A 56,013-nucleotide genomic window follows, 5' to 3' on the forward strand; every position below is an offset into this window, starting at 1 on the left:
ATGACGAAAATTCGCCTTGTGGATCCGTGGGTTGCACAGTTATACGGGTCAGCGGAGATGTGGCCGAGTGGTCGAAGGCGCTCCCCTGCTAAGGGAGTAGGCCCGGAAGGGTCTCGAGGGTTCGAATCCCTTCGTCTCCGCCATTTTGCCATGCGGCAAACGTCTAATGTCTTGATTTTCTTGCATTTTTATGACGGCCGCAGTAGCAAAATGTTATGCGTATTGGTATGCATCTTACTAGGCTCCTCGCAGAGAGCTCGATGCTTAGGTTTGACGTAAGCGCCTGCTCTCAGACAGGATAGACGGTGGTCTCCTGAACCAAACAGAGCAATCTGACCGCGTTCGCATTGCCTAAAGGAAAACTCCGAGGTCATGCGTCGTCGTCTCCGCTGCGATGCTGATCGACGGAGATACCGTACGCCTGGATGGGCCAAACGTGCGCCTGACGCGCGAGGGGAACGCGCCATACGACACACTGGAAACATGGCGGCCGCAAAACCGATCAGAGGCCAAGCTTGGAGATCAGAAAACCGGCGCAGCGCGGGCCATGACGGGGACGCTCTGCGTCATCGGCGGGCCGGGATCGGGCGGCTATGGCCGGATGCCGGGCGTCCTGTACGGCGCGGATGGGCGCGATGTTGGGCGGGCACACTTTGATCGCGGCCTCGTGAAAACGTCGATGAATGCTGATTGGTGCGCATGACCACCCTCGCGTGGGGCTGTCTATCGCCGCCATCCCATTTGTCGCCACAACCATTCCTCTTCCTTCCAAGGCTAGGCTTCATACCCATTGATTAGGGTTGGCGGCCGAGGGCACGGAACGGAAGACGATTATGATCGATGCGACCTACCTCAGGGCTCATCGCACGGTCTCCAGCCTGCGGTTGAAAAAAGGGGGGCGTGGCAGGCTGATCGGGCGGACGAAAGGCGGGATGAACACGAAGCTTCAAGCCGTCACCGGCAGTATCGGGCGTCCGATACGGTTCTTCACACAGCCGGTCAAGTCAGTGACTACACCGGGGCCAGGGCTTTGATGGGGCGCTTGCCAGCGGCAGAATGGATGTTGGGAAATTGCGGGTATGATGCTAATTGGTTCTGCGAAGATTTTGTCGATAAGGGGATAACCCCAGGCATTCGGGGGCGGAAGTCGCGCGACGAGCCAATTAGATATAACAAACGCCGCTAAAAGCGCTGCAGCACTGATCCTCAAAATTTTGGGACACATCTATCCCAGTTGTTGGACCCCTTTCAGGGGGCTACCGCAGTCGGTCGGGGTCTCTTGCGGCGACGCGGTCCCCAAAGGCTTTAAGGCAGCGCTTCTTCCCCTCGATCCAGCTTCGGACATTGTATCAGGTTAAGCGTTTCCAAAATGCCCTGCCATAGTGCCGGGTAACGCGTAGCGTTTCGTTCCCGGCACTGGCGGCCGGGCAGCCCTCTTTCCAGGGTCGACCGCTCTTTCGGATAGGTATGACTGGGCTGTCCTGTCGGTTGGCCGACGCAACCTCTATAGCCCACTTACGATGATCTTCTGGTCATCGATCTTTCCTCTCGAAACCAGGGTCGACGTCATCGTCGCCGAAACCGGTCAGAGGAAGGCATCCGTTTTGTAGACCTGGCTGATCTCCTCGAGAGTCTCTACGAACGTCTCCATGTAGGGGCCGCCTTGGGCCGTTTCCGGAACCACCAGCGTCAGCTCGAATTTGGTGTCGGTCGCGAACTTGCGCACGGTTCCATTGCGGGACCGGTGAACGTGGGCCGCAAAGGTATCCACGATCGCGATGCCGCAGCCATTCTCGACGAGCGACCACGTGCTTTTGCTCAGGTGAACACGCAGGCGTACGATCGGTTGCGGCGTGATCCCGGACAGGACCCGATCGAGCATGATCCCGGATACCGAGGTATCTGCGTATCCGATCAGGTGCCGGCCGGCGAGGTCCTCCGGGGTGATGCAGTCCTTCGCGGCCAGCGGGTCACCCGGGGGGAGGAGGCAGTAATACGGAAAGCTGCTGCGCCAGATCGCACGCGCCCCGGCGACCGCCTGGCGCAGGGATACCAGCCCAAGGGTGTAGAGGCCCCCGCGGACGCGCGGAATGATGTGATTGCTGTGGGCGGACTGGAGTTCCACCGAGGTGTCGGGAAACCGGGTGGTGAGCTTGGCCACGACATCCGGCAGAAGCGTCGTGGCGACGACGGGCATGGCGGCGGCCGTCACCGAATCGATTTCACCATTGGCAATTTTCTTGACCTGCGCTTCGAGTTCCCGGAGCCCGACGAACGCGCGGTCAACCTCGGCCAATAAACCAAATGCCTGCTTTGTGGGCGTCACGCTGTTTCCGCTGCGATGAAAAAGCGTCAACCCCGTGCGGGCTTCAAGCTCGCGGATATGGCGGGAGACCGCGGGCTGCGAAATCCGAAGCCGCTGCGCAGCGCCGATCAGCGAGCCATACAACATCGTTTCCCGAAATACCTCGAGAGATCTCTGGTTGAGCATAACTTTTCCTGTTGCTGGCGTCAGCTAACAGTATTTGACTTATACTCAACCTGCTGAACTTCCTAGACGGGACACGATTGGCGCCTTCCCTCGGCGGGAAAGCAGCCGGCGCGTCGATACGCGGTCCTTGCCAAGACTCTCTGATCGCTTCGTCCAACAGAGAACCTGGAGGTTCACATAATGAAACTAAAAAAATCTGTAATCCTGTCGCTGTCGACGGCCCTGACAGTGCTGGCGGCCAACCCGACGCTGGCGGACGGCGTCCTAAAATATGGCATGGCGGCGCAGGACCTCGGCACGATGGATCCGCACCGCGCCACGACCACGCCGGACAAGCCGATCACCGGCTGGCTGTTCAACGGGCTGGTGCGCTTTGCTCCCGGATCGGACGACATCGGCGCGCTGGAGCCCGATCTGGCCGAAAGCTGGGAAAGCAACGAGGACGGCACGGAGTGGACGTTCAAACTGCGCGAGGACGTAGAGTTTCATCACGGCTACGGAAAGGTGACGGCCGAGGATGTGGTCTATTCGCTCAACCGCAGCGCGGACCCGGATTCGTCGGCCTTTTCCGCCGACTACGCTGCCATCGACACGATCGAAGCCGTCGATCCGATGACCGTTCGCATCACTCTGAGCAGCTCGGTGCCGGCCTTCCTCGGGCTGGTGGCGAATTATCATGGGGGCAACATCGTCTCCAAGAAGGCCGCCGAGGAACTGGGCGCCGATTTCGGCACGAAGCCGGTCGGCACGGGCCCGTTCATGGTCGATGAATATGTGCCGCAGGAGCGGGTCAGCTTCGTGGCCAATCCCGATTACTTCCGGGGCGCGCCGAAACTGGACGGGATCGATTACCGCTATATCCCGTCCGATTCCTCGCGCGATCTGGCGCTGAAAGCGGGCGAACTGGATGTCTCCTACGGGCGGCAGGATCAGGAATGGATCGATGCCACCGAGTCGCGGGACGGGCTGGTCGTGGACATCATGCGCCCGGCCGAACTTCAACAATTCCACCTGAACACCTCGTCCGCGCCGCTGGACAATATCGAGGTGCGCCGCGCGGTGGCCACGGCCCTGAACCGGCCCGAGTTCATCCAGTTCGTCGGCGACAGCCTGGCGCAGCCTGCCGGTTCCGTCGTGCCGAACGGCAACCTTGGATGGGACGACTCGACCCCGATCTACGGGGAAGGCGATCCGGAAGCCGCGAAGCAGATGCTGGCGGATGCCGGGTATCCGGACGGCATTACCCTGAAGATGGTGCAGACCTCGCTGCCGACGATGCTGGGGGTCGCCCAGGTGGCTCAGGCACAGCTGGCGCTGGCGGACATCGACCTTCAACTGGATGTCGTGGATCACCAGACCTTCCACTCGCAGATCCGCGATGACCTCAGCCAGGTCGTCTATTATTCGGCGGCGCGTTTCCCGGTTGCCGATGTGTTCCTGAGCCAGTTCTTCCACTCGGATTCGACCGTCGCCACCCCGACCGGGGCCACCAACTTCTCGCATTGCGACGTGGCCGACGAGGAAATCGTGAGCGCGCGGAGTGAAACGGATACCGACACGCAGAACGCGCTTTGGGCAGAGGCACAAGCGAAGATCATCGAGAATATCTGCGCCGTCCCGCTGTACGAACAGCTGATCGCCTATGGTCGCAGCGAAAACGTGGACTGGGGGTATGACCTTCAGGCCGAGATGCATCTCGGACCGATCGTCACGGAAAACTCCGACCTCAAGTAAACGGCTCGAAAGGCGAGGGTATGCTGGGCTATTTCGGAAAACGACTGCTGACGTTGATACCAACACTGTTCGCGGTGCTGACGCTGGCTTTCGTGCTGGTGCGTATCGTCCCGGGCGACCCGGCCCTGATCATCCTTGGTGATCAGGCCACGCCCGAGGCGATCGCGCGCTTTCACGAGGCCACCGGATTGGACCAGCCGATCTGGCGGCAATTCCTCGCCTTTCTTTCGCAGCTTGCCCACGGAGATCTGGGCGTCTCGATGATCTCCAACCGACCGGTTCTGACCTCGATCATTGAGGTTCTTCCCTACACCCTGGAGCTGTCCTTCGCGGGTGTCCTCGTCGGGGTCGTGCTGGGCGTTCCGCTTGGCGTGATCGCGGCACGGTCCAACGGCGGCGTGGCCGACTGGGCCATCCGGATCGTCACGCTGGGCGGGCTGTCGTTTCCCGCCTTCGTGTCGGCGGTGCTGATGCTGCTGGTCTTCGCGGTCTGGCTGGGATGGTTTCCGGTGATCTCGACCGCCAAGCCGATCACGGACCCGATCGGCAGGCTGAATTCGCTCGCCCTGCCGGCAATCAACCTCGGCCTCGTGATGATGGCCTATGTGGCACGTGTCACGCGGGGGGGCATGATGAACATCATGCGTTCCGACTACATCCGCACGGCTCGGGCCAAAGGCGTTCCGGCGCGCCGGATCGTCTGGAAACACGCGCTGCGCAACGTGCTGCTGGCGGTCGTGACCTTCACCGGCCTCTATTTCAGCGTGCTGATCGGCAATTCCGTCCTGACCGAGATCGTCTTCAACCGTCCGGGTCTGGGCAAGCTGGTGATCGGTGCGCTCGAGCGGCGGGACTACACGCTGCTGCAGGGGCTGGTCGTGGCCTATGCGATCCTCGTCGTGCTGGTCAACGCGCTGACGGATCTTTGCTACGGGCTCGTGGACCCGAGGGTGAAAACATCATGACAAACACAACCACCGCGGTGGCCCCGGCGCGCAAACGGCACACGCCAGGCCGTGCCGCGATCATCATCGGCGCGACGATCGTCGGCATCGTGCTGCTGGCCGCGATCTTTGCCCCGCTCATCGCGCCGCACGATCCCTATGCCCAATCGATGCTGGCACGGTTCCGGCCGCCATCGGCAGAATACTGGCTGGGCACCGACAGGTTCGGACGCGATACCTTCTCGCGCATCCTGTTCGGCCTGCGCATAACCCTCTGGACGGCACTGGCCTCCACGGCGCTTGCGATGGTCGCGGGCACGTCTGTCGGTATCCTCTCGGGGTATTACGGCGGACGGGTTGACCGCTGGGTCTCTGCCGCGAACGACCTTCTGATGAGCTTCCCCCAGATGGTTGCGGGCATCATCATCGTGGCCTTGCTGGGCCCAGGCGTCACCAACCTGATCATCGCGATCGCAATTACCGCCTTTCCCGCCTTCTACCGCATGGCCCGCTCGGCGGCGCTGGCGTTGCGCGACCGCGAGTACATCGACGCCTGCCGGGTGCTCGGCTATTCGGACGTGCGGATCGTGGCGCGGCACATCCTGCCGGAAACTCTGGATGACATGATCATCATCGCCACGCTCTGGCTGGCCACCGCGGTGCGGACCGAAAGCTCGCTGGCCTTCATCGGACTGGGCGCGCCCCCGCCCGCGGCGACCCTGGGCGGCCTGGTGCGCGAAGGGTTCGACAACCTGCTCGACTACCCGGGGCTCGCCATCTGGCCCTCGCTTGCGATCCTGATCGTGATGATCGGCCTGAACTTGATGGGCGACGGTCTGCGCGACGCGAATGATCCGAGGGCGTCCTCATGACCGTTCTGACTATCGAGAACCTGCGCACGACGCTGCGGCTGGACAGCGGCGACTGCGACGCCCTGCGCGAGGTCTCCTTCAGCGTCGACGAAGGTGAAACCCTGGCCATCGTCGGGGAGAGCGGCTGCGGCAAGAGCATGCTGGCGATGTCGATCATGGGTCTTCTGCCGTCGATCGCCACGATCAGCGAAGGGCATGTCGTCCTGGGGTCGCGCGCCATCGAAGCCGAGCCGGAAGCCGCCATGGAGAAAGTCCGCGGCGCGGAAATCGGCATGGTCTTTCAAGAGCCGATGACGGCGCTGAACCCGGTGTTTACGGTCGGCTCGCAGATCGCCGAACCGCTGCGCGACCACCTTGGCCTGTCCAGGGCAGAGGCCCGGAAGACCGCGATCGACCTGATGGAGCGTGTGCGGATCCCATCCGCGGCGAGTCGCTACGATTCCTATCCGCACGAGTTTTCGGGCGGGATGCGTCAGCGCGTGGTGATCGCGTTGGCCATCGCCTGCCGCCCCAAGCTGCTGATCGCGGATGAACCGACGACCGCGCTCGACGTGACGGTGCAGCGCCAGATCCTCGATCTGCTCGATACGCTGCAGGATCAGGAAAAGATGGGCATGCTGCTGATCACCCACAATCTTGCCATCGTGGCCGGGCATGCCGACCGCGTGGTCGTGATGTACGGTGGCGACGTGGTGGAACAGGCCACGGTCCGCGACCTGTTCCGAAGTCCCGCCCACCCCTATGCGCGCGCCCTGCTTGCCAGCCTGCCAAGGGTCGATCGTGATCTGTCCGAGCTTGCCTCGATCCCCGGTCGCGTTCCGCCCCTGGCGAAACTGCCCGACGGGTGCCGGTTCATCGATCGCTGCCCGCACGCGATGGACGTCTGCGGGAAAATGCCGCCCGCGGTCGAGCTGGGCCAAGGCACCAGACACACCGTCCGTTGCTGGCTGCACGTCGAGGGAGGGTCGGATGCTGCTGTCGGTTGATGCGCTCAAGGTGGTCTATCAGGTCAAGCGAGGATGGCCTTTGCCGAAAACCCACCTGCTGAAGGCCGTGGACGGTGTCAGCTTCGAGATCGCCGCGGGCGAGGCGTTGGGCATCGTCGGGGAAAGCGGCTGCGGGAAAAGCACCGTCGCGCGCGCGATCCTGCGTCTGGTCGAACCGGAGGCCGGCCGCGTTGCCTACGCCGGCACCGATGTCTCGCACCTGCCGCTGAGGGAACTGCGCCGCCTGCGTCCCATGGTGCAGATGATCTTCCAGGACCCGGCAGCCTCGCTTTCGCCCCGGATGCGCATCGGCGACGCACTGGCCGAAGCCATCCGGGTGCACGGCATTGCCGAAGGGTCTGCCATCGACGATCTGGTCGCCAGCACCCTGACCGAAGTCGGCCTGTCGCCCGACGTGGCCGGGCGCTATCCGCATGAATTCTCGGGCGGGCAAAAACAGCGGATCGGCATCGCGCGCGCGCTGGTGCTATCGCCGAAGCTGATCATCGCGGATGAACCGGTTTCGGCCCTCGACATGTCCGTGCAGGCGCAGATTCTCAACCTGATGGCCCGGCTGAAATCCGAACGCGGGATCGCCTTTGCGTTCATCTCGCACGATCTGGGCGTGGTCCGGCATTTCTGCGAGCGGACGGCCGTGATGTATCTGGGGCAGATCATCGAAAGCGGCGCCACGCGCGAGATCTTCGATGCGCCCCTCCATCCCTATACCCGGTTGCTGCGCAGCGTCTCGCCGGTCCCGGACCCCGAGCGCGACTCGGCCCCGACAGTGCCGGAAGGCGAGCCGCCGTCACCGCTCGATCCGCCAGGTGGCTGCCGCTTCAACCCCCGCTGCCCCTTCGCCACGGATCTGTGCCGGACGGTCATTCCCGAACTGCGCCCGGTCAACGCGCGCAACGTTGCGTGCCACCACGCTGAATCACTGCCGTCCGAGGGATTTTGACCGTGCCCGATAGTGTCGTTCATTCCAGCCACTGGGGCGCGTTTCGTGCGGGGCGCGGCACCGACGGGCTGGATATCCAGCCCCACGAAGGCGACCGCGCGCCCAGCCCGATCCTGCAGAACATGCGTCACGCCCTGGATCACCCTGCCCGCGTCCTGCGCCCGTCGGTGCGCGAAAGCTGGCTGCGCCGCGGCCCCGGACCACGCCCCCGCCCGATCGGCGAGCCCTTCGTCGAAGTCAGCTGGGACAGGGTCGCCGAGCTGTTGGCGAACGAAGTTCGGCGCGTGCGCGAGGCCCACGGCCCCGAGGGCGTCTACGGCGGCTCCTATGGCTGGGCCAGCGCGGGACGCTTTCACCATTCCCAGAGCCAGATACACCGGTTCCTGAACACCGCCTTCGGGGGATACGTCAGCGGGGTCAGCAGCTACAGCGCCGGTGCGGCGGCCCCCTTGCTGCCGCGCTTGATCGGAAGCTTCGCGGAGATCTCCCGAAACACCGTCTCGTGGAAACAGGTTGTGGCCGAGACCGAGCTGATCGTCAGCTTCGGTGGCATGCCGCCGCGCAACTCGGCGATCGGCAATGGCGGCGTCAGCGATCACATCGAACATGACTGCATGCGCCGGATCGCCGCTCGAGGCGGGGCCTTTCACCTGTTCTCCCCCATCAGCGACGACATGCCGGAGGACATCGGGACCGTCTGGCACGCGATCACGCCGGGAACCGACACGGCATTGATCCTGGCGATGGCCTATGTGCTGCAGGACGAAGGGCTGGAGGACACGGCATTCCTCGAGACGTACTGCGTCGGCTACGGGCGGTTTCTCGACTACCTGCTTGGCGATGCCGATGGAGGCCCCAAGACGCCGGCCTGGGCGGAGCGCATCACCGGAATCAAGGCCCAGACCATCGCCCAGCTTGCGCGCGATCTGGTCCGCAAGCGGTCGCTGATTTCCGTGGCGCATGCCGTGCAACGGGCGGAATACGGCGAGCAGCCCGTTTGGGCGGCGATGACACTGGCGGCAATGGTCGGACAGATCGGCCTGCCGGGCCGCGGCTTCACCTATGCCTTCGGATCGCTTGCGCATACCGGGCGCCAGAAAGTGGCGGTTCCCATTCCGGTTCTGCCGCAAGGCACGAACCGCTGCCAGGCCTTCATCCCCGTGGCGGCGATATCGGACATGTTGCTCAACCCGGGCGCGCCCTTCAGCTTCATGGGCGTCCAGCACGCCTATCCCGACATCCATCTTCTGTGGTGGGCCGGCGGAAACCCGTTCCACCACCATCAGGATCTGCATCGCCTGGCGCAGGCCATCGGGCGCGTCGATACCTTTGTCGTGCAGGAGCAGGTCTGGACCGCCACGGCAAAATCCGCCGACATCGTCCTGCCGATCTCTTTCTCGCTGGAACGGTCGGATTTCGGTGGGACGCGCAACGATCCCAGGCTGTTCGCCATGCAGAAGCTGTGCCCGCCGAAGGGCGACGTGCGTTCCGACTACGACGCCCTTTCGGCCGTGGCGGCTGCCCTGGGCCCGGCAGAGCACGCTGATTTCACGCAAGGCCGCTCGGCCGAGGACTGGTTGCGCCACCTGTACGAACCGACGCGCGCCTCGCTGGAGGCTATGGGCCTCGACGCCCCCGATTTCGACGCTTTCTGGGAAAAAGGCTGGATCGATCTGCCATGCCGGGACGACACCGGCGGGTTTCTCCAGGAGTTCCGCGACAATCCGGAGGGCCGGCCCTTGGGTACGCCAAGCGGGAAGATCGAGATCTTCTCGCAGGAGATTGCCGGCTACGGCTACGACGACGCCCCGGGATTGCCGGTCTGGCGCCCGCACAAGCGCGGCCCAACCCCCGATGAGCCCTTCATCCTGATCGCCAACGCCCCCTCGACGCGGCTGCACAGCCAGCTGGATTTCGGCGCGACATCGGCCGCGCACAAGGTCCAGGGCCGCGAAAAGGTCCGGGTCAATCCGGCGGACGCCGCGGCCCTCGGGCTGCAGGACGGCGACATCGCGCGGATGGAGAACGACCGGGGCGCGTGTCTTGCCGGGGTCCAGATCACCGAACATGTGCGCGCCGGCGTCGTTCACCTGCAAACCGGCGCCTGGTTCGATCCGCATGACGACCCCGAGGGGCTGGCGCCAGTATTCTGTGTCCATGGCAATGCGAATGTCCTGACGCACGACAAGGGCACATCGCAGCTGACCCACGGGTGCACCGGGCAGATCGGCCGCGTCGCGCTGCGCAAATGGACGGGCCCGGTGCCGCCCATCCGGGCCTTCGACCCGCCTCCCTTCTTGTCCAGTTCTTCGACGGAGCCTTCCCATGACTGACGCTGATCGTAATCGAGAGAAGGCCGCGAAGGTCAGGATCGAGACCAGGGCCTGGATCGACGGCGCGCCCGTCGATGCGCAGTCCGGCATGACATTTGTCACGCGCAATCCGGCAACCGGCGCGCCCCTGGCCGAGGTGGCCGCCTGCGATGCCGCCGACGTGGACATCGCGGTGAAGGCCGCCCGCCGCGCCTTCGATGCCGGCTCGTGGTCGCGGTGCGATCCGGTCGATCGCAAGAAGACGATGCTGAGGTTCGCTGAGCTGCTGAGGGATCACGGCGAGGAACTGTCGCTGCTGGAGTGCCTCGACAGCGGCAAGACAATCACCGACTGCCAGAACGAAGTGGCCGGCGAGGTGCCGGATTTCTTCCAGTGGTACGGCGAGGCGATCGACAAGAGCTTCGGGCGCGTCGCCCCCACCGGGCAAGGCGCTTTCTCCATGATCGTGCAGGAGCCCATCGGCGTCGCGGGCCTGATCGTGCCCTGGAACTTTCCGCTGCTCATGGCCGCGTGGAAGCTCGCCCCCGCCCTGGCGACGGGCTGCTCCGTCGTTCTGAAACCCGCCGAGCAGTCGCCGTTGACGGCGCTGCGCCTGGGTGAACTGGCCGCCGAGGCGGGGCTGCCCGACGGGGTGCTCAACATCCTGCCGGGCCTTGGCGAGCAGGCAGGCAAGGCCATCGGCCAGCACCCCGATATCGACATGGTCTCGTTCACCGGGTCGGGCGAAGTGGGCGCGTTCCTCCTGGGATACGCCGCGCAGTCCAACCTCAAGCCCGTGGGGCTGGAGCTGGGCGGCAAGAGCCCGTTCCTGGTGCTGGAAGGCGCCAGGATTTCAGATGCGCTGGTCGAGCACGCGGTCATGGCCGCGCTGTGGAATGGCGGCCAGAACTGCTCGGCCAACATGCGCCAGATCATCCACCGGCGGCACTACGACGCCTTCGTGGAACGCGTCCTGGCGCGGGTGAAAGACTTCAGCGTGGGCGATCCGATGGATCCGGCGACGGACATCGGCGCGATGATCACCGCCGAGCATCGCGACCGGGTGGCGGGATACCTGCAAGCCGGCAAGGACGAGGGCGCGCGCGTGCTGCTGGGCGGGACGGCGCCGGACGCCTCGGGCGGGTATTTCATCAGTCCCACGGTCTTCGACCAGGTCACGCCGGACATGAAGATCGCCCGTGAAGAGATCTTCGGGCCGGTGCTGGGCCTGATCGCCGTCGATACCGATGACGAGGCGCTGCAGATCGCCAGGGATACCGAATTCGGCCTGCACGCGTCGGTCTTTACCCAGGATATCGACCAGGCGTTCCGATTTGCCCGTGCCCTGCCGGTGGGAACCGTTTCGGTCAACGGCTTCTCGGAAGGCAATGTCGCGACGCCGTTCGGCGGGTATCGGCGTTCTGGATCGCTCAGCCGCGACAACGGGCTCGAGGCTATGGGCCAGTATCAGCAGACCAAGACCATCTGGATCGAACTGGAGGCGAAGTGATGGGTATCTCGGTGCCGGTCGCGCCCTTTGCCGGCGATCAGGATATGCCCAAGGCAGCGGATGTGGTGGTCGTCGGCGGCGGCATCGTCGGCGTGATGACCGCGCTGGAGCTCGCCGAAGCCGGGCTGTCTGTCGCCCTGTGCGAAAAGGGCGTGATCGCCGGTGAGCAATCCTCGCGCAACTGGGGATGGGTGCGGCAGATGGGCCGCGCCGAAGCCGAGTTGCCGCTCGCCGCCCACTCACTCGACCTCTGGCGCAACCTGGACGCGCGCATTCAAGGCGCAACCGGATTTCGCCAAACGGGGATCACCTATGCCGCATTTACCGAGCGTGATGCCAGACATTGGCAAGCCTGGCACGAGATCGGCAAACGCCATGGGGTCGAGACCGCGTTGCTCAGCGCCGAGCAGGTCAGGCAAGCAGCACCCGGCATTTCAGGCAAGGTTCGCATGGCCCTGTGGTCGCCGCACGATGGATGTGCCGAACCCTGGCTGGCTGTTCCCGCCATGGCCAACGCCGCGCGGAAGGCAGGTGCGCATATCCTGACGAGTTGCGCTGTCCGCTCGCTGGACATCGAGGCCGGGCGCGTCGCTGGAGTCATCACGGAACACGGTCGTATCCATGCACAGAAGGTCGTGATCGCAGGCGGGGCGTGGAGCCGGACGCTCCTCGGAAATCACGACATCGACTTCCCGCAATTGCGGGTCGTGGGCACCGTCGCCCGGGTGATGGGCGCGAAAGGTCTGCCCGAGCATCCCTTCGGGACCGAGGATTTCTCGTTCCGCCCGCGGCTTGACGGAGGGCACACGCTTGCCCTTCGCAACGCCAATATTGCAGAGATCCTCCCCGACAACTTTCGTCTGTTTCGCCAATACCTCCCGCGCCTGCGCGAAAACTGGCGCGAGTTCCACCTCCGCTTCGGACCCTCGTTCTTCAAGGCAATGGCAGTGCCGCGACACTGGGAGTCCGACACGTCCACGATCTTCGAAGCCGTCCGGACCCTCGAACCGAAGCCCTCGCGCCTGTTTCTCAAGCGCGCGCTTCGCAACGCCGGACGGTCCTTCCCGGCGTTCAACACCATAGAGACCACCCATGCCTGGGCAGGCGTGATCGACGTGACACCCGACGCCGTCCCGGTGATCGACCGCATTCCCGGATTGGCCGGAGCGTATCTGGCCTCCGGCTGTTCCGGCCACGGCTTCGGGCTAGGCCCCGGCATAGCCCGCCTGACTGCCGACCTGGTACTCGACCGCCCGCCCGTCGCCGACCCCTCACCCTTTCGTTGGGACCGTTTCAACGCGTAGACGCTGCCGATTTTTTCCAGCGCGAATGCGGGCGCGTCCGACAGCAAATGAACTGACCTCAGCCCCCGATCTCCTCCAGCTATTCGGAGAGGCCGCGGGTTGTGATCGGGCTCTGCAAGCGACCAGTATTGCGCAAGGGCATCGGCCACCGTCATCTCCGGCGGATCGACAAGACCAAGGGCGGCATCTGCCTCCCGTGCATCGAGGCGGCCCCTCGGGAAAGCCTGTTCGACTCGGGCGACGATCTCCGCCGCCGGCAGCTTGGCGACCCCGGCCTGCGCCGAAGCGTGCAGCCTGATCGGACGCAGCTTCAACATGCCCGGACGACGCCGCCACGGAAATTTCCACCAGAAATACGACACGACCTCATACGACAGGCCGTCCCCGTGCGGACAGCATCGGCAGCAACCGAAGAAGTCGGCGTTACTACCATTAACGGTCTTGATTTGAACCAAAAGTTCGATAGGCTTCATTTAGGGTATAGGGCGCGTACGACGCTCATCTTGCCTGGTGGCCTCGGTTCACCCTGAGCGGGCTGCATGAAAAGAAACGATAAAACAACATGGAGCCTCAGATGAAATCTTCTCTTGCGTTGGTGCCTGCGCTTGTTGCGTCGTCGATTATCCATCCCGTCGCAGCGCAGGACTACCCTGCCAGTTCGGTCGATGTGGTCATTCCATCCTCGCCAGGCAGCGGTGTCGATATTTTGGGACGCGCCTTTCTCGAGCAGCTGGGAGAGGAACTTGGAACCAGTTTCGTGCCTCTGAACCGTCCCGGCGCGGCAAACAGCATCGGCGTGACGCTGGTTGGGAATGCAAAGGCTGACGGGAGGACGCTTGGTCTAACCGCGGCCGGGCCCTTCGTGTCACAACTACATATGCAGGACCTTGCTTACGAATTCGACGACTTCACGTATATCTGCCAGGTCTTCGAAGTTCCCGTGGTTTTCGCTGTCCAAGAGGATTCTCCCCACAACTCGCTGGACGATATCGTCCAGGCGTCGAAAGGCGGCGAACGGATTCTCGTTAGCAGCGCGGGCGTCGCCACCATACCGCATGTGGCACTTTCGGAGCTGGCCTCGCAGACGGGAACGGAATTCACCCACGCGCCATATAATGGCGATGCGGCGGCCCTTCAGGCCGTTCTGGGGGGGGAGGTCGTCATGGGCGGCCTCGGTCTTGGCACCACGGTCAATCAGCCGGTCAAGATCATCGGTCTCTTCACCCGTGATCGAATTTCGCAGCTCCCTGATATGCCAACGGCGACCGAGGCGGGATACGAAATCGTCAAGACCGGTTCGGCCGGGCTCTTCGCGCCGGCTGATATCCCCGAGGAAGAACGCCAGATGCTTGAAACAGCCTGCGAAGCCGTCGTGACGGGCGCGGAGTTCAGTGACTTCGCGACGAGTCTCAACCAGGCGCCCAATTTCCTGAACAGCGCGGATTGGCTGTCCCGGTTGGAGGCGGATTCCGCCTCGAACAAGACTGTGATCGACGAGAATGGCCTCGGCATGCGCTGACGCCGATTTTCGCCGCGGGCGGGCGCATCCTCCAGGGCTGCGCCCCGACCTTCGAAGAAAACGCGGAGAAACTAGACCTTTTGATTGGGTGAGCCGATGCTCTCTATCATTCGCAACAAGGACATCGTCGCCGGTGCGGCGGTGATCGTGATCGGCGGCGTCTATGCCCTGACGTCGCTCGCTTATCCGATGGGAACGGCGGTCATGATGGGGCCAGGCTACCTTCCGTTCGTCCTGGGGACACTCCTCGTGTTCTTGGGCGTGGGGATTGCCGCGACGGGTGTTAGGCAAATCGTCGGAAAAGCCGAAAACCTGTACTCGCTCGAAGCGAACGTTCGGGCCATTGCGGTGCTACCCGCCTCAATCATCGTTTTCGGGCTAACGATCGAGACCTTCGGGCTTGGCCCGGCGACATGTCTGGCGGTCTGGTCGAGCACCCTGGCGGACCCTCGCATCTCTTTCCGGCAAGGTCTGATTACTTCCATCATCGTCGCCGCCTTCGGCGTCCTTCTGTTCCGAGTGGCGCTTGGCTTGCAAATCGAGGCAATCAAATGGCCGGTCTTTTGAGTCCTGATGCCGTCGCGGGCCTGCAATGGGCCCTGTCAGCGGATGCTCTGACGTATTGCACGCTCGGGGTTTGCCTCGGCATGATCGTAGGCGTGATACCGGGCGTGGGCGTCCTTGCCTCTGTGGCGCTTCTGATGCCGCTGACGTTCCATCTCGACCACATCACCGCAATCGCCATGCTGGCGGGCATTTACTATGGCTCGGCCTATGGCGGCTCTACGGCATCGATCCTTCTGAACCTACCGGGCACGGAGAGTACGGCAATAACCGCTCTCGATGGCTATCCGATGGCGAAAAAAGGCAAGGCCGGGGTGGCCCTCTTCGTCACGACTATTGCTTCTTTCGTCGGCAGTGTAATCGGCATCGTCCTGCTCGCAGGCTTCGCCTTCCCCATCGCGGCACTGGCATTGAAGTTCGGCTCACAGGAATACTTTGCGCTCATGGTTCTGGGCCTTGTCGCGGCATCGATGGTATCGGCTGCTACCAGAATGAAATCTCTGGTGACGATCGTTCTGGGCGTATCCATCGGGCTTATCGGTATCGACATAAATAGCGGCGTCGCTCGCCATACCTTCGGGATCCCCAGCCTTTATGACGGGGTCTCTATCGTGGCGGTGGCTCTTGGCATCTTTGGTCTCACCGAGCTGATCCGGAGCGCGGGGCAGCGGGAGGAAAAGGAGATCACCGAGAAGATCAGTTTTCGGAACATGCTGCCAACGCGGATGGAAATGAGACAATCCTGGCCCGCGATCCTGCGGGGCTCCGGCATTGGCTCTTTTTTCGGTGCGCTTCCCGGTACGGGCGGTGCGATCGCTTCATTCGTATCCTACGCGGTCGAACGGCGGATCAACCGGAAACCTGAGAAGTTCGGTTACGGCGCGATCGAAGGAATTTCGGGGCCGGAGGCGGCAAACAACGCAGCCGTGCAGACCTCGTTCATTCCGACACTCACGCTTGGCATTCCGGGTAATCCGGTCATGGCCCTGATCCTCGGCGTCCTGATGGTCCACGGTATCGCGCCTGGTCCACAATTTCTTGAGACCAATACCGAGATGTTCTGGGGACTGGTCGCCAGCTTTGTCATCGGCAACCTGATCCTGTTGATCCTGAATATTCCGCTGATCGGAATCTGGACGCGAATTCTGACGATCCCCTATTCCATTCTCTATCCATCGATCATCGGGTTCCTTTGTATAGGTGTCTACAGCGTAAGTTACGCGCCGGCGGAGCTTTACTTGCTGGCAGGACTTGGGCTTGTGGGGCATTTCATGATGGTCCTCGGCTTTCCGATCCCGCCATTGTTGATCGGGATCGTCCTGGGCCCCATGATCGAAGAGAACTTCCGTAGATCCATGCTGCTGCAGGGCGGCGATGTCATGGGCTTCTTTGGCAAGCCCTTCAGTGCCGCGATCCTGCTGCTATGCATCGCAATAGTGGTCGCATTGCCGCTTGCAGACCTGCGTGCGCGGCGCAGGGACCGTAAGGCGCGTGCGAACGCAAAGAGCTAGGACGTGATCGGCCGGCTTCTTTGATTGCGGACGAGAGTGTCCGACCTTCTGTGTAATAGGTGCCTGGTCCCCGCTTCCTATAAGGGAGCAAGACGATGGCGATTTCGAAGGAACTTCTGAAAGGCTGCGAGCAGCCTGAGGATCTGCCTGCGCCGCCGGGTTGATGAAGGAGCTGAAGATCAGCCTCATGTCATTCCCGACCGAGGACGCCGCCACGAAGTTGATCGATTTGGCGATCCGTAACTTCGAAAGGGATGGTGGAAACGTCCGGGAATAGTTTGCGGCCCGCAAACGGTTCGCGATAATGTTCGGCGAGCGCTTCGGCCCTTGAGCATCTTAAACCGCATGCGCCCGCCCGGATACGCAAACTTCAGAACACTCCCTTGCGGACACCGGTCTGGCGCGTCCGCCTCGCCTACGAAAGACGTTAGATCGGATATAGATACAGCGGCTAAATGCGTCTACCGCATCGCGTCCGTTTTCAATTTAATCAGGAGCCGAGCAGCTCTCGCTCGATGCCTTCCTCGACTTCATCGCGGATCAGGCTCCAGATCCCATTGACCATATCGATGAATTCTTTGCTCCTGCGGATCCCCGGATCGCGAGGGCGCGCGAAAGGCGGGGTAACAATCTTCTTGACGCGGCCGGGCCTGCTACTAAGGACCACGATACGGTCCGCTAGCAAAACCGCTTCGTCAATCTGATGGGTAACGAACACAACGGTGGAGTTCAGTCGCTGGGTCAGCGCCAGAAGCTCCGACTGCATCACTTCGCGGGTCTGCGCGTCGAGCGCCGCAAAGGGTTCGTCCATCAGCAGGAAATCCGGCTGCATGGCTAGGGCGCGGGCGATGTTCACCCGCTGTCGCATTCCGCCAGAAAGCTCGCGCGGAAAGTGCCGTCCGAAACCCGAGAGCTTCACCATCTCCAGCACGTCCGAAACCCTGCGGTTTTCCTTGTCGCGAGGTACACCCTGAAGCTCTAGGCCAAGACCGACATTACGCTGCACAGTCCTCCAGGGGATCAACGAGTCTGCCTGGAAGACGAAGCCCATAAGTGGCTCTTTCTCGACCCCGGTCCCGATCTGGACATTGCCCAACGTCGGCTCCACCAAGCCGCCGAGGATCTTCAGCAACGTCGTCTTGCCGCAGCCGCTTGCCCCGACGAGACAGACAAATTCATTGTGTCGGATCTCAAGATTGATGTCTTCGAGAACGACCATTTGCTCGTTCTGGGGCGTCGGATACGCCTTCGACACTTCGTTGATCCGAATGTTCTGAGCCTCTACCACGGTGTCAGCGTCTTTGGTCTGCATGTCCATTGTGATCCCCGCGGGCATTGTTCAGGTACGACGCGCCTCATAGGCGCGGCTCAGGGCATCCACAGCCATCATCATTGCAGCGCCCAGGAGTGCCAGCACGAAGACGTAGGCGAGGATTAGAGATACGTCGAACGTCTGAGACGCGACGAGGATGCGGTAGCCCATACCGGCATTCGAGCCCAGCAGTTCACCCGCAACAACGGCGGTGAACCCGCGTCCGACGGCAAGACGAATCCCGGTTGCGATGTAGGGGACCGATCCACGGATAATGATTTTGCTGATGATTTGCAGCGTCGAGGCACGCAGTGACCGCATCACGTCGATGAGATTGCGATCCGCGGACGATACGCCGAGGGCAGTGTTGATGAGGATAGGGAAGACCATCACGATGAAGCAGACGGCCACCTTCGACCAGATGCCGATGCCGAACCACAGGATGAACAGCGGCGTGAGCGCAATCAACGGCGTGGAGTAGCCGGCTGCCAACCAAGGTTCCATCAGGACGCCGACGGTGCGGAAATAGCCGACGATGACGCCGATACTTATTCCGGCAACGATCGCCATGACCGCGGCGATGCAGAATTCCGTGGCGGTGATCACGAAGTCGCTCCAGAGCGTTCCATCGACCGCAACGGAAAGCAGCCTGTCGAACGTGCGGATCGGCCCGGCGAACACCAGGTCGCCGTTCGTCAACATGGACAGAAGTTGCCAAATGGCGATTCCGGCAACCACAGACAGCGCCATTATGCCAACTTGGGCCCATCTCGCACGACGGGCCCTTTTCTTCTTGCCGGCTTCCCGGTCACGGAAAGCCTGTCGGTCATGGACGGCGTCGGGTGCAGCGGCCATATCGATCACTCCTCGGCATCGGACCAAGTGGTGACGAAGTAGTTGGATGCGGTCTCGAAGTCTCCGATCCCCGCTTCACGCGCCATATCGAGATAGGTATCTAGCATGTCCAGATCGAGTTCGAGGGCGGTCTCGAAGAGGCTTTCCTCCAGATAGAAGTCGTAGATCTCGGCGGCGATCTCCGGTGCGACGTTGGCCGAGCTGGCCAACGATTCTATGGCTGCATCGCGGTTCGCCTCATCGAGGAGGAAACTCTTGCCCTCCCGCACGGCTTCGACAAACGCATCGACGGCCTCCGGATTGTCGTCTGCCCAATTGGAATTGTAGAAGGCGGCAATAGCCTGCGAATCCACGACGTCGGAGGATAGAGCGAGGCGCACTGCCGTTGTCTCGGAGTTCAGGTAGATAAAGTCCTGCGGCTGTGTAAGCGTGACGGCCGACACGTTGCCCGACAGGAGCGCTGCGATCTTGTTCGACCCGGATCCGGTCTGGAACACTTCGAATTCCGATTTCGCCAGCCCGTTCTCGAGAAGCATTGTCGAGATAAGAGTCGCGTCGGAGCTGGCGATAGCCGCGGTCCCGATCCGCTTGCCCTGCAAGTCATCGAACGACGTTACGCCCGGTGCGCCCAACAGGCTGAACGGCGTGTTGATCATGCCGATGAATCCCTGGACAGGCGCGCCCCGATCCTGAGCGAGCGCCGGTTGATCGGGATTTGTAACAAAGATCTGCAGATCGTTCGAAACGAGTTGCTGAAGGCCCTGGCCACCGCCGACGTAGCGCGTGGTCACGTCAAGACCTGCTTCTTCGAAGGTACCGTTGGTCTGTGCAACGAAGACGGGCCAAAGCGCTGCGACCGGCGCGGGGGCGCCAACGACGATTGGCGTATCCTGAGCATGGAGCGGGAGGGTCCCGCCGATAACGATAGGCAGTGCAAGGGTAACGGCGAAGCGTTGTGTAATGCGGATGCGGTGCAGTGTCATCGAAAGGCTCCCGTTGATGTTTTGGTTTTGGTCGGCCTTGTCCCGTGCCATCAGACCTTGAGGATCAGGCCGTCGTGCGCGACGTGGACGTTGCCGTCGAACGTCTCTGCGATCCGAGAGGCGTAACGGTCGAAGATGTCCTCGGGGGCCTCTTCTTCGCCGTAGTAGACTTTCGACATGGCTCGCGAGGCGGGCGGGGCACCGAAGGGGGCCACGTGGGTGGCGACGACGGTCTTCACCCCCGCCTTCCGCGCGACTTCACCGATCCAACTTGGCGTCGAATGGGGGTGTGTATGCTCCTTCTGCGCATCCTCCAGAGAGGAAGACCGAGAGAACTTGCCGGTGGTGAACATGTCGCCATCCGGCTTGGCACATTCCTGGATCAGGACATCCGCACCCTTTGCCAATTCCGGCACTTCCGGGCAGGGTCGACAATCGCCGGTGACGACGACAGAGCCGTGGTCGCAATCCACCCGGTAAGCGAGGCTACGCATGCCGAACTGTTGGAAATGCGGAACTTCGACGGAAGTGATCCTGTACTTGTCCGTCTCGGTCACCAGCCCGGGCTCGACGTCACGCGCGGTGAACGGTGGCTCGTCTCTCGGGCGACCGGGAACATCGGCGCGCCATGTGCTGACGAGACCGCGCCCGAACTCCACATCCGCATAATGGCCTTTGAACACAAGATCATTTGCCATCCTCACCGTGCCGGCGGGACCGGTCACAGGCAGATCCTCCTGACGGCTTGCGATCCAGCTTGCAATCATGAAGTAGCCGAAGCTGGCTATGTGATCGAAATGCAGGTGGGTGAGGTAGAGTTCGTCGATCTCCACCGGGTTGATCCCGCAACGCATCAGGTTCTCTAGGACCATCCGCCCGCAATCAAACTGCAGAACGGTGCCATCGATGGTGACGGCTGCGGAAGCCCCGCCGCGGAAAGGGTCGGGCAGTGCGGAGGCGGAGCCGGTCAGGACGACGTGCATGCCCTTGGTGAAGTCATGTTCGGCATTGAGCGGACTTGTGATCATGACCAAAGACTCTCCCCTTACCATGAACAGATGTACATGAAACCAATTTCAGTTCAAATAAGGACCGATAAATTTCTGTCTGTCAAGTGTTGGTTCCCGTCGCCAGAAATCGTGGGGGCTCGCGCCAAATCTGGCGTCCGGTTTCTTCTTGCCAGGCTTGTTCGAGATAGTTGAAGCGCGTGGCCAGAACCGAGGCAATTTTCTCTGAATCTCCAAGGCAGATCGCGTCTAGTGTCGCCAGAAGGGTGTCTATGGCGGCAGCGGGGACCTTGGCAGCGGCACGCCGACGGATCGGCTCGATCTGCTGCGTCAGAACCTGCATGATCGTCTCGAGGATCCGCATGTGTGTGGCCCGCCCCAGCGCTGTGTTGAAGCGAAGGGCGGCCATCGAGAACGTCTCGATGTCTTCTTCCGTGTAGTGGTCTCGCCCCCGCAATTCCTCGAGCGGCGCGAGGATGTCGCGCATCTCCTGGAGTTCTTGCGGAGAGGCGCGCGAGGCGGCCAGCTCGACGATCTGGGGCTCTATGGCGCGCCGCGTGATCAGGATCTCCGCAAAATCTTCGACTTCGACCTGGGTCGGCAGGAACATTTGGACGTAGGAAGCCGGCGGTCGGCCGACGACGAAAGCCCCTCCCGCAGCGCCCGCCCGCACCTCTAGGATACCGTCCTTCTCCATCCGTTTCAGGGCTTCCCGAAGGGCGGTTCGGTTCAGGCCAAGCTGCGCTGTCAGCGTCTTTTCCGAGGGCAGCTTCTCACCGATTTTGACGTGGCAGAAGAAGATCGCCTTGGCGATGGCATCAACGGCGTAGTCTGCGCTGCGCCGGACGTACACCGGATCGAAGACGTGGTTGGTGGTAAGTTGATCACGTATGCCCATAACAGCTCCTCTGTCGGCAACCCTTTCGGATCTCGTCATTTTTTTGCATGTAGATACCGATAGTAGATAGAAATTTCTGTTCGACCTTCGCGTTTTGCCTCAGTATCGGTTCTTGATGGATCCGATATTGCTTGGTAAGGCGACATATGTGCGCCAACATAGGAGTGGTCGGATGGAACTGGAAGACCTAGTGGGAAAAGGCCTGCGTGCCCTTTTTTGCATCGAGATCAAGGAGGACTTTTTCCGGGCCAAGCCCGAGGAAGTCCGCGAGATTGGCGCGGCCTTGAAAGAGGCTTTTGCCGACCTCGAAGGGCGCTTCGGAGTGAAGGTGCTGGGCACGTTCGACGATGACCTGGTCCAATGCGGGGCTGGCAACGGCTTTCCTTTCATCTCGTACATTCTGGCCGATATTCCGGATTTCGAGGCTTCCGTCGCCGTTACGAACCTTCTCCGCACGCCATTCAAGGGGTCCCGGCTGAACCAGTACATGTCGATGCAGACACGTGTGGGTCATCCGCTCTTCTTCGGAACCGAGTAGATGGCAGAACTAGTAGACAGTGAACATTCGAGAGTCGCTTTCGTCACGGGCGCCGGTCAGGGTCTTGGCAAGGCGATAGGGCTCGCGTTGGCGCAGGCCGGGCATAGTGTGGTATTTGCTGATATCGATGCGGATCGGGCCGAGGCAGCGGCTGGCGATGTCGGTCCCGCTGCGCTTGGCGTGAGTGTCGATGTCCGCGACCGTGCTTCGGTCGAGGCCGCCGCGGAACGGGCGCGCAACCGGTTCGGCCCCATAGGAATTCTCGTGAACAATGCGGCCCGGACCGTAGCGCAGCCCTTTGCCCAGCTTACCGAGACGGAATGGGACGATGTCTTCGCAGTGAACCTCCGCGGCATCTTGCTGACGACCCAGACCATGGTGCCCGACATGGTGGACGCCGGATGGGGCCGGATCATCAACCTCTCTTCTCTGGCAGGACAGCGCGGCGGACCCCAGGTGCAGGGCGCGCATTACGCCAGCTCCAAAGCGGCCATTATCGGACTGTCTCGCTACATCGCGCATGAATATGCATCCTATGGCATCACGGCCAACGTGATTGCGCCGGGCCCGATCTTGACCGAGGCGACGGCGTTGGCGCCCAAAGACAAGCTCGACCTACTAGCGTCACAGATCCCGGTCGGTCGGTTCGGCGCGGCTCGGGATGTCGGCGCGCTGGCCTGTCACCTGGCCTCAACGGCGGGCGCCTTCATCACGGGGGCGACGATGGACATCAACGGTGGCCTGCAGATGCGCTGAGAGCTTCATTAAAATGTCTGGCAAGAGGTCGGAATGACGCTACGCGAGCAATTAGAGCAGGGCAGGGCGCTACGGGGCCCGTTCTGCGGACTGCCCTCTCCGGATACAGTCGAAGTGATTTGCGCCGCAGGTCCCGATTTCGTCTGTTTCGATGGCGAGCATTCCGCCATTCGGGGTGCCGCGCTGACCAACATGCTGCGAGCTGCGGCGTGTCACCGGATTCCGGCGATTGTCCGTGTGCCCGACGGTTTACCGCATATTGTCGCTGAAATTCTGGATGCCGGGGCAGCGGGTATACTCGTGCCGCGGGTCTCCGATGTCGCCGCAGCGCGCGCAGCGGTCAGCGCATCACGGTTTCCCCCCGTGGGTGAGCGCGGCGTCGGACCGGGACGTGTAGCCGGCTACGGCTATAACATTGGCCCGATGATGTCCGCAGCGCCACCACTCGTCGGCGTGCAGATCGAAACCATCGAGGCGGTCGAGGCCGCAGCCGATATCCTGGCGGTCGAAGGCATAGACTTTGCGCTGATCGGGCCGGGGGACCTTGGCGTTTCCCTTGCTGCCTCCGGGGTGGACGAAGATCTCGATACGCTTATCGACCGGATCTTTGAGGTGGCGAAGAAACTGGATATGCCATGCGGGATCTTTGCTCCAGATCGCGAAAAAGCCCTTGCCGAGGCGTCGCGAGCCCAACTCGTCATTCAGGGCAGCGATGCCATGCTTCTTCATGCCGCCGCTAGAGCAGCCTTTGGTTGACGTCTTGGCGGGGCGTCACGCTGAGGCTGTCTTGATCTGATCAAACCCCTTTCCCGGATTGAGAATGCCCTTGGGATCCAATGCGGATTTGAGAAGTTGCATAGTTCGGATCTGGGAGGGAGATCGGGAGTACGACATGTAGTCCCGCTTGATGAGGCCGATACCGTGCTCGGCGGAAATCGTCCCCCCAAGCTCCCTTACCGTGCCGTAGACCAGTTCCTTCACGTGTTGCTCGGGCTGCGCCTCTTGTCCAGGTACATGTACGACCAGATGCAGATTGTTGTCGCCTATATGTCCGTAGCTCAGCGCGATTATGTCTGGCCAGCGTTCCTTCAATCGAGTCTCGAAAAGGCGAACGGCCTCTGGGATCTGGCGTGTCGGAACACCGACGTCAAACGGCACAATCTGTCCAATGACGGCACCATATTCGGCCGGCGTTTCACGGACCGCCCAAAGTTCGTGTTCTTCCTTCACCGAATTGGCAAGCACCGCATCCGCGACGCAACCCGCTTCGAACGCGTTTTCAAGCAGCGATTCCATCTTTTCGCGCGCCATGCTTCCCGCGCCTCCTGTGGCTTCGAGAATGGCGTAGACGCCGTGCTTCCCTTCGATCGCGGTTCTGATCCCGCAACGCTCCGCCATGGTTTCGTAGAAGCTCGGCCACATTACTTCGAAGCAGGTGAGCATCGGTCCGAGAGATTTCTTTGCACGGGCGAGTAGATCGAGTAGCGCATCTGTATCTGGGCAGCCGATCAGAGCCGTTTGCTTTTCGGTCTGGCCGGGATGCAGCCGCATCGTGCAGCGCGTTATGATGCCGAAAAGGCCCTCGGTACCGACGAAGAGATGCTTGAGGTCGAGGCCGGCATTGTTCTTGGTAAGTGTGTTGAAATCGTCGACGATTGTGCCGTCCGCCAGCACCACCTCAAGCCCGAGAAGCTGGTCTCGCGTCATTCCGTAGCGGATAACGTTATGGCCGCCGGCATTTGTTGCGACCAGCCCGCCAAGTTGGCAGGATCCGCGCGCCCCGATATCGATAGCGAGCATCAACCCGGCCTCATCGGCCGCCTCCTGAGCAGTTTCCAGGACTGTGCCGGCTTCTGCGGTAAGGGTGGCCTCCAGAGGGTCCACGGAAAGGATCTTGTTCATTCGCTCGAGGGACAGGACGATACCGTCCGCAATCGGGTGCGCGGCACCGGAAATGCCGGTCAGCCCGCCCTGAGGAACCACGGGGATCCCGTTCGCCTGACAGACCCGGAGTGCGGCCGAAACCTCTTCGGTACGGCGCGGCTGCACCAATGCGGCCGGTTCGATGGGTTCCAGACCGGCCCAGTCGTGGCGATAGCGTTCGGGTACCTCGGGCCCCGGCGTCACTACATCCGGGCCACAGGCATCGTTCAGCAGGCGGGCAATGTCGAGTTGGTGCGTCATGCTAGTCCTGTCGCGTCTGGTGGGGACAACGATGCCACGCATTCGGTAGGTTCCTCGCTGCCAACTATCGGTAGTTAAATATACCGATTTCAGTTGATTGCAAAACTTTTCTGACCTAGTGTGAGTCGTGTTCCAAACCTTTGCATCCGTTCAGGAGACGCCAGTTGCCCTTGAATATCGACCTTTCCGGACGTTCAGCTCTTGTCACAGGCGCCGCACAGGGCCTCGGCCTTGCCATGGCTAAGGCTCTGACGGAGGCGGGTGCCACCGTCATGCTGACGGACGTGTCCGATACTGTCGGCGCTGCCGCGACGGACCTGAATGCTGGCCCCGGTCGCGCAATAGGGCGAACGCTCGACGTTCAGGACGAAGCCGCTTGGGAGGATGCGCTCGACGGCCTCGAGGCGGAAACGGGAAAACCCGTCGGGATCGTCATCAACAATGCCGCTCTGACCCTCGCCAGTTCGATCTGGGATCTCTCGCTTGACGAGTGGGACCGTGTCATGGCGGTCAATCTCAAGGGCTACTTCATCGGATGCCGCTGTGCGGGACGTCGCATGCGCCAGGCCGGTTGGGGTCGGATCATAAACCTTTCATCTCTGGCGGGACAGCGCGGCGGCCTGGTTGGCGGTGTGCATTACTCTGCCTCGAAGGGCGGGATCCTGGCCTTGAGCAAGTGTTTTGCCCTCGAACTTGCTGGGGACGGCGTGACCGTGAACATTATTTCACCGGCGGCGATCGAAGGGCCGATGAGCCGTTCGATGCCGCAGGACAAGGTTGCCGCGCTCGCCTCCGGAATTCCGGTCAAGCGCTTGGGCAGCGATGCCGAGGTGGGCATGGCGGCCGTTTATCTGGCGTCCGATCAGGCTGCTTTCGTTACCGGCTCGACGCTCGACGTGAACGGCGGCCTTCTGATGCGCTGACCCGTCTTTCCAAGACATTCAAACAGACGAAAAAAGGACCGATCAATGGCCGTAGAATTCGCCACCCCGAAAATCCCCACCCCCCACCGGGTTGTCTTCCTTGGAGCGTCTACCGAGGGGTGGTTCACCGCGTCCGGTGACGAGCGCAGGAACAGGATTCTGCCGCGAATGAAGCAGATGTTCGCCGATTGGCAGGAGATGGGTGCCAAGGTTCTGGCGACCGTCGACGACGACCTCTTCATGGTTGGACAGCCCGGCAGCCCGGATTTCACGTGGTACCTCATCATGGAAGTCCCCGACCTCGAAACGGTCGCGGCGATGATAAACTTGGTACGTAAGGACGAGGACGGCGTTCGACTCGACCGCGTGATGCGGTTGGAGGCGCGGGTCGGTCGGCCGTTCTTCCTTCTCGAAAGCTGAGCGCCAACGTTGGCTGTTCGTCGGGCTCTTTACTTGGGAGAAACCCGGAAATGAAGATTACCATCGTTGGCACCGCATCGCCGGCCTTGACGCTGAGAAGCGGCAATGTCGGCACCTCGGTGCTGCTGGAGCACGGTTCCCGGAAGGCAATGTTCGACCTTGGTCCGGGCGCCACGACGCGGTTGGACCACCTCGGTCATGACGTACGGGATATTGATTACGTCTACTTGACCCATCATCACTGGGATCATGTTGCGGACCTTCCCCATTTCGTGCTCGGCCGGTGGGAAAAGTCCCTTTTCGGCTCCGTGGGCGGAGATCCTTTTGCTCAGTCGCTGGTCCTTGTTGGGCCGCGAGATACGCGTCGTTTGGCAGACCGGTTCTTCGGAAAAGACGGCGCCTATGCCGACTGCATCGCGACGCGCTATGCCGAGGATATCGGTCTCCGTCTCTACGGAGCGCGGGGCATCAAGTCACCTCTTCCCCCGCTACTTGGCGACGTTCGGGAAATCTCTGCCGGCGACAGCTGGAAATCGGATATGCTGAGCTTTTCCACCACGAAGGCGGTGCATTGCCAGCCTTATCTGGAGTCTGCCGCATACCGGGTCGACGCGGATGGAAAATCGTTCGTTTTTGCTGGGGACACAGCCCCATGCGACGGCGTGACGGAGCTTGCAAAGGGCGCTTCCGTACTCTTGCACGATTGCAACGTGAACGAGAATGTCCGGGACCAACTCGGGACCGTAACGATGCATTCTACAGCGGAAGAAGTTGGCGAAGTTGCACGCTCCGCCGGGGTCGAGAAGATCGTCGCAGTGCATCACGGCATTCCGAAGGGTGAGAAGACCCGAAGGGCCGACCTGCAGCGTAGAATCGCGTCAGTCTTCGATGGCGAAATCGAGATCGCGACCGAAGGCGATACCTATGTCCTTTAGACCCCATGATGGCGGTGAGCTGACTTCTGTGGTCGCCGCCCGTAGTGCGAGTAGCTTGTGCCTGCGCTGACATAATCGCCCAGCATCCGGTTGTGGGCGATGAGCCGTTCGCCTTCGCGGCGGATCGAGGCCCAAGCCATGCCGATCCCGTCCTTGACCATCATCGCGTTGTCCCATCCGCCCGTCTGGTGGACGTAGCGCCCCGCCGCAAGACTGGCGCGGGCGGGAACGCAGGTCGGCGAGGGGGTGATCGCATTTTCGAAGCGCATACCTTGCGCCGCAGGGTATCCAGATTGGGTGTGGAGGCGACGACCTACCCCGCGCATCCCATCGCCCGCGCCTGATGCTCCTCGGAGCAGATGACGAGGAGATTCTTCTTCTCCTCGTCCTTCCATTTGCTCATGTCTCGGCATCTTCGATTTTCGTGTCGACACCCTCGACCGGGATCTCGGCATCCACGAGCCATTGGGACATGGGGGTCGTCACATCCGCTTCCATCTTCGGGCGCTTGCTGCCGTGCTGGTGGGATGGCGCCGGCCAAGCGAAGTCCGGGACAACGGCCATACGCTGGGTGATCTTTTCCTCAGTCACGTTCAGGACCATGAGATCCTCGGCCAAGGCGGCAGGGCCGTCCCAAGTTACACGCAGATCGTCGATGATGGGCAGCTTGAGGTCCTCGGAGATCATCGTGTGATAGATCACGCCAAGCCGTGGCTGGCAGAGCGCGAAGATCTTGCCGGCCGACCGGGGCGGACAATGCACCCCGTGACAGATGTTCTGCGCGATCTGGTAGGGCAGGTGGGTCTTCTGTGAATATTCCTTGGCGGGCACGAAGGCCTCGTGGATCAGCACGTCGACGTTCTGCGCGTTGTCGACCATGAACTGGCTTGGCTTGCCATCACCGAGGAACACCATGGAGCGGCCGTTCCAGTCGAGCCGGTAGCTGACCGGTCCGTCGATGCAGTGGATCGCGGGGAAAGCGCTGATCGTGACGCCGTTCTCCTCGAAAACCACCTGATTGTTCACCGAGTAGTCGAACTCGGTGAAATCAGCACGCCACCCCGTTCCCGCGCTGACGACCGCGCGGCGGCTTTCGATGTCCCATGCCATCATCTCGTTGAATGCCTTGCCGAAAGCGGCAGTGCCAAGGCGCGGTTCGCTGCCCGACGGCCCCCAGACGCGCAGGGGCGTGAAGCGACCACGCACCATGCCCACGGCGAAGAGGGAGCCGAGGTCGCCCATGTGATCGACGTGCAGGTGCGTCAGGAAGACCTTGTCCAAAAGCGAATGCGGAAGGCCAAGCGCGTTGAGGTTGGCCGCGGTTGATGTGCCGAGGTCGAAGATGAACTTGTCACCGTTGCCGAGCTCTACCAGCCAGCCGGGAGAGGCCTGTCGCCTACGGGCGAACGGCATGCCGGTTCCGAGGGCGGTGATGCGCATCTCGTCCGCGCCGAGCTCTTCGCCGGGATAGAAAAAGTTGGTGTCACGCTGGGTCATGGACGCTCCGTTGTGTTTGCAGGTTCGTCTGACGTTGGCGGTCAGACCGGGAAGGGCGTGTCAGGCAGAATGGCGGTCCTGGTCTCGTCTATTCCGGATGAAAAACACCGCGAGAACGACGACCGAAATCGCAAGCAGGGCGATTGCCACCGGGAACTGCACGATATTTGTGAGATCCCCGGTGAGCAGCGACAGGGTCTGGCCGAGGCTTCGTTCGAGCCGTGGCCCGAGGAAGAAGGCGATGATGAACACGATGACCGGATAGTCGTAGACCTTCATCAGCACGCCAAGGACCGTGAACCCCAGAAGGATCGCAAGACCGAACGTCCCTCCCGAAATGACGGTAGAGCCGACGATGCAAAGGATGATGGCCGAGGCGAAGATCATCGTCTCGGGCGCTCTGGCGATCCGGACCCAGATACGCCAGCCCACAAGGCCAAGGCCAAGATTGACGACATTGGCAATCATCATGGCGCCGAAGAGGCCGTAAATCAGGCGGCCCTGGTTCTCGAAGATCAGCGGGCCGGGCTGGATGCCGTGAACCATGAAAGCGCTGAGGACGAGGGCGGCCGTTACGCTGCCGGGAATGCCAAGGGCAAGGAGGGGGATGAGGTTGGCCCCCGCGACGGCGGAGTTCGCACTTTCGACGGATGCGACGCCCCGGATATCACCCTTGCCAAAAGAACTGGCGTCTTTGGCGGCTGCCTTGGCAGACACGTAGGACATGGATGCCGCGGCGGAGGAGCCGATGCCAGGCAGGGCGCCGACCATGGTGCCGAAGAATGCCCCGCGCAGCATGACAAAGCGGCAAGCCCAGTATTCCCTGAAGCTGAGCGTGTCATCGGTCGGGTCCGCACTGGCATCCATGTCGATGACCGACTGTGACCGCCGGCCCACCCCAGCAAGCCGCAAAACGATTTCTGACAGGACGAGAACTCCGATCGCGACCGGAACTTGAGGAACGCCGTCGAACAGCTCGAAGTTGCCGAAGGTCAGCCGCGGAAGACCGTAGTCGGGATCCGTGCCGATCAGCGAGACGAAAATCCCGAGAGCAGCCGCGATCAAAGCCTTGGAGAGCGAGCGGCCCGACAGGGCCGAGATCACGGCGAAAGCCAGCACCATCAGCGCGAAGATCTCCACCGGTCCCATGCGCAGGGCAAAGAACGCGAGCGGCGCCGCGACGGTGATCAGGACGAGGTCAGACACCGTATCTCCCGTCACGGAAGACCACGTCGCCATCTTCAGCGCCTTCTTCGCCTGGCCCTTCCGGGCCATCGGGTGACCGTCCAGCGTCGTCATGGCGGTGTCGGGGGTGCCGGGGGTGTTCAGGATGATTGCCGGGATCGCGCCGCCAATGGAGCCGCCTTTCATCGAACCCACGAGAAAGGCGATACCGACCAGAGGTTCGAAGGTCAGCGTGTACGGTATGGCGATGGCCATCACGATGACCGGCCCTACGCCCGGCAGCGCGCCCACGAACTGGCTGAGCGCGACGCCTGTCACGATTGCGACAAGCACCATCGGATGGAATGCATCGCCCAGTCCCATGAGTATCGTGCCGAGGTCGACCATGATGAGAGTTCCCTAGACCAATGGCCGACCGAGGAGCACTTCGAAGAGAAGCCAGATCGCGAGCGGAACGCCAACGGCGCCGGCGGTCAGCCAGAGCCAGCGACGCTCGTAGGCAAGGACCATCACCGCGAGGCTGAGGACGGGCGCGGCCCACTTGAAGCCGATGACGAGAGCCAGAGCGAGTGAAAGCGCCAGAGCGCCGAGAAAGAGAGCAGACCGCGCCAGCAGGGCCAGGTCCGGCGTATCACGGCCGTCGCGTTCGAAAAGAGCGAGGACCGCGCCGATCCCGACCAGCCATGCCATGATCCTTGGCATGGTGCCCGGCTGGACGTAACCGTCGAACCCGGAAGGTGTCTGCGCCGGGATGATCCATAGGATCGTGATCGCGGCGAGGGCCAGCATGAGGAATGCCGAAGCCCGGTTCATCAGCCAAGTCATGATGTTCCCCATTGATACGGGCGGGCTTGGATGGCCCGCCCAGCGCGTCGGGAATTACTGGGTGAACATCGGACCCATGTCATCGAGGCCCGTTTGCATGCGATCGAGAGTGCCTTCCGGCCCGAAATTCTCGACATCGCTTGTCAGGACGTTCCGCACGACCTCCTGCACTGCATCGGTTTGAACTGCTTCGGCCAGTCCGTCGGCAAGCGCTTGCCGCGTCTCTTCATCAAGCTCGGCGGGGGCGGCGACATAGAAGAACGGGTCGATGTAGAGATCGTATCCTTCCTCGACAAGCGTCGGGGTGTCGGGTGCGTAGGATAGCCGCTCATTGTTGATGGACGCGATCATCTTGATCCGGCCAGCTTCGAGGAGCTGCTGATGCGCGCCGCCGCTGAAGGCCAGATCGGCTTGACCGCCGAGGATGAAGGTCGTTCCCTCACCGCCGCTCTCGGCGGCCAGACGGCGGATGTCTCCGGACTCGGCGTCGATCAGTGCGCTGGTCACATAGGCTTCAGGCCCGGGAATCGCGGCGATGACGAGTTGGTTTTCCTGCGAATACTCAATCGCTTCCCCGAGGGTGTCGAACGGGGCATCGGCTGCGGCATAGAGGCCCTTCTCGGCTCGCGCGATGCTGCCGAGGTAGTCGAAGCTATCCAGCTCGAACGGAGTTTGGTCCGGGCGTGAGGCGAGGTTGATGATGACCGGCATGTTCACCGCAACGGCGATGTTCTGTCCGTCGGCAGGCATTCGGGCGAGCTTGCTGAGCATTGCGATGCCGCCGCCGCCGGGGGTGTTCTCGGCGACGATCTGCCATCCGGTGACATCTTCCATTGCGGTGGCCAGAACACGCGAGACACTGTCAAGCGATCCGCCGGCGCCGAATGCGATCTGCATCGTGATGGGCCCGTCGGGTTCCCAATCCGCCATGGCAGCGCCCGACATTAGGACGAACCCGCTCGCAGCGGCTGCAAGTGACTTGAAAATCATGTCTTTGTCTCCCTGATGTGTGTCGCGTCTCCTGATCCGATTGGTTCGGATTCTTCGGAGGGATTGCTGCTGATGCCAGAGGCCTGAGCCGCGATCCGATTGGCAAACTCCAGAAACTGCAACATTTCACTGGAGGTGAGCGTACCGTCAATTCGCTCTCGTCTTTGCCGCATGGCGGGCTCGACCTTGTCGAAGAGCGCTTGCCCGTCAGCCGTCAGAGAGCAGATCCAGCGGCGTCGGTCGACCTTGTCGCGTTCCATGACGACAAGGCCGGCATCCTCCATCGTCTTCATGATGCGGCTGGCCTGGGACTGTTCGATCACGGTGCGGTTCACAAGCTCGCGTTGGGTCATGGAGCCGGCATCAGCGAGCATAAAGAGGACGCGCCATTCGGGCACAGAGATGCCCCCGACACGTTCGAGGATTTCCGCCTGTTCCTTCCCGAGCGCACGCTTCAGCCGCATCGCGATGACATGGATCACACTGGCGCCGGCAGGGATATCGGCTGCACCAAGGAGATCCCCCTTCAGCATCAAGCCGCCATATTTCGGGGCGTCGGTACGATCGGGAGAGTGGGAACCCATGTCGCCGTGTCCTCCTCGGGGGTGGGCCAGGTCGCGTCTTGGATCGACGCTAGAAGGGCCTCGCCGTCATTTCAAGAAAAAAGAATGTTTGCACATAGTATGTTTAGTCATGTATATATTCGGCACCGTTCGAACGTGGACGTTCTGGCCGATAATCGACGAGAGGCCATCATCGATGAGCATCAAGAACATCCTGTGTGCCTATAGCGGTAAGGCCGGTCGGGGGGCCTCTCTGCGCCACGCAATCCGCATGACCAGGCATTTCGATTGCTTCCTGACGGGGGCCCTTCGCCATGGCCGTTCGAAGCTCACGCGAAAATTCCACGGCCAGCTGCCCAAACCCGTTCTAGATCAACTCAAGGCCGCCGATGACGAGATGATGGCCCGTGTCAGCACCCAGTTCATGGAACTGGTCCGCGAAGGCGGGGTCGAGGATCGCGCCGATTTCGTGGACCTCGTTCCCGACCGGGACGGCCCGATATCGTCCTATGCGCGCGCATTCGACATCGTGGTCACAGGTTCCCACCCGCCGGATACGAGTGAGGAGCATGCCGTGGCTTTCCCGGATCTGATCGCGCTGCAAAGCGGTCGGCCCGTTCTGGTCGTCCCACCCGACTACGAGGCGAGCGGCCTTGCGGATCATGCGCTTGTGGCGTGGGACGGGAAGCGTTCCTCGGCCCGGGCGCTTGGCGATGCCATGCCGATCCTGGAGCAGAAGGCTTGCGTCACCATCCTGACCGTCGGTGCGGTCAAGCCTGAAGGCGCCGATATTCTGCTGCGGAACCTTCAACGGCACAACATCTCGGCGAGGTACGTTACAAGGCCGCGCGAGGGGTCTGTCGCAACCACGATCCTTTCCGCGGCAGAGGAGTTCTCGGCGAAGCTGTTGGTCATGGGCGCTTTCGAGCATTCGAAGTTCAGCCACGACATCATGGGCGGCGTCACCACCGATGTGATGCGCGACACGTCGATCCCCGTTCTGCTGTCGCATTGAAGTCCGAAGTGGAAGGAAGGGTCGGGCAAGCCTCGTCCGGCGGCGCGCCCTTGTTCCTTCAGCCTTCCAGCCAGCTTTTGAGCGCCGCAAGAACGCCTTCGTTGGCTTCGTCCGGCCCGATCGTCATGCGCAGCGAATTGGGCAGGTTGTACGCCTTGACCGGCCGGAGCACGAAGCCTTGCTCTCTCAGGTACGCGTCCGCCGCATCTGCGCTTCGGCTCGGATCGCCTTTAGGGAAATCGATCAGTACGAAATTCGCCTGACCCTCGGTGACACCCAGCCCCATCTTGCGAAGCTCCGTCCCGAGGCGGGCGCGCCATTCGGCATTGTAGCGCACTTGTCTTGCAACATGGTCCTGGTCCCGGATCGCGGCCACTCCGGCTGCTATGGCCGGACCGCTCATGTTGAAGGGCCCCCGAATCCGATTGACCGCGTCAACCACATGTGAGGGCGCGTACATCCACCCGATGCGAAGGGAGGCCAGGCCGTGGACCTTTGAAAACGTCCGCGTCATCACGACGTTCTCGTGCGCCTCCACCAGTTCGATGCCGGCCTCGTAATCATCGGCGGAGGCGTATTCGGCATAGGCCGCGTCGATCACAAGGAGAACGTTCGACGGCATGGACTCGGCGAGCCGGCTCATCTCGGCTTTCGAGATGTGCGTGCCAGTGGGGTTGTTGGGATTGGCAAGGAATACGATGCGCGTCTTGTCCGTGATGCGCGACAGAACGGCGTCGATCTCGACATTCATCCCGACTTCAGGGACCAGAACCGGCGAGCCGCCGCAAGCCAGAGTGTGAACGCGGTACATCAGGAAGCCCCGCTCGGACATCAGTGTCTCGTCGCCGGCGCCTACGTAGAGCCGTGTGAGCAAGCTCAGAAGCTCGTCCGAACCCGAGCCGCAGACGATACGCATGGGGTCGAGCCCGTTCGTCTTCCCGATCGCCTCGCGCAGTGCGGCAGCCGAGCCTTCGGGATAAAGTTCGAGCTGTGACGCGGCGACCGCATAGGCCTCAAGCGCCTTCGGACTGGGACCGAACGGGGCTTCGTTGGACGAAAGCTTCCAGACTTTGCGCGTCGCACCGTCGCCGCTGCTTCCGGGTTGATAGGCCGGAATCCGGCTGATTTGCGATTTCGGGGTGGGGCGTGTCTCGGGCATCTTCAACCTCGTAAGGATTTTCGCGACCGTCCGCGGTTCGCTGACCGGAAATGCATGTCGATACATATTATGCTTAGTGATATTTATAGGCTTGAAGCAAGAGGCGAGGAAGGCCTATCTTTTCCGTGAACCCCAGCACGAGGACTGCGCATGCAACCAGCGTTGACCAAGCTCAGGACTCTTTTGGGGGCCGGCGGCGTCCTGGAAGGCGAGGATGCTGCCGCATTCGAGACCTCCGTTGCGGGGAAACGGGCTTCCTCGTTGGCCGTCCTGCGCCCTGCGTCTACCGAAGAGGTTTCCGAAGCCGTCAAAATCTGCGCCGAGCATGGGGTGGCAATCGTGCCCCAAGGCGGAAACACGAATGTCTGCGGAATGACGCTCGCATCCCGGGACGCCGTAATCTTGAATCTCTCGCGTATGAACCAAATTATCGAGGTCGACCGGGAGGGCGGTACAATTACCGTCGAAGCCGGCGCCACGATGCAGGCGGTGCAGGAGGCCGCGACGGAGGCCGGTTTGCTGTTTGCCCCGGATTGGGGCGCGCGTGGATCGGCTCAGGTGGGCGGGGCCGTGGCCACCAATGGTGGTGGCCTCAACGTCATCGGCTACGGGACGACCCGCGAGCAGGTAATGGGCCTCGAGGCCGTGCTGGCTGACGGCCGCATCTGGAACGGCATGCGGCACCATATCAAGGACAACTCGGGATATGATCTCAAGCAGCTTCTGATCGGCTCCGAAGGCACTCTCGGCATCATCACGCGGCTCGTCTTCCGCCTGCATCCAGCCCCAAGTCATCGTATATCCATGATGGCGGTTCTGACGAGCACCGACCGGCTCATGGATGCCCTCGCCCTTGCGCGTCAGACGGCGGGAGATCAGCTCGTTGCGTTCGAGCTGATGAATGGCCTCGGGGTGGAGTTGGCACTGGAACGCTACCCCGATTTGAAGCGGCCCTTCGAGACGCGGGCGGACTGGTACGTTCTGATTCAGCTTGCCGGTGGTCCAACCGTGACCGAGGCAATGGAGCAGATCTTCAGCGACGGGTTCGAGCAGGAGATCTTCTCGGACGGTGTTCTGGCCAATTCGATCGCGCAGGAGCGCAATCTCTGGGAAATCCGCGAGCAGCTCATCCCCATTCAGTATTTCGACTGCCCCTTCGCGAAGTGGGACGTCTCCGTCCCGGTGTCGCGCATCATGGAGTATCTGCACCGCGCAAGGGACATCGCATCTGATGTCGATCCAGAACTTGTTTGTTATGCCGTCGGCCACGTCGGCGACGGTAACATCCATTACAACATCTTCCTTCAGGGTCGGTCCGAGGCCGAGGCCGAACGTATCATCCCCGAGTTGATCCGCCGGATCGACGACCTCATCGCTGAGATGGGTGGCAGTATCACTGCGGAACACGGGGTGGGAACGGCATATATCGAGCGCGTGCGGCGGCTTAAATCGGGCGTAGAGTACGAATTGATGCTGAAGCTAAGGGAACTCTTCGATCCGAACGGCATCCTGAACCCCGGCAAGCTCCTGCCTCGCAAGGGGTAGGCTGACTTGGTGTAAAAAGTCCGCCCCACGGGTCATGCCGTCAACGGGGGCAAGGTGAAGTCAGGCCTCAGTCGTTCGCTGACGATCTGGTTCGATGCGAACATGGTCTGAGTGCCGCCGCCGAAAGGCAAGCGAGGCCGACAGCCACAGACGCGGTCGCAGATCGAGACGCACATGCCGTCATCCCGCCCGGTAGGAACGCCACGCAGCGGACGCCTTCGACCGCGGTCGCGATCGCCCGGAACGAGGCCCCCCGCCTTGAAATACCTTGACCGCGCCATCTGTCGACGATGGAGCGGAGACCATCGCCGAAGCCCCGCCGAGACGAAAATGCATTGCGTGAAGCTACCGGGGCAGAGCCTCATGACGCTCGAATTCGATCGCCAGGTCGCGGAACTCCAAATCCGCGCCGCGGTCCTGAAAGGCCCACCGCGCTCGGAATACCTATCATAGAGCCCCCAGGATAAGTGCGGCCGGGGAAAGGGGAGCGGCCGGGGCTTCACCCTCTTTGCGCAGCAAAGCCAGGCAGGGAGCGACTACGCGCTGACGCCGAGGCGATCGGAAAGCTCCGTGGGGTTACTTCACGAAGAGCTTTGCCGGGGTGGAGCAGAGGCATTCGACGCCGTCCTCGGTGATGAGGATCGGTTCGGTGATCTCGATGCCGCCATCGTCCAGCCAGAGGGCCGGCATGAAGTGGAAGACCATGCCCGGCTGCAGGATCGCCTGGTCGCCGGGACGGAAGCTGATCGTGCGCTCGCCCCAGTCCGGAGGATAGGAGAGGCCGACGGCATAGCCGACGCGGCCTTCCTTCATGAAGCCGCGTGCGTTCAGCGTCATGTTGAAGGCATTGGCCACGTCCTCGGCGCGGTTGCCGGGGCGGGCCATCCGAAGCGCGACCTCGGTTGCTTCGAGGACGGCCTCCTCGGCGGCGAGGTACTTGTCCGGCACCTCGCCGAGAAACAGGGTCCGGGCCTGCGGCGCGTGGTAGCGGCGGTGGACGCCGGCGATCTCGAAGAAGGTGGGAACGCCGGAGGTGAGCGGCGTGCCGTCCCATGTGAGGTGGGGCGCGGTTGCGTCCATGCCGGAGGGCGCCATCGGCATGATGGCGGGATAGTCGCCCCACTCACCGTCCGCGCCGGCGATGCCCTGCTTGAATATCTCCGCAACGAGCACGTTCTTCGGCATGCCGGGTTCGGCCACCTCGACGATGCGCTGATGCATCGCCTCCACGATCCGCGCGGCGCGGCGGATATAGACCATCTCCTCGGGGGACTTGCAGGTGCGCTGCCAGTTCACGAGGCCGACCTGGTCGAAGAAGCGGCAGTTCGGGAGCGCTTCCTGCAGGGCGGCGTGGGCGGCGGCGCTGTAGTAGTAGTTGTCGAGCTCGACGCCGATCCGCCGGGCATTCGGAAAGCGCCCCTCGATCAGCTGCCCGAGAATCGACATCGGATGCTTCTCGGGGTTCTGGACGTAGCTGTCGTCATACCCAGCGATGGCCTCGTCGGACATGAAGACCGTGCGCATCGCCCCGAGGGCGTCCATCGCGCGGCCCCACCACACCGGCTCGCCCTCCATGCCGAGGATCACGGCCTGATGGACGTAGAAGGACCAGCCGTCGTAGCCGGTCAGCCAATGCATGTTCGAGGGATCGACGCAGACGAGGAGATCGAGCCCCCGTTTCTCCATCTCGGCGCGGGTGCGTTCGAGGCGGGCCAGGTATTCGGGGGTCGGAAAGTCTGGATCTGTCGTCGCCATGAGGGTCCCGTCGCGTGGGAGATCCGCCTTTGTGGGTCCCGGGCGGTCAGGCGGGAAGGGCCGGATGCGGCGGGCCGCGCCGCATCCGGGTCGTCAGGTCCGGATCAGCTGTAGATCGGGAAGCGGCCGGTGAGCTCCTGCACCTCGGCCTTCACTTTCGCTTCGACCTCAGCATTGCCGTCCGCGCCGTTCGCCGCAAGCCCGTCGACGACCTCTGAGATCCAGTCGCCGATCTGGCGGAACTCGGCTTCGCCGAAGCCGCGCGTCGTGCCGGCGGGGGAGCCGAGGCGGACGCCGGAGGTGATTGCGGGCGGCTCGGGGTCGAACGGGATGCCGTTCTTGTTGCAGGTGATGTTGGCGCGGCCGAGGGCGGCCTCGGTGTCCTTGCCGGTCACGCCCTTGGGGCGCAGGTCGACGAGGACGACGTGGGTGTCCGTGCCGCCGGTGACGATGTCCACGCCGCCCTTCATGAGCTGGTCCGCGAGCGCCTGCGCGTTGGAGACGACCTGGGCCGCGTAGTCCCGGAAGCCGGGCTGGAGCGCCTCGCCGAAGGCAACGGCCTTGGCGGCGATGACGTGCATCAGCGGGCCGCCCTGAATGCCGGGGAAGATCGCGGAGTTGACCTTCTTCGAGATGTCCGCGTCGTTCGTGAGGATCATGCCGCCGCGGGGACCGCGCAGGGTCTTGTGCGTCGTCGTGGTTGCGACATGGGCATGGGGGAACGGCGAGGGATGTGCGCCGCCGGCCACGAGGCCCGCGAAGTGCGCCATGTCCACGAGAAGCCAGGCCCCGATACTGTCGGCGATCTCGCGCATCTTTGCGAAATCCACCTGGCGCGGAATGGCGGAGCCGCCGGCGATCAGCATCTTCGGCTTGTGCTCGGCGGCGAGCTCGGCGACCTGGTCGTAATCGATCAGGTGATCCTGCTTGCGCACGCCGTACTGCACCGCGTTGAACCACTTACCCGACTGGTTCGGCTTTGCGCCGTGGGTCAGGTGGCCGCCGGCGTCGAGGCTCATGCCGAGGATCGTGTCACCGGGCTGCAGCAGGGCGGTGAAGACACCCTGGTTCGCCTGCGAGCCGGAATTGGGCTGCACGTTGACATACTGGACGTCGAAGAGCTGCTTGGCCCGGTCGCGGGCGAGGTTCTCGGCCACGTCGACATAGTCGCAGCCGCCATAGTAGCGGCGGCCGGGATAGCCTTCGGCGTACTTGTTCGTGAGAACGGATCCCTGCGCCTCGAGGACGGCACGGGAAACGATGTTCTCGGAGGCGATGAGTTCGATCTCGTCCCGCTGACGGCCGAGTTCGAGGCCAATGGCCTCGGCGATCTCGGGATCACGGGAGGCGAGGGCATCGCCGAAGAAGGTGGTGTCGCGCTGCGGTGCGTTCATAAATCCGGTTCCCCTGGCAACGGGCAGCGGGGGAGCGGTCCCCCGCGCGAGTTCTCGTCCTCCCTATCGCAAGGGCGGCCGGGGTTGAAGCCGCATTGCGCCGCATGAAAGGCCGCGCGCGACGCCGGAGGGATGATGTGCGGGATGCGGGCGACGATCACGGACAAGTGGTCCCGCGGCGCGAGGTCGTGCGACGCGGCCCCTTGCCGAGGGGCGCCGGCTTTGGAATCGTGCCGGCGCCATGATGACACCTGATCGCCTGACCCGCCGCACGCTGCTCGCCGGAGCCCTCTCGGGCCTCGCGGGCCATGCGCTCGCCCAGCCTCCCGAGACCTCCCTGCGGCCGATGCCCAATCCCGGCGGGGGGCGTGCGAAGCTGGCGCCGGAGGCATCGGACCTCGTCGCCGCCGCGGAGCTGGGCGCGGAGGCACGCGTCGGCTTCGCACTGATCGATGCGCGGACGGGAAAGATGCTGGAAGCGATGAACCCGGATCTGCCGCTGCCGCCCGCCAGCACGGCGAAAGCGCTGACCGCGAGTTACGCCCTGGATGCTCTCGGGCCCGATTTCATCTTCGAGACGCGGGTGATCGCGACGGGGCCGGTGCGGGACGGGCGGCTCGAGGGCGACCTGGTCCTTGCCGGCTCTGGCGATCCGACGCTGGATACCGATCGCCTCGCCGAGCTTGCCGCGGGTGTGAAGGCCGCGGGCGTCGTCGAGGTGACGGGGCGCTTTCTCGTCTGGTCCGGCGCGCTGCCCTCGTTGTCCGCCATCGAGCCCGATCAGCCGGCGCATGTCGGGTACAATCCGGGCCTGTCTGGGCTGAACCTCAACTACAATCGCGTCCACTTCGAATGGCGCCGGGCCGGGTCCGGCTACAGCGTCGACATGGATGCCCGCTCCGGAACGCACCGCCCGCCGGTGACGATGGCGCAGATGTCCGTCGTGGATCGCGGCTCCCCGGTCTACACCTACGCGGACGAGGGCGACGTCGAGGCGTGGACGGTCGCCGGCGGCGCTCTCGGCAACGGCGGCAGCCGCTGGCTGCCCGTCCGCCACTCCGCCGCCTATACCGCCGAGGTGTTCCAGACCTTCGCCCGGGCCAACGGGATCGTTCTCGATACACCGGTTGAGGTGTCGGCCCGCCCCGGCGGGACCGTGCTCGCCCAGGTCCGGTCCCAGCCCCTGCGCGAGATGCTGCGGGACATGCTCAAATGGTCCACCAACCTGACGGCCGAGACGATCGGGCTGACCGCGTCCACCGCGCGGGGCGAGCGCCCCGGCAGCCTCGCCGCCTCCGCCGGCCGCATGTGCTCCTGGGTGTCGCGGCAGGTGCCGGGAACCTCGCCCGCTCTTCTCGATCACAGCGGGCTCGGCACCGGCTCCCGCATCTCCGCCGCCGACATGGCGCGCGCGCTCGCGCGGCTCGGTCCGGCGGTGGATCTCGCCCCCATCCTGAAGACCATGCCCCTGGTGAACGAACGCCGAGAGGCGATGGCGCGGCAGGTTCCGATCTTCGCCAAGACCGGCACGCTCAACTTCGTCAGCGCACTGACGGGGTTCGTGGAATTGCCGGGTGGGAGACCCGGTGTCTTCTCGATCCTGACAGCCGATACCGGACGCCGCGCCGCGCTCTCCCGCGAGCAGATGGAGCAGCCGCCGGGCGGCGCCTACTGGGCCAGCCGCTCGCGCAACCTTCAGATGCGCCTGATCGAACGCTGGGCGGATGTGCATCACGCCTGACCGGTTGCACGAACTTGATTCACTTTAATCGGCGATCGTCGGAACATTCGCCCAAGCAGCGGGGTTCGGCAGGTCAAGAGTATGAAACCGGGGTATGACGAATGACGACCGAACTAGCCTTTGGCGTTGCCGTCTGTGCCATCACCGCGGTTGGAATCGCGGTGTTTTCCCTGGGGGACAACACGACGGCGGTTGGCACCAGCCGTGCTGCACTGGGTGCGGTGATGATTGATGGCGGTTCGACGCAACGCCCCGACTTGACTGTCGCGGGCGCCTACTGAACGGGACCCTGCGGCGCGGCGCCTCTCACAGACCGAGGTGCCGCGCCCGCGCTCCCTGCTCGATCGCGGCGGCATGCAGCTTGCTGACCTCGAGCTCCTCCCTGATCTCCTCCAGAAGCTCCAGTTCCTGCTGTCCGAGCCGGCCGTCCGAGGCCGCGATGTCGCAGGCAAGGGCGTAGGCCGTCTCGTTGAGGCGCCTCGGAAGGGCTTCCTTCACCACCGAGAAGAAGGCGTCGAGGCCGTCCTCCTCCGCGAAGAGGCGGAAGACGAGTTCCGAGACCGGGCGGATGGCCGAATGATCGAACCCCGCGAAAACCGGAAGGCTCTGCACGATGCGCTGGATCGTCAGGAGTTCCGAGGTCCGCACCGTGTCGTCCGAGGCAGAGGTTGCGACCATGATCGCGACGAGGGCTTCCTGTTGGGTCAGGCGGGAGGTCTCGTCGGGCGATGTATCGGTCACGGGGAGGCGGTCCTTCGTATAGAGGTGGGCAGGGCAGGTGCGATCGTGTCTCACCGCCCGGATTTATTGACCTCCCGGGCGCCCCGCAATAGGTAGCGCGCGCCGGCCTGACCGGCATTTCCCAACGGGAGCGTGATGCGATGTCCGATCTGCGCGATGCGGCGATGAAGTCCAAGGCCTGGCCCTTCGAGGAAGCCCGGAAGATTCTCGCACGCGTGGAAAAGCGTCCTCCCGAGAAGGGGCATGTGCTGTTCGAGACGGGCTACGGCCCCTCCGGCCTGCCGCATATCGGTACGTTCGGCGAGGTCCAGCGCACGACGATGATCCGCCGCGCCTTCGAGATCATCTCGGACATCCCGACCCGTCTCGTCGTCTTCTCGGACGACATGGATGGGATGCGGAAGGTGCCGGAAAACGTCCCGAACCGCGACGAGCTTGCCGAGGCCCTGCAGAAGCCGCTGACATCCGTGCCGGATCCCTTCGGGACCCACGAGAGCTTCGGGCACCACAACAACGCCATGCTCCGCCGCTTCCTCGAGGCGTTCGGCTTCGAGTACGAGTTCATCTCCGCCACCGACTATTACCGCTCCGGCCAGTTCGACGACGTTCTGCTGCGCGCCGCGGAACGCTACGACGATATCATGGCGGTGATGCTCAAGTCGCTGCGCGAGGAGCGCCAGCAGAGCTATTCGTGCTTCCTGCCGATCCACCCAGAGACCGGCCGCGTGCTCTACGTTCCGATGAAGCACGTCGACGGAAAGGCGGGCACCATCACGTTCGACGACGAGGACGGCCGCGAATGGACCCTCCCCGTCACCGGCGGGCAGGTGAAACTCCAGTGGAAGCCCGATTTCGGTGCCCGCTGGGCCGCGCTCGACGTCGATTTCGAGATGTACGGCAAGGATCACTCGACCAATACGCCGATCTACGACCGCATCTGCGAGATCCTCGGCGGCAAGAAGCCGGAGCACATGACCTACGAGCTCTTCCTCGACGAGAACGGCGAGAAGATCTCCAAATCCAAGGGCAACGGCCTGACCATCGACGAATGGCTGACCTACGCTTCCACCGACAGTCTCGGCTACTTCATGTACCAGAAGCCGAAGACGGCGAAACGGCTCCATTTCGACGTGATCCCGCGCATGGTGGACGAGTACCACCAGCAGCTGAACGCCTATGCGGGCCAAGATGCCGAGAAGCGCCTCTCCAATCCGGTCTTCCATATCCACGGCCATAACGTTCCGGCCTCCGATATGGTGGTGTCCTTCGGGATGCTGCTGAACCTCGCCTCCGTCGCGGGCGCCGAGGACAAGGAGACGCTTTGGGGGTTCATCCGCCGCTACGCCCCGGAGGCGAGTGCCGAGAGCAACCCGCAGCTCGACGAGGCGGCGGGCTACGCGGTGCGCTACTACAACGATTTCGTGAAGCCCGAGAAGGTCTTCCGGGAGCCGGACGCGCAGGAACGGGCCGCGATGGAGGACCTCGCGAAGCGCCTTGCGGAATGGGACGGCGAGCGGGATGCCGAAGCTCTGCAGAGCCTCGTCTTCGCCGTCGGCAAGGAGCACGGGTTCGACCCGCTGCGGGACTGGTTCAAGGCGCTCTACGAGGTGCTCCTGGGCGCAAGCCAAGGCCCGCGCTTCGGCGGCTTCGTGGCGCTCTATGGGGTCGAGGAAAGCGTCGCCCTGATCGAGCGTGCGCTCCGGGGCGATCTGACCGCGGAGTAGGGGGCTCCGCCCCCGCCTCCGGCTCCCCCAGGGGTATTTCGCAGGAAAGATGAAGCGCCGGTGTTAGCCGCTTTTTAGGGGGTTGGTGCTACCTGGTGGGGCATGACGCAGGTTACCCCCCCGCTGGTCCGGCAGCCCAGCCGTTCGCTCTGGCTCGACGCGCTTCGCGTCACGGCCGGGATCTCGATCATCTGCATGCACGCGGCGAATGCGCCCGATGGCAGTCCCTTCGCAGACGCGACGCCGGATGCGCGAACCGTTCCGGTGCTCATCCGCACCCTGTTTTACATGGCGCGGACGGAGCTCTTCCTGGTGATCTCCCTCTTTCTGCTGTCGATGTCCCTGCACAGGCGGCCGCGGAGCTACCGGACGACCATCCGGGAGCAGGCGGAGAGGCTCCTGGTGCCGTTCCTCTTTTGGGTCGCGGTCTACGTCGTGTTCAATCTCGCCATCGGATACCAGCTCGGTTGGGGGCATTATCTGTGGCGCGACCTGACGACGATGGTGGAGCCCTGGGTCGGGTATCTCGTCCTCGGCGACGTCAAGCAGCACATGCATTTCCTGCCGACGCTCTTCGTGCTTGTCCTGTGCTATCCGCTCTACAGGATCGGGGTAAAATGGCCGGCGGTCGCGCTGATCCTCGTTCCGCTCCTGATCGCCAAGCGGCATCTGAGCCTCGAGGTCTGGAACGAGGTCGGCGATCCGGAGACGCGGCAGTACCTCCTGAGGGCGATACGGTGCGTGACCTATACCGGCTACGGGTTCGCCGCGGCCGGGCTCTACGGGATCTACCTGAGGATCGGGGCCGGCGGGCAGGGCGGCGCTCATGACGGCATGCGCCGGACCCTGCTCCATCGCGGGCTCCTGATCGCACTCGTCCTGATCGCGGCGGCATGCATCCATCTCAAGCTGGCGCAGGCCTTCGCGGCGATCGAGGCAGGGAGTTGGCAGGGAAATTATCCGTACGCGGGCTATGCCAACCTCGCGATGCCGGTGGCGCTGTTCGGTCTTGCGATGCTGGTGCCAGTGCCGTGGCCCCGCTGGATCGGCCGGCTCGCGCCCTACAGCTTCGGGATCTTCCTGGTGCATCCCATCGCGCTCGACCTCTTTCGCCTCGCATTCGAGACCCGGATCGCAAATCCGACAATCTATGTCCTCGCGAACATGAGTTTCGCCGTGGCCATGAGTTACGCGATGACCCTCGGGATCGCGCGGATCCCCTGGCTGCGCTGGACGATCGGGCTCGGCAAGGTCCATTGGCCAAGTGTCATGCCCGGACGACGGAGCGCCGTGGCGGCGGGGCCGGACTGAGGGAGCTGCGGCTTCGGGATGGATGGGGCGCGTGCGGAACGATCCGGCGCAGACGTGCCCGAAAACCGGATGCGCTGACGAGACAGGGTTGATCCGCCGGGGCGCACAGGAAGGGCGGAGTCCTCAACTGCCCGCGGATGGGGGCATGGCGCGTGACCTGATGCCTGGCGCGAGTTAGTGCGGAGCCCATGCGGTGAGGGCCTTCCATGGCGCGGGCATCGGGCTCCCTGCCGGCAAGCACCGCCTGTCCCGTCAGGACGGCGCGCCCGATCCTTTCCAGATACGCCACCACCCGGTCCAGCGTGCCGCAAGAGCGGTTTCATCCTCGGCGAACAGGAACGCGCCGAGGGCGAAGGCGTCCTGCTCGATGATCGCGCTTTGCTCGCGTGCATGCTGCGCGAGAGCCGCCACACGGCCGTCCTCGCCGTCTGGCAGGTCTCCCGTCCCGAGGCGGTCCGCATAGAGCGCCAGATCATGGTGAAGACCGAGAAGATCGGACAACCTGTCCGCCGCGCGCCGCTCGGGGGCCATCATGTCCGGCCAGAGCGGATGGAGGATGCGGGCGTGATACCAATGGTCCTTCACCCGCTTTCGCCATTCGTGCATCGCGTCGACGCTCGGGTCCTTGCGCGCGCGCGCCATGGTTGTTCCGGCCTGACCGAAGCTTCTGGACAGGCCGAGTTCAAGTGTCTTGCGGGGCTTGCCGCGGAGCGACCATTCGGGAACCGTGGCTGCGACGGCGGCAAGGTCGTCGTGCGCGCGTGCGAGCGCCGCACCGGTGTCGCCGGCCTCTTCCGAGGCATTGTGATCGCGCGTCAGCGCTGCGCGAACGGGGGCGAACCGGGACCGGTCGGCGCCGGCGCGCGTCATCAGCGCATCATGGGTTTCGATCAGCGTGCCGGTATCGCGATGGCCGGACAGGCTCCGCGCGATATCCCGCAAGGCCTTGTTCGCCTGTTTGTACTCCTCGAAGCCGGGCCGGACGAGCCGGATCAGGCCGCGGACCTTCTTGCACCGCTTGCGAACCTGGTGGACGGCATTGGCGGTCCCGATGCTCTCGGGATGGCGTGCCTCCTCCATCCCGCGTTCGAGCTGCTCGGCAGCGATGCGGCAAAGCGCGGCGCCGAGCGTCGCGTCACCTCGTCTGATGCGGTAGGCCAAGGGTCGGCTCTCCCCCCACGTGTCATGAAACCATTGGACCGGCCGGCCCGTGTCTTTCATCATCTAGGCGAGGAGGAGACGAAATCATGCGACACGCAGCCCTTGCGCTTCTGTTCTGCCTCGGCCTCGGGCTCTCCCCGGTCTCGGCGCAGAGCGCGGATCCCATCGAAGGCGTCATCTCGAATCAGCTCGAGGCATTCGGCGCCGATGACTTCGAGGACGCCTTCTCCCACGCCTCCCCGATGATCCGGGGACTGTTCCAGACTCCCGACAACTTCGGCGCGATGGTGCGAAACGGGTATCCGATGGTGCACCGCCCGGCGGACGTGTCCTACGGCCAGCGCGAGGAACAAGCCGACGCGGTGCTCCAGAACGTCGTGATCACGGATGAGGCAGGGGCAGTTCACGTCCTGCGCTACGAAATGGTCGAGACCGAAGACGGCTGGAAGATCAACGGTGTCTCCCTCCTGCAGGCGCCGCAGGTCGGAGCCTGACCGGGCCGGACGTTGCCCGGCGCGGCGCTGAGGCGAACGGCCGGAAAACGCGCGCTTCATCCTTCATTCCCTAGCCTCACGGGCGGACCTGTGACGGTGAAAAGGGGCAAGCGGGATGACTTTTGCGATCGGTGGGGCGGCCTTGATGCCGGCCCCGTTCGAAGACGGGCTTGAGACCTGGTCGAGCGGCGACGGCACGGCGGGTGCGCCGAGTTACGACGGGGCGGCCAATGCCGCGGTTGTTCCCGCGGATCAGGATTTCGGAAGTTGCCTTGAGCTTCTGAAGACGGCGGAGCCGCAATATCTCAGATACACCCAGCCGATCGCGATGGTGCCGGGGCGGTACCTGCGGATCGTCGCGCGGGTGAAGGCCGTGAGCGGCGCGCTGCCGCGAGTGCGGATCGCTGCCCGCCCGGGCCGATCCGGCGGCGCCCATGTGGCGGGGCTGGTGGAGACGGGACCCGAGGTCGCGCTGACAGAGTATGGTGCGGTCACCCAGGTCTCGGCGGTGCTGGGAACGGGCGCGCGGGACGGGGTGGACCTTGCCTGGGGGCTGGAGCCCGACGAGGCGCTCATCGGGCTGGACCTCGTCGGGCCCGGCGGCGGGTCCGTACGGATCGACGATCTGCGCGTCGAGGATGTGACCTCGCACTTTCTTCTCGATACGCTCTCCTATGTCGATGTGCGCGACTACGGCGCGAAGGGCGACGGGATCTCCGACGACCGGGCCGCGCTGGAGGCGGCGGACAGCGCGGCGAACGGGCGGACCGTCCTGGTGCCGGCGGGGACGTACCGCGTGAACGGCACCCTGACGCTGGACAGCCCGGTCCGGTTCGTCGGCACGCTGTCGATGCCGGACGAGGCACGGCTGGCGCTGATCCGGTCCTTCGAGCTGCCGAGCTACATCGATGCATTCGGGGACGAGGCCCTCGGGCTCCGCAAGGCGATCCAGGCTCTTTTCAACTATACCGATCACGATGCGCTCGATCTCAGGGGGCGGCGCGTCGATCTCTACGAGCCGCTCGACATTCAGGCAGCCGTCGGGAACCTTGATTCGCTGACCGTGCGCCGGGTGATCCGGAACGGGCAGATCTACGTCCGCCCGTCGCCGGCCTGGGACACCCTGGTGGTCACGTCCCGCGGCACCTACCATCCGAATTCTCCGGTCCTGCTCTCCGGCGTGCAGAACGTGGCGAACGTGCCGGTCGGCGCGCTGGTCGAGGGGAACGGGGTGGGCCGGGAGGTCTACGTTCGCGACAAGGACGAAAGCGCCGGAACGGTCACGCTCTCCCAGCCGCTCTACGATGCGGAGGGGACGCAGATCTATACGTTCCGCCGGTTCAAGTACGCGTTCGACTTCTCGAACATGGCGCATATGGACAAGTTCGCGCTCGAGGGGATCGACTTTCAGTGCAACTCCGAGTGCAGCGCGATCCTGCTGCCACCGTCGGGCATCAACTTCCAGTTCAACGACTGCTACTTCACACAGCCGAAGGATCGCGGGATCACCTCGCATGGAACGGCCTGCCAGGGGCTGAACGTGGATCGCTGCCAGTTCCTGTCCTCGGAGCAGCCGCTGCCGTCTCAGGATCGGGAGTCCATCGCGCTCAACGTCAATGCCAATGACAGCAAGATCCGCAATAACCGCGTGGTGCGCTTCCTGCATTTCGCGGTGCTGAACGGATCGGGCCATATCGTCAGCGGCAACCACTGGTTCCAGGGGGACAGCGAGCCCAATGGCGTGCGCACGGCGGGGCTGGTTCTGACGCAGCTCAACGTCAACATGATCGTGGACGGCAACTACGTCGACAACTGTCCCATCGAATGGACGAACGAACACGACGCGCGCCCCGATTTCGGAGCCGAGCTGTCCTTCGGCGGGCTGACGGTGACGGACAACATTTTCGTATGCACCAACGTCGCGCCGTGGTTCCGCTGGCTGATCGTGAAGCCCCACGGGGCGGGGCATTTCCTTCACGGGCTGAATGTCGGCGGCAACACGTTCAAGGCCATCGGCGGCGCGGTGGACCGGATCGAGCGGGTGGATACCAGTTTCGCCGATCTCGATTACGGACGGTTCCGCAACATCCGGGTCGAGGGCAACACCTATAACGGGGTGAGACAGCTCTGCGCCTCGCCGGTGACGCTCCAGTTCGATCAGAACACCGATACGCAGGTCTGGGTGCTCAATTTCGGGGATTTCCTGCCGTTCGGGGGGCGCGCACGAAACATCACGGAGATCGTCAAGGAACAGGCGATCACCGGCGCGTCCGGGACGATCTGGGCGCAGCCCTTCGTTCGGGTGGAGCAGGGGCCGAATGCCAACCAGGTCAAGGTCGAATGGCCGGAGCCCTGTCAGGGGCGGGTGCATCTGACAGCGCGGGTGGACAACCCGAACTAGGCCAGCGCGCGTTTCTCAACTAAAGACCCTGCCCGGTGCCGGGTGGGGTCAATCCGTCTTGGTCGTGTTTTTTGCCTTGCAGCCTGACGCGGATCCCAGGGCCGCTCCGAGCGCGGTGCCGATGTCGACGCCGACCGGGATGTTGCCCATCGCTGCACCCCCGCCCGCTCCGATAACGACCCCGAGGCCTACTGCAAGGGTCGTCGTATTCGTCTTGCCAGATCCCGACAGGGTACTTTCCCTCCATCGAGCGGCGCCAGTCGCCTAGGTGTCCGAGCGCGCATCCACGTCTCGCAGGATGGCCCGGATTTCCTCGGCGAGGGATTCCTCGATGGCAAAGGCGTTGCCTTCACCTTCGCCCGGATCCTCCTCGAACCCTTCGAATGTCGATTCCTGCCGCAACCGGTCCATCAGGGCATCAGCGTTGCCGCCTCCCGAAAGGTGGGAAAGGATCATCGACAGCACCTTGCGCTGCGCGAGGAGCCGCCCCTCGATCGTGCCTGACATCTCGCTCATCGTCTTCCGCTCCCGTTTCCTGACTGAACCCTCACCAGTCCAACGCGCGGTCTGTTGGCGCCGTTCCGGCGGGGGGCCTCACCCGACCAGACGGCGGAGCCCCGCCCGGCGGGCCGCAAGGAAAAGCTTCGCCAATTCGGGCTCATCCACCATCTCGGCGGCTTCCTTGAGAGGCGTCCAGCGCCGGGTGCGCTGCTTTTTTTCCTTCCAGTTGCCGTGCTGCTTCCGCACGCGCATCGCATAGAGGTGGACGACGACGGGGATGTCGTCTCCGTCCTCCATGCCCTTCACGTACCCGAAGCTTCCCATCGGCCTGCGGGCGAGCCGTCCGGCGAGGCCACCTTCCTCGAATGCCTCGATCTCCGCCACGCGCCAGCCGGCCTTGTTCTTCATCGGCCAGCCTTTGGGGATGATCCAGCGGCCGCTGTCGCGGGAGGTCAGAAGGCAGACTTCGAGCCGCCCGTTCTTCTTGCGTAGCGGCATCGCGGCGAACTGCGTTGCGGTGTTCTGAGATCTGCTGATGGCCCGCGCCTTTCGGGAGTATTTCGGCTGACACCATCCCGCCCGTGACGTGAGGTCGGGTCAACCTGGTTTCACGCATGGCCCAAAGACTAGGAACAGGGCCGCGGCCGGCGACGTTTGGCGATGAACTCGAAACGGGGGCGCCTTGCGTCCCGCCACCGCAAGCATCCCAGCCAGCAGGAATGAGGCTCATGAAAACCGATCTCAAAATCAACGGGGAGTTGCGGTCGCTTGATGCAGATTCCCGCACGACTCTCCTCGATGCGCTGCGCAATCACCTCGGTCTGACCGGGTCCAAGAAGGGCTGCGATCATGGCCAGTGCGGCGCCTGCACGGTTCTGGTCAACGGCCGGCGGATCAATTCGTGCCTGTCGCTCGCCTGCATGCACGACGGTGACGAGATCACCACCATCGAGGGCCTCGGTACGCCGGAGCAGATGAGCGCGCTGCAGAAGGCGTTCGTCGATCACGACGGGTACCAGTGCGGCTATTGCACCCCGGGTCAGATCTGCTCCGCGGAAGGAATGCTGCAGGAGATGAAGGAGGGCTGGCCGAGCCACGTCTCCGGCACGCTCGATGGCCCGCCCAAGCTGACCGCCGATGAGATTTCCGAACGCATGAGCGGCAACCTCTGCCGCTGCGCCGCCTATCCCAACATCGTGGACGCCATTCTCGAGGTGGGCGCCAGCGAGACGAAGGAGGCCGCGGAATGAAGCCGTTCGACTACACACGGGCGACGGACGTCGCGGACGCAGCCGCCAAGTCCAGGGGCGCGCAGATCATCGCGGGTGGGACCAACCTGCTCGATCTGATGAAGCTTCAGGTGATGACCCCGGAGCGCCTGGTGGACATCACGCGCCTGCCCCTGAACGACGTGGAGGAGACCGCTGAGGGCGGCCTGCGCATCGGCGCGCTGGTGACGAACAGCGACCTCGCCGCGCATCCGAAGGTGCGCGCGTCCTATCCGGTCCTGTCGCGGGCGCTTCTGGCCGGGGCGTCCGGGCAGCTGCGCAACAAGGCGACCACGGGCGGCAATCTCCTCCAGCGGACGCGGTGCTACTATTTCTACAACACCGCCACGCCCTGCAACAAACGCGAGCCGGGGTCCGGATGCAGCGCCATCGGTGGCCAGACGCGGCTTCACGCCATCCTCGGCGCCTCGGAGCAGTGCATCGCGACCCACCCGTCGGACATGGCGGTCGCCCTCAGGGCGCTGGACGCGGAAGTGGAGATCGAAGGGGAGGGCGGCACGCGCCGTCTCGCGCTCGGCGAGTTCTACCGTCTGCCCGGCGACACGCCCGAGATCGAAACGAACCTCAAGGACGGCGAGGTGATCACGGCCGTCATATTGCCGCCGGCGCCCGAGGGCACGACGCAGGTCTACCGCAAGGTTCGCGATCGCGCGTCCTACGCGTTCGCGCTCGTCTCGGTCGCGGCCGTCATGCGTGTAGACGCCGGAAAGATTGCCGAGGTCCGCATCGCGCTCGGCGGCGTCGCGCACATGCCGTGGCGCACGGACGAGGTGGAGCAGGCCCTGATCGGACGCGAGCCGTCCGAGGCGGTCTTCGACACGGCCGCGGACGTCCTTCTGGCCGATGCCAAGGGGCAGGGCGGCAATGATTTCAAGATACCGCTGGCGCGGCGCACGCTGAAGGCGGTGCTGGCCGAAGCGACCGGGGAGGTCCGTCAATGACCGAGCATTTCAAGATCGACAAGCCGGACGAGCGCAACATGCTCGATGACACCGCGCAGGGTGTTCTCGGCACGCCGATGAACCGTCCCGACGGACCGCTCAAGGTCACCGGCACGGCGATGTATGCCCATGAGTGGCACCCCGAGGGGCTCTGTCACGGCGTTCTCGTTCGCGCCGGGAAGGGGCCGGGGAACCTGACGCATCTGGGCACGGACGAGGTGCGCACGATGCCGGGTGTGATCGACGTCGTCACCGATCAGCGTCTTCTCTCCGTTCCCGCACAGGGCATGGCCAATGCCGCGCCCGAGCAGGGGCATGACCGCATCGCCTATGACGGTCAGCCGGTGGCGCTCGTCGTCGCCGAGAGCTTCGAACAGGCGCGGTTTGCCGCGCAGAGCATGGAGGTCGTGGTCGAGCCGGACGAGGGCGCCCATTACGACCCCTGGGCGGCGGACACCAAGGTCGAGACCCCGAAGGCCAAGCAGTCGAGCCAGGGGGATCTGGACAAGGCGATGACGGACGCCGCCGTCACCGTCGACGAGACCTATACCACCGCCGGCCACAACAGCGGGGCCATGGAGCCGCATACTTCCGTCGCCCAGTGGGACGGCGACAGGCTGACGCTCCACGGCTCCTACCAGATGCTGAAGTTCAACAAGAACGAGCTTGCGGACAGTCTCGGCATCAAGCCCGATAACGTCCGCATCCTGTCGCCCTATGTTGGCGGCGGCTTCGGCTCCAAGCTCGGCATCTGCCACGAGGCGGTCGCCGCGGCGCTCGCGTCGAGGGAGATCGGGCGGCCGGTCTCCGTGGCCCTCTCGCGCCAGCAGGTTCTCGAGGCGACCATGCGCCGGTCAGAGACGCGCCAGCGCGTGCGGCTCGCCGCGGATGCCGAGGGCAACATGTCCGGCATGGGGCACCACAGCCTCGTGTCGAACCTCGGCAGCCAGTCCTTCGCGGAGCCTGTCACGCAGGCGACGCCGTTCCTCTACAAGGGCGAGAACCGGGAGATCGTGCAGCAGGTCGCCGAAACCGACCGGATGTGCGCGGGCTCCGTCCGGGCGCCGGGCGAGGCGGTCGGCATCCTCGCGGTCGAGGTCGCGATGGACGAGCTGGCCGAGAAGCTCGGGATCGACCCGGTAGACCTGCGACTGCGCAACATCCCCGATAAGGACCCGACGAAGGAGATCCCGTTCAGCTCCCACATGCTGGGCGAATGCCTCAGATCGGGGGCGAAGTCCTTCGGCTGGGACAAGCGCCAGAAGGCCGGGATGCGCCGCGAGGGGGAGTGGCTCGTCGGTATGGGCGTTTCCTCCGCCGTGCGGGTCAACTTCGTCATCGAGGCCAAGGCGCGCGTCCGGCTCGATCCCGAAGGCACCGCCGTCGTGGAGACGGACATGACGGATATCGGCACCGGCTCCTATGCGATCTTCACCCAGATCGCCGCCGAGATGCTGGGCTTGCCGCCGTCGCAGGTCCGCGTGGTCCTGGGCGATACGGACCTGCCACCGGGCTCGGGCTCCGGCGGCTCGTTCGGGGCGGCGTCCACCGGAACGGCGATCTGGCTCGCCTGCGACAACATCCGCAAGACCCTGGCCGGCAAGCTCGGCGTCGAGTCGGATGACCTGACGCTGAAGGACGGCGAGGCGATCGCCGGCAACAAGCGGATGCGCCTGTCGGAAATCCTGAACTCCGAGGCGCTGACGGCGGAAGGCCATGTGGAGCCGGGCAAGACCTCCAAGGAGGTGCGCCAGGCGACGTGGGGCGCCCATTTCGCCGAGGTCGCAGTCAACGCCGTCACAGGCGAGCCGCGGGTGCGCCGGATGCACGGCGTCTTCTCCGCGGGCCGCATCCTCAACGAGAAGACCGCCCGGTCCCAGTGCCTCGGCGGCATGACGTGGGGCATTGGCATGGCGTTGACCGAGGAACTGCTCTTCGACATGAGGGACGGTCACCTCGCCAACCGCGACTTCGCCGAGTACCACATCCCGGTGAATGCGGATGTGCCGCAGATCGAGGTGGACCTCCTGCATGAACGGGACGCCTGGGCGAACCCGATGCAGGTCAAGGGGATCGGCGAGCTCGGTATCTGCGGCGCAGGGGCCGCTGTCGCCAACGCGATCTACAATGCATCCGGCGTTCGCGTGAGGGACTTCCCGGCCACGCTGGACAAGATCATGGCCGGGCTCAGCTGAGGCGCAGATCCGCCACCGCAGGACGATCGAAGGGCCCCTTTCCGGGGCCCTTTTTCGTGCGCCGGGATCCGAGTCGGACGCAACGCACCGGGCGCAACGGCTGAACAATCGCAGGCCATACCTACCGATTGGTAGCGAAATGCGGATGGCTGCATTCGCAACATGAAAAGAACACGAAAAATTCACGATTTGATAAACGATTGTTCTGACCGAAAATTTCAACCTTGGTTAAATTGGTTAAACGTTTCACGCAAAGCGTGTGCGGTACGTCTTACTTTTCACCTTAACCGTCACTGCTATCATTCTTGGTAAGGCAGAGGAGCCTTGTATGCAGGGGTTGCGGGATGAGCGGGGCCAGTTCAAGGGGTCAGGGTAGCCGTCTGATTTCAACCATGTTGATGGGCAGCGACATCGCGTGGCGCATAGATAAATTCGATGATGACGCATGGACGCGTGCGCGAGATGAGAAGACCGCGCAGGCTTCGCATATCGCAAGTCCAGTCGCTTCGAAGCCTTCCGCGGTCTCTTCGATGTCCGAATTCGAGGCCACGTCCGAACCTCACCGGTCCCGGGTCACGCCGCGCGAGACGCCCTCCGGGGTCGCGGCCGGCACGCTGATCCTGACCACGCTCGGCAAACTGCCCGCGGAGGCACTTCGCGCCGGTGACCGCGTCATCGATGCAAACGGTGTGACGCATGTCGTTCGGGGCGTCCGGCGGCTGTCTTGCAACGGCCCCCTCGTCCGCATCCATGCCGGCGCGCTTGCAAGCTCGATGCCGACGTCGGATCTGCTTGTGGGTCCGGCGCAGCGTATTTCCATCACCTGCCCGCAGATGCAGCTCATGTTCGGCCGCGCCGCCGGGCTCGCCCTTGCGCGAGACCTCCTCGGTTGCGGCGCCGACCCCGTCGCCGCGCCGCACCGTCTCGACATGATCGGCATACGGTGCGGTGCGCCCGCCATCCTTTGGGCCAACGGAACGCCGGTGCTCTGCCCCGGCCGCGCGTCGACGCCCGCTCCACGGACGAACGGGGAGGTGCGCAACGATAATCAGTGACCGAAGGACCGTCCGGGAGCCGCCTCGGCAAGAGGCGAACCCGGAGACAGATCGAGAAACGATCCGAGCCAATTGGTTCATTTACGATTGAAGGGATATACTGCGATGACCAGAAGTTTTGCCTTCCTCAGCGCGGCGTCCATCGCCGCTTTCGCCGCCATGCCCGCGCAGGCTGATCTCAGCCTCGGGGCCGGCGTATCCATCGGCGGCGGCTCGGTGGCCGATGTCGATGTCGGCGCCAGCGTCGGCGGCGGTTCGGTGGCCGACGTCGATGTCGGCGCCAGTGTCGGTGGTGGCGGCTCGGTCGCTGATGCCGATGTCGGTGCGACGGTCGGCGGCGGCTCGGTGGCCGACGCGGACGTGGATGCGACAGTCGGCGGTGGCCGTGTCGCGGATGCGAATGTCGATGCCACGGTCGGTGGCGGCAATGTCGCGGATGCGAACGTACGGGCTACAGTCGGCGGCGGTAGCGTCGCAGATGTGAACGTCGGCGCCACCGTCGGCAGATCGACAACGGTCGGGCTCGGTGCGACGGTCGGCGGTGCAAGCGGATCGTCGTCGGGCGGTGGCGGCGTGTCCGTCGTCGGGCAGCCGCTCATCTCCTCTGACGGCCAGATGCTCGGCGTCGTGACGGGCGTGCAGGACGGCCTGCTCTGCTCCGATCCGGCGCATCGCTCGGGCGCGCCGATCTGCGTCGACCTGGCCACCCGGCCCATGCTGACGCGCGAGGGCCTGCAGATCAACGTGTCCTCGGCGCTCTATCGCCGCTGAAATCTCCCGGCACGATGCTGCAGCGCCGCCCGGCCCCTCTCTCGGGCCGGGCGGATTTCGTCAGCGGGGCAGGGCCGACAGGCATCGCTCCACGAGCTCGCGATAGCCGCTGCCGAAGAGGGTCAGGTGCACGAGCGCCGGCCAGAGCTGGTAGGCGGGGCGCCGTGTCTCGTGCCCGGCATCCGGCCCGTAGGCCTCCCAGAACGCATCTCCCGGATTGCCGAACAGGCAGAGCATCGCC

At 63.6% G+C, this 56,013-nt stretch carries 52 protein-coding genes, 1 tRNA gene and 3 pseudogenes (1 of these 56 only partly in view); 34 read left to right on the forward strand and 22 right to left on the reverse strand.

The annotated features are described in order from the left end of the window. The first annotated feature begins 53 nt into the window (after positions 1-53). The 3 genes and pseudogenes from RM543_RS04825 to RM543_RS04835 all read left to right on the forward strand — a co-directional run. Positions 54-143 (forward strand) — tRNA-Ser (locus RM543_RS04825). A gap of 251 nt (positions 144-394) precedes the next feature. Next, the gene (locus tag RM543_RS04830; protein WP_311689748.1) at positions 395-703 is read left to right on the forward strand and encodes a hypothetical protein; all 309 of its coding nucleotides are present in this window, start codon (positions 395-397) and stop codon (positions 701-703) included. Positions 704-797: 94 nt separating this feature from the next. After that, positions 798-1,183 (forward strand): annotated as a pseudogene (locus RM543_RS04835) (transposase); the annotation flags it as partial. 82 nt (positions 1,184-1,265) lie between these two features. Here the strand turns inward: RM543_RS04835 and RM543_RS04840 are convergent. Both RM543_RS04840 and RM543_RS04845 read right to left on the reverse strand, forming a co-directional pair. Further along, positions 1,266-1,478: pseudogene (locus RM543_RS04840) on the reverse strand (IS5/IS1182 family transposase); the annotation flags it as partial. Between the two features lie 107 nt (positions 1,479-1,585). Beyond that, the gene (locus RM543_RS04845) at positions 1,586-2,491 is read right to left on the reverse strand and encodes a LysR substrate-binding domain-containing protein (protein ID WP_311689749.1); all 906 of its coding nucleotides are present in this window, start codon (positions 2,489-2,491) and stop codon (positions 1,586-1,588) included. 180 nt (positions 2,492-2,671) lie between these two features. Between RM543_RS04845 and RM543_RS04850 the strand changes: the two genes are divergently transcribed. From RM543_RS04850 to RM543_RS04900, 11 genes are all read left to right on the forward strand, one after another. Next, a complete protein-coding gene (locus RM543_RS04850) occupies positions 2,672-4,225 on the forward strand; it encodes an ABC transporter substrate-binding protein (protein WP_311689750.1) in 1,554 nt (517 codons plus the stop codon). Between the two features lie 20 nt (positions 4,226-4,245). Further along, positions 4,246-5,190: an ABC transporter permease gene (locus RM543_RS04855; RefSeq protein ID WP_311689751.1), complete on the forward strand. Its 945-nt coding sequence runs from the start codon at positions 4,246-4,248 to the stop codon at positions 5,188-5,190. Then, positions 5,187-6,041: an ABC transporter permease gene (locus RM543_RS04860; protein WP_311689752.1), complete on the forward strand. Its 855-nt coding sequence runs from the start codon at positions 5,187-5,189 to the stop codon at positions 6,039-6,041. The genes RM543_RS04855 and RM543_RS04860 overlap by 4 nt, the downstream gene beginning before the upstream one ends. After that, positions 6,038-7,027 carry an ABC transporter ATP-binding protein gene (locus tag RM543_RS04865; RefSeq protein WP_311689753.1) on the forward strand — a complete coding sequence of 330 codons (990 nt, stop codon included), beginning with the start codon at positions 6,038-6,040 and terminating at the stop codon, positions 7,025-7,027. The genes RM543_RS04860 and RM543_RS04865 overlap by 4 nt, the downstream gene beginning before the upstream one ends. Next, positions 7,011-7,988 (forward strand): ABC transporter ATP-binding protein, encoded by a 978-nt coding sequence (locus RM543_RS04870; protein WP_311689754.1) that lies wholly within the window; start codon positions 7,011-7,013, stop codon positions 7,986-7,988. The genes RM543_RS04865 and RM543_RS04870 overlap by 17 nt, the downstream gene beginning before the upstream one ends. A gap of 2 nt (positions 7,989-7,990) precedes the next feature. After that, positions 7,991-10,321 (forward strand): molybdopterin-dependent oxidoreductase, encoded by a 2,331-nt coding sequence (locus tag RM543_RS04875; protein WP_311689755.1) that lies wholly within the window; start codon positions 7,991-7,993, stop codon positions 10,319-10,321. Continuing rightward, positions 10,314-11,810 (forward strand): aldehyde dehydrogenase, encoded by a 1,497-nt coding sequence (locus RM543_RS04880; RefSeq protein WP_311689756.1) that lies wholly within the window; start codon positions 10,314-10,316, stop codon positions 11,808-11,810. The genes RM543_RS04875 and RM543_RS04880 overlap by 8 nt, the downstream gene beginning before the upstream one ends. Next, positions 11,810-13,114, forward strand: a complete 1,305-nt coding sequence (locus RM543_RS04885) for an NAD(P)/FAD-dependent oxidoreductase (protein WP_311689757.1) — start codon at positions 11,810-11,812, stop codon at positions 13,112-13,114. The genes RM543_RS04880 and RM543_RS04885 overlap by 1 nt, the downstream gene beginning before the upstream one ends. A 574-nt stretch (positions 13,115-13,688) precedes the next feature. Continuing rightward, positions 13,689-14,633, forward strand: a complete 945-nt coding sequence (locus RM543_RS04890) for a Bug family tripartite tricarboxylate transporter substrate binding protein (protein WP_311689758.1) — start codon at positions 13,689-13,691, stop codon at positions 14,631-14,633. A gap of 96 nt (positions 14,634-14,729) precedes the next feature. Next, positions 14,730-15,200, forward strand: coding sequence for a tripartite tricarboxylate transporter TctB family protein (locus RM543_RS04895; RefSeq protein ID WP_311689759.1), 471 nt, complete (start codon positions 14,730-14,732; stop codon positions 15,198-15,200). Beyond that, positions 15,185-16,708, forward strand: a complete 1,524-nt coding sequence (locus tag RM543_RS04900; RefSeq protein ID WP_311689760.1) for a tripartite tricarboxylate transporter permease — start codon at positions 15,185-15,187, stop codon at positions 16,706-16,708. Before RM543_RS04895 ends, RM543_RS04900 begins: the two co-directional genes overlap by 16 nt. Positions 16,709-17,198: 490 nt before the next feature. Here RM543_RS04900 and RM543_RS04905 read toward each other — a convergent pair whose 3' ends face one another. From RM543_RS04905 to RM543_RS04925, 5 genes are all read right to left on the reverse strand, one after another. Further along, positions 17,199-18,026: an ABC transporter ATP-binding protein gene (locus RM543_RS04905; protein ID WP_311689761.1), complete on the reverse strand. Its 828-nt coding sequence runs from the start codon at positions 18,024-18,026 to the stop codon at positions 17,199-17,201. 21 nt (positions 18,027-18,047) lie between these two features. Further along, entirely contained in the window at positions 18,048-18,875 is an 828-nt protein-coding gene (locus RM543_RS04910) for an ABC transporter permease (RefSeq protein ID WP_311689762.1), read from the reverse strand. A gap of 5 nt (positions 18,876-18,880) precedes the next feature. Then, on the reverse strand, positions 18,881-19,909 hold the full coding sequence (locus RM543_RS04915; RefSeq protein ID WP_311689763.1) for an ABC transporter substrate-binding protein: 1,029 nt from the start codon (positions 19,907-19,909) through the stop codon (positions 18,881-18,883). Next, complete coding sequence (locus RM543_RS04920; RefSeq protein WP_311689867.1) at positions 19,909-20,886, reverse strand: MBL fold metallo-hydrolase; 978 nt, start codon at positions 20,884-20,886, stop codon at positions 19,909-19,911. The genes RM543_RS04915 and RM543_RS04920 overlap by 1 nt, the downstream gene beginning before the upstream one ends. Positions 20,887-20,968: 82 nt before the next feature. Beyond that, positions 20,969-21,763 (reverse strand): FadR/GntR family transcriptional regulator, encoded by a 795-nt coding sequence (locus RM543_RS04925; protein WP_311689764.1) that lies wholly within the window; start codon positions 21,761-21,763, stop codon positions 20,969-20,971. Positions 21,764-21,935: 172 nt separating this feature from the next. Between RM543_RS04925 and RM543_RS04930 the strand changes: the two genes are divergently transcribed. Genes RM543_RS04930 through RM543_RS04940 form a run of 3 tightly spaced genes read left to right on the forward strand, consistent with a single transcriptional unit; the run spans position 21,936 to position 23,813 of the window. After that, positions 21,936-22,301 (forward strand): hypothetical protein, encoded by a 366-nt coding sequence (locus RM543_RS04930; protein ID WP_311689765.1) that lies wholly within the window; start codon positions 21,936-21,938, stop codon positions 22,299-22,301. Next, entirely contained in the window at positions 22,302-23,057 is a 756-nt protein-coding gene (locus RM543_RS04935) for an SDR family NAD(P)-dependent oxidoreductase (RefSeq protein ID WP_311689766.1), read from the forward strand. It begins immediately after the preceding gene. Between the two features lie 33 nt (positions 23,058-23,090). Continuing rightward, complete coding sequence (locus tag RM543_RS04940; protein WP_311689767.1) at positions 23,091-23,813, forward strand: HpcH/HpaI aldolase family protein; 723 nt, start codon at positions 23,091-23,093, stop codon at positions 23,811-23,813. 15 nt (positions 23,814-23,828) lie between these two features. Here RM543_RS04940 and RM543_RS04945 read toward each other — a convergent pair whose 3' ends face one another. Then, on the reverse strand, positions 23,829-25,241 hold the full coding sequence (locus tag RM543_RS04945; protein WP_311689768.1) for an FAD-binding oxidoreductase: 1,413 nt from the start codon (positions 25,239-25,241) through the stop codon (positions 23,829-23,831). 170 nt (positions 25,242-25,411) lie between these two features. Between RM543_RS04945 and RM543_RS04950 the strand changes: the two genes are divergently transcribed. The 3 genes from RM543_RS04950 to RM543_RS04960 are packed head-to-tail and all read left to right on the forward strand — an operon-like array spanning position 25,412 to position 27,519. Continuing rightward, a complete protein-coding gene (locus RM543_RS04950; RefSeq protein ID WP_311689769.1) occupies positions 25,412-26,164 on the forward strand; it encodes an SDR family NAD(P)-dependent oxidoreductase in 753 nt (250 codons plus the stop codon). A gap of 45 nt (positions 26,165-26,209) precedes the next feature. Beyond that, positions 26,210-26,584, forward strand: a complete 375-nt coding sequence (locus RM543_RS04955; protein ID WP_311689770.1) for a hypothetical protein — start codon at positions 26,210-26,212, stop codon at positions 26,582-26,584. A gap of 50 nt (positions 26,585-26,634) precedes the next feature. Continuing rightward, entirely contained in the window at positions 26,635-27,519 is an 885-nt protein-coding gene (locus RM543_RS04960; RefSeq protein ID WP_311689771.1) for an MBL fold metallo-hydrolase, read from the forward strand. On the opposite strand, the gene RM543_RS04965 is transcribed toward RM543_RS04960, so the two are convergent. From RM543_RS04965 to RM543_RS04990, 6 genes are all read right to left on the reverse strand, one after another. Next, entirely contained in the window at positions 27,516-27,788 is a 273-nt protein-coding gene (locus RM543_RS04965; protein WP_311689772.1) for a hypothetical protein, read from the reverse strand. The two genes, RM543_RS04960 and RM543_RS04965, sit on opposite strands and share 4 nt — an antisense overlap. A gap of 130 nt (positions 27,789-27,918) precedes the next feature. Beyond that, the gene (gene gntH / locus RM543_RS04970; RefSeq protein ID WP_311689773.1) at positions 27,919-29,016 is read right to left on the reverse strand and encodes a guanitoxin biosynthesis MBL fold metallo-hydrolase GntH; all 1,098 of its coding nucleotides are present in this window, start codon (positions 29,014-29,016) and stop codon (positions 27,919-27,921) included. A gap of 60 nt (positions 29,017-29,076) precedes the next feature. Next, the gene (locus RM543_RS04975; protein WP_311689774.1) at positions 29,077-30,588 is read right to left on the reverse strand and encodes a tripartite tricarboxylate transporter permease; all 1,512 of its coding nucleotides are present in this window, start codon (positions 30,586-30,588) and stop codon (positions 29,077-29,079) included. Positions 30,589-30,600: 12 nt separating this feature from the next. After that, complete coding sequence (locus RM543_RS04980; RefSeq protein WP_311689775.1) at positions 30,601-31,026, reverse strand: tripartite tricarboxylate transporter TctB family protein; 426 nt, start codon at positions 31,024-31,026, stop codon at positions 30,601-30,603. Positions 31,027-31,080: 54 nt separating this feature from the next. Continuing rightward, complete coding sequence (locus RM543_RS04985) at positions 31,081-32,016, reverse strand: tripartite tricarboxylate transporter substrate-binding protein (protein WP_311689776.1); 936 nt, start codon at positions 32,014-32,016, stop codon at positions 31,081-31,083. Beyond that, positions 32,013-32,600 (reverse strand): MarR family winged helix-turn-helix transcriptional regulator, encoded by a 588-nt coding sequence (locus tag RM543_RS04990; RefSeq protein ID WP_311689777.1) that lies wholly within the window; start codon positions 32,598-32,600, stop codon positions 32,013-32,015. Before RM543_RS04990 ends, RM543_RS04985 begins: the two co-directional genes overlap by 4 nt. A 250-nt stretch (positions 32,601-32,850) precedes the next feature. On the opposite strand from RM543_RS04990, the gene RM543_RS04995 reads away from it, so the two are divergent. Beyond that, complete coding sequence (locus RM543_RS04995; RefSeq protein WP_311689778.1) at positions 32,851-33,594, forward strand: universal stress protein; 744 nt, start codon at positions 32,851-32,853, stop codon at positions 33,592-33,594. 58 nt (positions 33,595-33,652) lie between these two features. Here the strand turns inward: RM543_RS04995 and hisC are convergent, their stop codons facing one another. Beyond that, complete coding sequence (gene hisC, locus RM543_RS05000) at positions 33,653-34,753, reverse strand: histidinol-phosphate transaminase (RefSeq protein WP_311689779.1); 1,101 nt, start codon at positions 34,751-34,753, stop codon at positions 33,653-33,655. Between the two features lie 261 nt (positions 34,754-35,014). Here hisC and RM543_RS05005 point away from each other — a divergent pair, with 261 nt between their 5' ends. Both RM543_RS05005 and RM543_RS05010 read left to right on the forward strand, forming a co-directional pair. Then, on the forward strand, positions 35,015-36,298 hold the full coding sequence (locus tag RM543_RS05005; protein ID WP_311689780.1) for an FAD-binding oxidoreductase: 1,284 nt from the start codon (positions 35,015-35,017) through the stop codon (positions 36,296-36,298). Positions 36,299-36,447: 149 nt separating this feature from the next. Then, positions 36,448-36,765: pseudogene (locus tag RM543_RS05010) on the forward strand (IS5/IS1182 family transposase); the annotation flags it as partial. A 109-nt stretch (positions 36,766-36,874) separates the two neighbouring features. On the opposite strand, the gene RM543_RS05015 reads toward RM543_RS05010, so the two are convergent. Both RM543_RS05015 and glyA read right to left on the reverse strand, forming a co-directional pair. After that, entirely contained in the window at positions 36,875-38,053 is a 1,179-nt protein-coding gene (locus tag RM543_RS05015; protein WP_311689781.1) for a M24 family metallopeptidase, read from the reverse strand. A 104-nt stretch (positions 38,054-38,157) separates the two neighbouring features. Then, positions 38,158-39,447 carry a serine hydroxymethyltransferase gene (gene glyA / locus RM543_RS05020; RefSeq protein ID WP_311689782.1) on the reverse strand — a complete coding sequence of 430 codons (1,290 nt, stop codon included), beginning with the start codon at positions 39,445-39,447 and terminating at the stop codon, positions 38,158-38,160. A gap of 244 nt (positions 39,448-39,691) precedes the next feature. On the opposite strand from glyA, the gene dacB reads away from it, so the two are divergent. Then, positions 39,692-41,188, forward strand: a complete 1,497-nt coding sequence (gene dacB / locus RM543_RS05025) for a D-alanyl-D-alanine carboxypeptidase/D-alanyl-D-alanine endopeptidase (RefSeq protein ID WP_311689783.1) — start codon at positions 39,692-39,694, stop codon at positions 41,186-41,188. Between the two features lie 101 nt (positions 41,189-41,289). Next, positions 41,290-41,469 (forward strand): hypothetical protein, encoded by a 180-nt coding sequence (locus tag RM543_RS05030; RefSeq protein WP_311689784.1) that lies wholly within the window; start codon positions 41,290-41,292, stop codon positions 41,467-41,469. Between the two features lie 25 nt (positions 41,470-41,494). On the opposite strand, the gene RM543_RS05035 is transcribed toward RM543_RS05030, so the two are convergent. Then, the gene (locus tag RM543_RS05035) at positions 41,495-41,929 is read right to left on the reverse strand and encodes a tellurite resistance TerB family protein (protein ID WP_311689785.1); all 435 of its coding nucleotides are present in this window, start codon (positions 41,927-41,929) and stop codon (positions 41,495-41,497) included. A 140-nt stretch (positions 41,930-42,069) separates the two neighbouring features. Between RM543_RS05035 and RM543_RS05040 the strand changes: the two genes are divergently transcribed. After that, a complete protein-coding gene (locus tag RM543_RS05040; RefSeq protein ID WP_311689786.1) occupies positions 42,070-43,653 on the forward strand; it encodes a lysine--tRNA ligase in 1,584 nt (527 codons plus the stop codon). 102 nt (positions 43,654-43,755) lie between these two features. Further along, positions 43,756-44,964 (forward strand): acyltransferase, encoded by a 1,209-nt coding sequence (locus RM543_RS05045; RefSeq protein ID WP_311689787.1) that lies wholly within the window; start codon positions 43,756-43,758, stop codon positions 44,962-44,964. Positions 44,965-45,216: 252 nt separating this feature from the next. Here RM543_RS05045 and RM543_RS05050 read toward each other — a convergent pair whose 3' ends face one another. Continuing rightward, the gene (locus tag RM543_RS05050) at positions 45,217-46,125 is read right to left on the reverse strand and encodes a CHAD domain-containing protein (protein WP_311689788.1); all 909 of its coding nucleotides are present in this window, start codon (positions 46,123-46,125) and stop codon (positions 45,217-45,219) included. 86 nt (positions 46,126-46,211) lie between these two features. Between RM543_RS05050 and RM543_RS05055 the strand changes: the two genes are divergently transcribed. Together RM543_RS05055 and RM543_RS05060 are read left to right on the forward strand one after the other, a co-directional pair. Beyond that, a complete protein-coding gene (locus RM543_RS05055; RefSeq protein WP_311689789.1) occupies positions 46,212-46,619 on the forward strand; it encodes a DUF4864 domain-containing protein in 408 nt (135 codons plus the stop codon). 115 nt (positions 46,620-46,734) lie between these two features. After that, the gene (locus RM543_RS05060) at positions 46,735-49,020 is read left to right on the forward strand and encodes a glycosyl hydrolase family 28-related protein (protein ID WP_311689790.1); all 2,286 of its coding nucleotides are present in this window, start codon (positions 46,735-46,737) and stop codon (positions 49,018-49,020) included. A 264-nt stretch (positions 49,021-49,284) separates the two neighbouring features. Here RM543_RS05060 and RM543_RS05065 read toward each other — a convergent pair whose 3' ends face one another. Beyond that, positions 49,285-49,536, reverse strand: a complete 252-nt coding sequence (locus RM543_RS05065) for a hypothetical protein (RefSeq protein WP_311689791.1) — start codon at positions 49,534-49,536, stop codon at positions 49,285-49,287. Between the two features lie 78 nt (positions 49,537-49,614). Then, the gene (locus RM543_RS05070) at positions 49,615-50,019 is read right to left on the reverse strand and encodes an NUDIX hydrolase (protein WP_311689792.1); all 405 of its coding nucleotides are present in this window, start codon (positions 50,017-50,019) and stop codon (positions 49,615-49,617) included. Between the two features lie 230 nt (positions 50,020-50,249). Between RM543_RS05070 and RM543_RS05075 the strand changes: the two genes are divergently transcribed. From RM543_RS05075 to RM543_RS05095, 5 genes are all read left to right on the forward strand, one after another. Further along, positions 50,250-50,771, forward strand: coding sequence for a 2Fe-2S iron-sulfur cluster-binding protein (locus RM543_RS05075; RefSeq protein ID WP_311689793.1), 522 nt, complete (start codon positions 50,250-50,252; stop codon positions 50,769-50,771). Next, a complete protein-coding gene (locus tag RM543_RS05080; RefSeq protein WP_311689794.1) occupies positions 50,768-51,751 on the forward strand; it encodes an FAD binding domain-containing protein in 984 nt (327 codons plus the stop codon). The genes RM543_RS05075 and RM543_RS05080 overlap by 4 nt, the downstream gene beginning before the upstream one ends. Further along, the gene (locus RM543_RS05085; protein ID WP_311689795.1) at positions 51,748-53,946 is read left to right on the forward strand and encodes a xanthine dehydrogenase family protein molybdopterin-binding subunit; all 2,199 of its coding nucleotides are present in this window, start codon (positions 51,748-51,750) and stop codon (positions 53,944-53,946) included. The genes RM543_RS05080 and RM543_RS05085 overlap by 4 nt, the downstream gene beginning before the upstream one ends. 530 nt (positions 53,947-54,476) lie before the next feature. Beyond that, positions 54,477-55,001: a Hint domain-containing protein gene (locus RM543_RS05090; protein ID WP_311689796.1), complete on the forward strand. Its 525-nt coding sequence runs from the start codon at positions 54,477-54,479 to the stop codon at positions 54,999-55,001. Between the two features lie 105 nt (positions 55,002-55,106). Next, on the forward strand, positions 55,107-55,772 hold the full coding sequence (locus tag RM543_RS05095; RefSeq protein WP_311689797.1) for a hypothetical protein: 666 nt from the start codon (positions 55,107-55,109) through the stop codon (positions 55,770-55,772). A gap of 60 nt (positions 55,773-55,832) precedes the next feature. Here RM543_RS05095 and RM543_RS05100 read toward each other — a convergent pair whose 3' ends face one another. After that, positions 55,833-56,013, reverse strand: partial view of a fructosamine kinase family protein gene (locus RM543_RS05100; protein WP_311689798.1) — the final stretch only. The gene runs 623 nt beyond the window's last position; only the last 181 of its 804 coding nucleotides appear in the window; its start codon lies beyond the right edge, outside the window; it ends in the stop codon at positions 55,833-55,835.

This window comes from Tropicimonas omnivorans (assembly GCF_031846565.1).
Taxonomy (GTDB): domain Bacteria; phylum Pseudomonadota; class Alphaproteobacteria; order Rhodobacterales; family Rhodobacteraceae; genus Tropicimonas_B; species Tropicimonas_B omnivorans.

Excerpts from the sequence above, each read along its gene's own strand:
- RM543_RS04830 (WP_311689748.1), top strand. The coding sequence starts at position 395 with ATGCTGATCGACGGAGATACCGTACGCCTGGATGGGCCAAACGTGCGC.
- RM543_RS04845 (WP_311689749.1), bottom strand. The coding sequence starts at position 2,491 with ATGCTCAACCAGAGATCTCTCGAGGTATTTCGGGAAACGATGTTGTAT.
- RM543_RS04850 (WP_311689750.1), top strand. The coding sequence starts at position 2,672 with ATGAAACTAAAAAAATCTGTAATCCTGTCGCTGTCGACGGCCCTGACA.
- RM543_RS04855 (WP_311689751.1), top strand. The coding sequence starts at position 4,246 with ATGCTGGGCTATTTCGGAAAACGACTGCTGACGTTGATACCAACACTG.
- RM543_RS04860 (WP_311689752.1), top strand. The coding sequence starts at position 5,187 with ATGACAAACACAACCACCGCGGTGGCCCCGGCGCGCAAACGGCACACG.
- RM543_RS04865 (WP_311689753.1), top strand. The coding sequence starts at position 6,038 with ATGACCGTTCTGACTATCGAGAACCTGCGCACGACGCTGCGGCTGGAC.
- RM543_RS04870 (WP_311689754.1), top strand. The coding sequence starts at position 7,011 with ATGCTGCTGTCGGTTGATGCGCTCAAGGTGGTCTATCAGGTCAAGCGA.
- RM543_RS04880 (WP_311689756.1), top strand. The coding sequence starts at position 10,314 with ATGACTGACGCTGATCGTAATCGAGAGAAGGCCGCGAAGGTCAGGATC.
- RM543_RS04885 (WP_311689757.1), top strand. The coding sequence starts at position 11,810 with ATGGGTATCTCGGTGCCGGTCGCGCCCTTTGCCGGCGATCAGGATATG.
- RM543_RS04890 (WP_311689758.1), top strand. The coding sequence starts at position 13,689 with ATGAAATCTTCTCTTGCGTTGGTGCCTGCGCTTGTTGCGTCGTCGATT.
- RM543_RS04895 (WP_311689759.1), top strand. The coding sequence starts at position 14,730 with ATGCTCTCTATCATTCGCAACAAGGACATCGTCGCCGGTGCGGCGGTG.
- RM543_RS04900 (WP_311689760.1), top strand. The coding sequence starts at position 15,185 with ATGGCCGGTCTTTTGAGTCCTGATGCCGTCGCGGGCCTGCAATGGGCC.
- RM543_RS04905 (WP_311689761.1), bottom strand. The coding sequence starts at position 18,026 with ATGGACATGCAGACCAAAGACGCTGACACCGTGGTAGAGGCTCAGAAC.
- RM543_RS04910 (WP_311689762.1), bottom strand. The coding sequence starts at position 18,875 with ATGGCCGCTGCACCCGACGCCGTCCATGACCGACAGGCTTTCCGTGAC.
- RM543_RS04915 (WP_311689763.1), bottom strand. The coding sequence starts at position 19,909 with ATGGCACGGGACAAGGCCGACCAAAACCAAAACATCAACGGGAGCCTT.
- RM543_RS04920 (WP_311689867.1), bottom strand. The coding sequence starts at position 20,886 with ATGATCACAAGTCCGCTCAATGCCGAACATGACTTCACCAAGGGCATG.
- RM543_RS04925 (WP_311689764.1), bottom strand. The coding sequence starts at position 21,763 with ATGGGCATACGTGATCAACTTACCACCAACCACGTCTTCGATCCGGTG.
- RM543_RS04930 (WP_311689765.1), top strand. The coding sequence starts at position 21,936 with ATGGAACTGGAAGACCTAGTGGGAAAAGGCCTGCGTGCCCTTTTTTGC.
- RM543_RS04935 (WP_311689766.1), top strand. The coding sequence starts at position 22,302 with ATGGCAGAACTAGTAGACAGTGAACATTCGAGAGTCGCTTTCGTCACG.
- RM543_RS04940 (WP_311689767.1), top strand. The coding sequence starts at position 23,091 with ATGACGCTACGCGAGCAATTAGAGCAGGGCAGGGCGCTACGGGGCCCG.
- RM543_RS04945 (WP_311689768.1), bottom strand. The coding sequence starts at position 25,241 with ATGACGCACCAACTCGACATTGCCCGCCTGCTGAACGATGCCTGTGGC.
- RM543_RS04955 (WP_311689770.1), top strand. The coding sequence starts at position 26,210 with ATGGCCGTAGAATTCGCCACCCCGAAAATCCCCACCCCCCACCGGGTT.
- RM543_RS04960 (WP_311689771.1), top strand. The coding sequence starts at position 26,635 with ATGAAGATTACCATCGTTGGCACCGCATCGCCGGCCTTGACGCTGAGA.
- RM543_RS04965 (WP_311689772.1), bottom strand. The coding sequence starts at position 27,788 with ATGCGCTTCGAAAATGCGATCACCCCCTCGCCGACCTGCGTTCCCGCC.
- gntH (WP_311689773.1), bottom strand. The coding sequence starts at position 29,016 with ATGACCCAGCGTGACACCAACTTTTTCTATCCCGGCGAAGAGCTCGGC.
- RM543_RS04975 (WP_311689774.1), bottom strand. The coding sequence starts at position 30,588 with ATGGTCGACCTCGGCACGATACTCATGGGACTGGGCGATGCATTCCAT.
- RM543_RS04980 (WP_311689775.1), bottom strand. The coding sequence starts at position 31,026 with ATGACTTGGCTGATGAACCGGGCTTCGGCATTCCTCATGCTGGCCCTC.
- RM543_RS04985 (WP_311689776.1), bottom strand. The coding sequence starts at position 32,016 with ATGATTTTCAAGTCACTTGCAGCCGCTGCGAGCGGGTTCGTCCTAATG.
- RM543_RS04990 (WP_311689777.1), bottom strand. The coding sequence starts at position 32,600 with ATGGGTTCCCACTCTCCCGATCGTACCGACGCCCCGAAATATGGCGGC.
- RM543_RS04995 (WP_311689778.1), top strand. The coding sequence starts at position 32,851 with ATGACCAGGCATTTCGATTGCTTCCTGACGGGGGCCCTTCGCCATGGC.
- hisC (WP_311689779.1), bottom strand. The coding sequence starts at position 34,753 with ATGCCCGAGACACGCCCCACCCCGAAATCGCAAATCAGCCGGATTCCG.
- RM543_RS05015 (WP_311689781.1), bottom strand. The coding sequence starts at position 38,053 with ATGGCGACGACAGATCCAGACTTTCCGACCCCCGAATACCTGGCCCGC.
- glyA (WP_311689782.1), bottom strand. The coding sequence starts at position 39,447 with ATGAACGCACCGCAGCGCGACACCACCTTCTTCGGCGATGCCCTCGCC.
- dacB (WP_311689783.1), top strand. The coding sequence starts at position 39,692 with ATGACACCTGATCGCCTGACCCGCCGCACGCTGCTCGCCGGAGCCCTC.
- RM543_RS05030 (WP_311689784.1), top strand. The coding sequence starts at position 41,290 with ATGACGACCGAACTAGCCTTTGGCGTTGCCGTCTGTGCCATCACCGCG.
- RM543_RS05040 (WP_311689786.1), top strand. The coding sequence starts at position 42,070 with ATGTCCGATCTGCGCGATGCGGCGATGAAGTCCAAGGCCTGGCCCTTC.
- RM543_RS05045 (WP_311689787.1), top strand. The coding sequence starts at position 43,756 with ATGACGCAGGTTACCCCCCCGCTGGTCCGGCAGCCCAGCCGTTCGCTC.
- RM543_RS05055 (WP_311689789.1), top strand. The coding sequence starts at position 46,212 with ATGCGACACGCAGCCCTTGCGCTTCTGTTCTGCCTCGGCCTCGGGCTC.
- RM543_RS05060 (WP_311689790.1), top strand. The coding sequence starts at position 46,735 with ATGACTTTTGCGATCGGTGGGGCGGCCTTGATGCCGGCCCCGTTCGAA.
- RM543_RS05065 (WP_311689791.1), bottom strand. The coding sequence starts at position 49,536 with ATGAGCGAGATGTCAGGCACGATCGAGGGGCGGCTCCTCGCGCAGCGC.
- RM543_RS05070 (WP_311689792.1), bottom strand. The coding sequence starts at position 50,019 with ATGCCGCTACGCAAGAAGAACGGGCGGCTCGAAGTCTGCCTTCTGACC.
- RM543_RS05075 (WP_311689793.1), top strand. The coding sequence starts at position 50,250 with ATGAAAACCGATCTCAAAATCAACGGGGAGTTGCGGTCGCTTGATGCA.
- RM543_RS05080 (WP_311689794.1), top strand. The coding sequence starts at position 50,768 with ATGAAGCCGTTCGACTACACACGGGCGACGGACGTCGCGGACGCAGCC.
- RM543_RS05085 (WP_311689795.1), top strand. The coding sequence starts at position 51,748 with ATGACCGAGCATTTCAAGATCGACAAGCCGGACGAGCGCAACATGCTC.
- RM543_RS05090 (WP_311689796.1), top strand. The coding sequence starts at position 54,477 with ATGTCCGAATTCGAGGCCACGTCCGAACCTCACCGGTCCCGGGTCACG.
- RM543_RS05095 (WP_311689797.1), top strand. The coding sequence starts at position 55,107 with ATGACCAGAAGTTTTGCCTTCCTCAGCGCGGCGTCCATCGCCGCTTTC.